The sequence below is a fragment of the Paenarthrobacter sp. MSM-2-10-13 genome, assembly GCF_011605365.1.
GTDB lineage: Bacteria > Actinomycetota > Actinomycetes > Actinomycetales > Micrococcaceae > Arthrobacter.
On the sequence record NZ_JAAOXO010000010.1, the window covers coordinates 112,952 to 162,877 of the forward strand.

General features: G+C 58.3%; 50 protein-coding genes and 1 pseudogene (1 of these 51 running past the window's edge). 26 read left to right on the forward strand and 25 right to left on the reverse strand.

Annotated elements, in window-relative coordinates; all coding sequences use genetic code 11:
* The 5 genes in view from HAV21_RS17500 to nboR are tightly spaced (at most 26 nt apart) and all read left to right on the forward strand, a layout consistent with a single transcriptional unit that may run on beyond the window.
* Positions 1–46, forward strand: partial view of a MoxR family ATPase gene (locus HAV21_RS17500; RefSeq protein ID WP_016359445.1) — the final stretch only. It extends 848 nt beyond the left edge of the window; 46 of the gene's 894 nt are visible here — the last part of the coding sequence; its start codon lies off the left edge, out of view; the stop codon is at positions 44–46.
* A gap of 17 nt (positions 47–63) precedes the next feature.
* Positions 64–1,155, forward strand: coding sequence for a VWA domain-containing protein (locus HAV21_RS17505; protein WP_031217298.1), 1,092 nt, complete (start codon positions 64–66; stop codon positions 1,153–1,155).
* Positions 1,148–2,281: an XdhC family protein gene (locus tag HAV21_RS17510; RefSeq protein WP_016359443.1), complete on the forward strand. Its 1,134-nt coding sequence runs from the start codon at positions 1,148–1,150 to the stop codon at positions 2,279–2,281. The genes HAV21_RS17505 and HAV21_RS17510 overlap by 8 nt, the downstream gene beginning before the upstream one ends.
* A gap of 26 nt (positions 2,282–2,307) precedes the next feature.
* A complete protein-coding gene (locus tag HAV21_RS17515; protein WP_017200525.1) occupies positions 2,308–2,661 on the forward strand; it encodes a hypothetical protein in 354 nt (117 codons plus the stop codon).
* Positions 2,654–3,268 carry a nicotine blue oxidoreductase gene (nboR, locus tag HAV21_RS17520; protein ID WP_017200526.1) on the forward strand — a complete coding sequence of 205 codons (615 nt, stop codon included), beginning with the start codon at positions 2,654–2,656 and terminating at the stop codon, positions 3,266–3,268. Before HAV21_RS17515 ends, nboR begins: the two co-directional genes overlap by 8 nt.
* Positions 3,269–4,075: 807 nt before the next feature.
* Here nboR and HAV21_RS17525 read toward each other — a convergent pair.
* The 3 genes and pseudogenes from HAV21_RS17525 to pmfR form a co-directional block, all read right to left on the reverse strand.
* A pseudogene (locus HAV21_RS17525) lies at positions 4,076–4,285 on the reverse strand (DUF4193 domain-containing protein); the annotation flags it as partial.
* A 161-nt stretch (positions 4,286–4,446) separates the two neighbouring features.
* Positions 4,447–5,133, reverse strand: coding sequence for a hypothetical protein (locus HAV21_RS17530; RefSeq protein WP_031217299.1), 687 nt, complete (start codon positions 5,131–5,133; stop codon positions 4,447–4,449).
* A gap of 1,243 nt (positions 5,134–6,376) precedes the next feature.
* Positions 6,377–7,789 carry a transcciptional activator PmfR gene (gene pmfR, locus HAV21_RS17535; RefSeq protein WP_016359436.1) on the reverse strand — a complete coding sequence of 471 codons (1,413 nt, stop codon included), beginning with the start codon at positions 7,787–7,789 and terminating at the stop codon, positions 6,377–6,379.
* 481 nt (positions 7,790–8,270) lie between these two features.
* Here pmfR and HAV21_RS17540 point away from each other — a divergent pair, with 481 nt between their 5' ends.
* From HAV21_RS17540 to HAV21_RS17560, 5 genes are all read left to right on the forward strand, one after another.
* Entirely contained in the window at positions 8,271–9,716 is a 1,446-nt protein-coding gene (locus HAV21_RS17540) for an APC family permease (RefSeq protein ID WP_225740119.1), read from the forward strand.
* Positions 9,717–10,537: 821 nt separating this feature from the next.
* Entirely contained in the window at positions 10,538–11,401 is an 864-nt protein-coding gene (purU, locus tag HAV21_RS17545; protein ID WP_016359433.1) for a formyltetrahydrofolate deformylase, read from the forward strand.
* Positions 11,402–11,456: 55 nt separating this feature from the next.
* Positions 11,457–13,931, forward strand: a complete 2,475-nt coding sequence (locus tag HAV21_RS17550; protein ID WP_016359432.1) for an FAD-dependent oxidoreductase — start codon at positions 11,457–11,459, stop codon at positions 13,929–13,931.
* 96 nt (positions 13,932–14,027) lie between these two features.
* The gene (locus HAV21_RS17555; protein ID WP_016359431.1) at positions 14,028–14,954 is read left to right on the forward strand and encodes a bifunctional methylenetetrahydrofolate dehydrogenase/methenyltetrahydrofolate cyclohydrolase; all 927 of its coding nucleotides are present in this window, start codon (positions 14,028–14,030) and stop codon (positions 14,952–14,954) included.
* Positions 14,955–14,981: 27 nt separating this feature from the next.
* Positions 14,982–15,332 (forward strand): multidrug efflux SMR transporter, encoded by a 351-nt coding sequence (locus tag HAV21_RS17560; protein ID WP_016359430.1) that lies wholly within the window; start codon positions 14,982–14,984, stop codon positions 15,330–15,332.
* 750 nt (positions 15,333–16,082) lie between these two features.
* Here HAV21_RS17560 and HAV21_RS22335 read toward each other — a convergent pair.
* From HAV21_RS22335 to HAV21_RS22515, 4 genes are all read right to left on the reverse strand, one after another.
* Positions 16,083–16,511: a fumarylacetoacetate hydrolase family protein gene (locus HAV21_RS22335; RefSeq protein WP_243753355.1), complete on the reverse strand. Its 429-nt coding sequence runs from the start codon at positions 16,509–16,511 to the stop codon at positions 16,083–16,085.
* A 41-nt stretch (positions 16,512–16,552) separates the two neighbouring features.
* Positions 16,553–16,819, reverse strand: coding sequence for a DUF2437 domain-containing protein (locus tag HAV21_RS22340; protein WP_235521471.1), 267 nt, complete (start codon positions 16,817–16,819; stop codon positions 16,553–16,555).
* A 41-nt stretch (positions 16,820–16,860) separates the two neighbouring features.
* Complete coding sequence (locus tag HAV21_RS17575) at positions 16,861–18,366, reverse strand: NAD-dependent succinate-semialdehyde dehydrogenase (protein ID WP_166842588.1); 1,506 nt, start codon at positions 18,364–18,366, stop codon at positions 16,861–16,863.
* A 584-nt stretch (positions 18,367–18,950) separates the two neighbouring features.
* Positions 18,951–19,076 carry a hypothetical protein gene (locus HAV21_RS22515; RefSeq protein WP_279539022.1) on the reverse strand — a complete coding sequence of 42 codons (126 nt, stop codon included), beginning with the start codon at positions 19,074–19,076 and terminating at the stop codon, positions 18,951–18,953.
* 216 nt (positions 19,077–19,292) lie between these two features.
* Here HAV21_RS22515 and HAV21_RS17580 point away from each other — a divergent pair, with 216 nt between their 5' ends.
* The 3 genes from HAV21_RS17580 (at position 19,293) to HAV21_RS17590 (ending at position 21,895) form a co-directional block, all read left to right on the forward strand.
* Positions 19,293–20,558 carry an NAD(P)/FAD-dependent oxidoreductase gene (locus HAV21_RS17580; RefSeq protein WP_166842589.1) on the forward strand — a complete coding sequence of 422 codons (1,266 nt, stop codon included), beginning with the start codon at positions 19,293–19,295 and terminating at the stop codon, positions 20,556–20,558.
* Positions 20,555–20,899: a cupin domain-containing protein gene (locus tag HAV21_RS17585; RefSeq protein WP_166842590.1), complete on the forward strand. Its 345-nt coding sequence runs from the start codon at positions 20,555–20,557 to the stop codon at positions 20,897–20,899. Before HAV21_RS17580 ends, HAV21_RS17585 begins: the two co-directional genes overlap by 4 nt.
* 381 nt (positions 20,900–21,280) lie before the next feature.
* Positions 21,281–21,895, forward strand: a complete 615-nt coding sequence (locus HAV21_RS17590) for an NADPH-dependent FMN reductase (RefSeq protein WP_016359423.1) — start codon at positions 21,281–21,283, stop codon at positions 21,893–21,895.
* A 514-nt stretch (positions 21,896–22,409) separates the two neighbouring features.
* On the opposite strand, the gene HAV21_RS17600 is transcribed toward HAV21_RS17590, so the two are convergent.
* Both HAV21_RS17600 and HAV21_RS22345 read right to left on the reverse strand, forming a co-directional pair.
* On the reverse strand, positions 22,410–22,715 hold the full coding sequence (locus HAV21_RS17600; protein WP_016359422.1) for a helix-turn-helix transcriptional regulator: 306 nt from the start codon (positions 22,713–22,715) through the stop codon (positions 22,410–22,412).
* A 41-nt stretch (positions 22,716–22,756) separates the two neighbouring features.
* Positions 22,757–23,026, reverse strand: a complete 270-nt coding sequence (locus HAV21_RS22345) for a tyrosine-type recombinase/integrase (RefSeq protein WP_235521470.1) — start codon at positions 23,024–23,026, stop codon at positions 22,757–22,759.
* On the opposite strand from HAV21_RS22345, the gene HAV21_RS22350 reads away from it, so the two are divergent.
* Both HAV21_RS22350 and HAV21_RS17610 read left to right on the forward strand, forming a co-directional pair.
* Positions 22,949–23,311, forward strand: a complete 363-nt coding sequence (locus HAV21_RS22350) for a hypothetical protein (protein WP_235521500.1) — start codon at positions 22,949–22,951, stop codon at positions 23,309–23,311. The two genes, HAV21_RS22345 and HAV21_RS22350, sit on opposite strands and share 78 nt — an antisense overlap.
* 646 nt (positions 23,312–23,957) lie before the next feature.
* On the forward strand, positions 23,958–24,452 hold the full coding sequence (locus tag HAV21_RS17610; protein ID WP_166842591.1) for a hypothetical protein: 495 nt from the start codon (positions 23,958–23,960) through the stop codon (positions 24,450–24,452).
* Between the two features lie 58 nt (positions 24,453–24,510).
* Here the strand turns inward: HAV21_RS17610 and HAV21_RS17615 are convergent, their stop codons facing one another.
* Together HAV21_RS17615 and HAV21_RS17620 are read right to left on the reverse strand one after the other, a co-directional pair.
* The gene (locus HAV21_RS17615) at positions 24,511–24,885 is read right to left on the reverse strand and encodes a hypothetical protein (protein WP_166842592.1); all 375 of its coding nucleotides are present in this window, start codon (positions 24,883–24,885) and stop codon (positions 24,511–24,513) included.
* A 193-nt stretch (positions 24,886–25,078) separates the two neighbouring features.
* The gene (locus tag HAV21_RS17620) at positions 25,079–25,435 is read right to left on the reverse strand and encodes a hypothetical protein (protein ID WP_166842593.1); all 357 of its coding nucleotides are present in this window, start codon (positions 25,433–25,435) and stop codon (positions 25,079–25,081) included.
* A 562-nt stretch (positions 25,436–25,997) separates the two neighbouring features.
* Here HAV21_RS17620 and HAV21_RS17625 point away from each other — a divergent pair.
* Both HAV21_RS17625 and HAV21_RS17630 read left to right on the forward strand, forming a co-directional pair.
* Positions 25,998–27,086, forward strand: coding sequence for a hypothetical protein (locus HAV21_RS17625; protein ID WP_166842594.1), 1,089 nt, complete (start codon positions 25,998–26,000; stop codon positions 27,084–27,086).
* A gap of 960 nt (positions 27,087–28,046) precedes the next feature.
* Positions 28,047–28,184 carry a hypothetical protein gene (locus tag HAV21_RS17630; protein ID WP_166842595.1) on the forward strand — a complete coding sequence of 46 codons (138 nt, stop codon included), beginning with the start codon at positions 28,047–28,049 and terminating at the stop codon, positions 28,182–28,184.
* A gap of 326 nt (positions 28,185–28,510) precedes the next feature.
* Here the strand turns inward: HAV21_RS17630 and HAV21_RS17635 are convergent, their stop codons facing one another.
* The gene (locus HAV21_RS17635) at positions 28,511–29,236 is read right to left on the reverse strand and encodes a DUF6338 family protein (protein WP_279539023.1); all 726 of its coding nucleotides are present in this window, start codon (positions 29,234–29,236) and stop codon (positions 28,511–28,513) included.
* Between the two features lie 63 nt (positions 29,237–29,299).
* On the opposite strand from HAV21_RS17635, the gene HAV21_RS17640 reads away from it, so the two are divergent.
* On the forward strand, positions 29,300–29,443 hold the full coding sequence (locus tag HAV21_RS17640) for a hypothetical protein (RefSeq protein ID WP_160147691.1): 144 nt from the start codon (positions 29,300–29,302) through the stop codon (positions 29,441–29,443).
* Between the two features lie 374 nt (positions 29,444–29,817).
* Here the strand turns inward: HAV21_RS17640 and HAV21_RS17645 are convergent, their stop codons facing one another.
* From HAV21_RS17645 to mobC, 3 genes are read right to left on the reverse strand one after another with little or no spacing between them, the layout of a single operon-like run.
* On the reverse strand, positions 29,818–31,416 hold the full coding sequence (locus tag HAV21_RS17645) for a hypothetical protein (RefSeq protein WP_166842597.1): 1,599 nt from the start codon (positions 31,414–31,416) through the stop codon (positions 29,818–29,820).
* Positions 31,417–31,446: 30 nt separating this feature from the next.
* Positions 31,447–33,075 (reverse strand): relaxase/mobilization nuclease domain-containing protein, encoded by a 1,629-nt coding sequence (locus HAV21_RS17650; RefSeq protein ID WP_166842598.1) that lies wholly within the window; start codon positions 33,073–33,075, stop codon positions 31,447–31,449.
* 3 nt (positions 33,076–33,078) lie between these two features.
* Positions 33,079–33,471 (reverse strand): plasmid mobilization relaxosome protein MobC, encoded by a 393-nt coding sequence (gene mobC, locus HAV21_RS17655; protein WP_208097045.1) that lies wholly within the window; start codon positions 33,469–33,471, stop codon positions 33,079–33,081.
* 222 nt (positions 33,472–33,693) lie between these two features.
* On the opposite strand from mobC, the gene HAV21_RS17660 reads away from it, so the two are divergent.
* Positions 33,694–33,996 (forward strand): hypothetical protein, encoded by a 303-nt coding sequence (locus HAV21_RS17660; RefSeq protein WP_011777147.1) that lies wholly within the window; start codon positions 33,694–33,696, stop codon positions 33,994–33,996.
* 823 nt (positions 33,997–34,819) lie between these two features.
* Here HAV21_RS17660 and HAV21_RS17665 read toward each other — a convergent pair.
* The 7 genes from HAV21_RS17665 to HAV21_RS22360 all read right to left on the reverse strand — a co-directional run bounded on the left by HAV21_RS17665 (position 34,820) and on the right by HAV21_RS22360 (position 39,292).
* Positions 34,820–35,077: a hypothetical protein gene (locus HAV21_RS17665; RefSeq protein WP_166842599.1), complete on the reverse strand. Its 258-nt coding sequence runs from the start codon at positions 35,075–35,077 to the stop codon at positions 34,820–34,822.
* An 11-nt stretch (positions 35,078–35,088) separates the two neighbouring features.
* Positions 35,089–35,532, reverse strand: coding sequence for a hypothetical protein (locus HAV21_RS17670; RefSeq protein ID WP_166842600.1), 444 nt, complete (start codon positions 35,530–35,532; stop codon positions 35,089–35,091).
* 50 nt (positions 35,533–35,582) lie between these two features.
* A complete protein-coding gene (locus tag HAV21_RS22355) occupies positions 35,583–36,449 on the reverse strand; it encodes a single-stranded DNA-binding protein (protein ID WP_243753356.1) in 867 nt (288 codons plus the stop codon).
* A gap of 5 nt (positions 36,450–36,454) precedes the next feature.
* Complete coding sequence (locus HAV21_RS17680) at positions 36,455–36,730, reverse strand: hypothetical protein (RefSeq protein ID WP_166842601.1); 276 nt, start codon at positions 36,728–36,730, stop codon at positions 36,455–36,457.
* Between the two features lie 8 nt (positions 36,731–36,738).
* A complete protein-coding gene (locus HAV21_RS17685) occupies positions 36,739–37,011 on the reverse strand; it encodes a glutaredoxin family protein (protein WP_166842602.1) in 273 nt (90 codons plus the stop codon).
* Positions 37,012–37,450: 439 nt separating this feature from the next.
* On the reverse strand, positions 37,451–37,816 hold the full coding sequence (locus HAV21_RS17690; protein ID WP_166842603.1) for a hypothetical protein: 366 nt from the start codon (positions 37,814–37,816) through the stop codon (positions 37,451–37,453).
* Between the two features lie 366 nt (positions 37,817–38,182).
* Positions 38,183–39,292, reverse strand: coding sequence for a site-specific integrase (locus HAV21_RS22360; RefSeq protein ID WP_166842617.1), 1,110 nt, complete (start codon positions 39,290–39,292; stop codon positions 38,183–38,185).
* 181 nt (positions 39,293–39,473) lie between these two features.
* Between HAV21_RS22360 and HAV21_RS17700 the strand changes: the two genes are divergently transcribed.
* The 7 genes from HAV21_RS17700 (at position 39,474) to HAV21_RS17730 (ending at position 45,199) form a co-directional block, all read left to right on the forward strand.
* Positions 39,474–39,782 (forward strand): hypothetical protein, encoded by a 309-nt coding sequence (locus HAV21_RS17700; protein WP_166842604.1) that lies wholly within the window; start codon positions 39,474–39,476, stop codon positions 39,780–39,782.
* A 167-nt stretch (positions 39,783–39,949) separates the two neighbouring features.
* Positions 39,950–41,632: an IS21 family transposase gene (gene istA / locus HAV21_RS17705; protein ID WP_069695247.1), complete on the forward strand. Its 1,683-nt coding sequence runs from the start codon at positions 39,950–39,952 to the stop codon at positions 41,630–41,632.
* Positions 41,629–42,453, forward strand: a complete 825-nt coding sequence (gene istB / locus HAV21_RS17710) for an IS21-like element helper ATPase IstB (protein ID WP_069695248.1) — start codon at positions 41,629–41,631, stop codon at positions 42,451–42,453. Before istA ends, istB begins: the two co-directional genes overlap by 4 nt.
* A gap of 97 nt (positions 42,454–42,550) precedes the next feature.
* The gene (locus tag HAV21_RS17715) at positions 42,551–43,258 is read left to right on the forward strand and encodes a hypothetical protein (protein WP_166842605.1); all 708 of its coding nucleotides are present in this window, start codon (positions 42,551–42,553) and stop codon (positions 43,256–43,258) included.
* Positions 43,259–43,335: 77 nt separating this feature from the next.
* Positions 43,336–43,707, forward strand: coding sequence for a hypothetical protein (locus HAV21_RS17720; RefSeq protein ID WP_139126781.1), 372 nt, complete (start codon positions 43,336–43,338; stop codon positions 43,705–43,707).
* A gap of 106 nt (positions 43,708–43,813) precedes the next feature.
* Entirely contained in the window at positions 43,814–44,269 is a 456-nt protein-coding gene (locus tag HAV21_RS17725; protein WP_139126782.1) for a hypothetical protein, read from the forward strand.
* Between the two features lie 423 nt (positions 44,270–44,692).
* Positions 44,693–45,199: a GNAT family N-acetyltransferase gene (locus HAV21_RS17730; protein WP_139126783.1), complete on the forward strand. Its 507-nt coding sequence runs from the start codon at positions 44,693–44,695 to the stop codon at positions 45,197–45,199.
* A 10-nt stretch (positions 45,200–45,209) separates the two neighbouring features.
* On the opposite strand, the gene HAV21_RS17735 is transcribed toward HAV21_RS17730, so the two are convergent.
* From HAV21_RS17735 to HAV21_RS17745, 3 genes are all read right to left on the reverse strand, one after another.
* Positions 45,210–47,537, reverse strand: a complete 2,328-nt coding sequence (locus HAV21_RS17735) for a site-specific integrase (protein WP_166842606.1) — start codon at positions 47,535–47,537, stop codon at positions 45,210–45,212.
* Positions 47,528–48,625 (reverse strand): site-specific integrase, encoded by a 1,098-nt coding sequence (locus HAV21_RS17740; RefSeq protein WP_166842607.1) that lies wholly within the window; start codon positions 48,623–48,625, stop codon positions 47,528–47,530. Before HAV21_RS17740 ends, HAV21_RS17735 begins: the two co-directional genes overlap by 10 nt.
* Before the next feature lie 153 nt (positions 48,626–48,778).
* Positions 48,779–49,926, reverse strand: a 1,148-nt coding sequence (locus tag HAV21_RS17745) for a chromosome partitioning protein ParB (RefSeq protein ID WP_166842608.1), incomplete at its 5' end; no start/stop codon positions are given.

Genomic DNA, 49,926 nt, shown 5'->3' on the forward strand with positions numbered 1-49,926 from the left:
CCAGGAGCTTATCTTGAACGCCCTAAGAACCGTCTTTCCTACCTAACGTGAACGGTACTGGCGATGTCTTCACAAGTAGGTCTGAAAATTTTTTATGGTTTCGTAGGTGCTCTCAGAGATGAGGGGATGACCATAGGGGCCGAACAGGCCCAGCTTTACCTCGAGGCTCTGAGCGTTTTGGATCTTCAGCGTCGCGACGAGGTCTTCTGGGCCGGACGCGCGACGTTATGTAGGAGCAGGTCTGACTTCGGGCCCTACGACCGGACGTTCCGCCTGTGGTTTTCATCGGAATCGCCGATTCCTGTGCCCCTTTCGGAGGGACAGGAAGCAAGCCTTCCCGACGCAGCAGACGGCGACAGCCCTCAGCCGGAATTGGAGCAGCAGATTGCACTGGCTAGCAAAGATGAATCCCTGCAACACCGAGATGTGGCACTCATGTCAGCGGAGGAAAAGAGTTATCTTGCGGAGGCCTTTGCTGCTCTACCTGTTAGAGAACCGCTGAGAAGGGCGCGTTACAAGCGGACCCATCGCCACAAGCGCATCGATCCGGCACACACTGTCCGAGACAATCTGAGGAGAGGCGGCGAACCAGGGCGCCTGCAATATCGCTTCCGAACGAAAAAGCCCCGACGAGTCGTCTTGATCGTAGATGTTTCAGGATCTATGGAAGCCTATGCTGACAGCTTTTTCCGCTTCGGTCACCGCCTTTTAGCTGGCGCGTCCGACACAACAGAAGTATTTTCTATCGGCACACGCCTAACCAGAGTGACCTCGGCATTGCAGCACCCGGATCCGGAGGTCGCACTGTTGGACGCTGGACTCGTCGTTCCCGATTGGTCCGGAGGCACGCGACTGGGCGAAGCCCTAGCGGCCTTCATTACCCTGTGGGGACAACACGCAATGCTCAGAGGTTCTGTGCTGGTGATCGCCAGTGACGGATGGGAACGTGGGGATCCCAGGGATCTTGCCCGTCAGGTTTCCCGCCTCCATGGTTTGGCTCATCGTGTTATCTGGGCCAACCCCCACCGCGGAAAGTCTGGATACGAACCTATACAGAGCGGCATTAAGGCCGTTCTCCCGCACGTTGATGCCCTGGTCGCCGGCCACACCATGGCAGCTTTTAGGGACCTAGCAGATCGGATAGCACATGCGTGACGTTATTGAAGCACTGGCAGAATGGACGACGCACGGAGAAACCTTCGCCCTCGCCACAGTCGTCAGCACGTCTAAATCGGCCCCCCGGCCAGCGGGCGCTGCGATGGCCGTAAGCACCCCGGGGGAGGCCGTCGGCTCAGTCTCCGGGGGTTGCGTCGAAGGAGCTGTTTACCAAATTGCGCAGGAGGTCATTGAAGACGGTACTCCTGTTCTGCAACGGTTTGGATATAGCGACGATGACGCTGTAGCCGTAGGACTGACCTGTGGCGGAACAATCGACGTCTTCGTTGAACGAGTCACCAAAGAAAGTTACCCAGAATTACGAACGATCATTCAGGACGTTCAGAAGGGCAACCCCGTTGCCACCGCTACCGTGGTCGAACATGACCAGCCAGAAATGCTGGGTAAGCGGCTAATAGTCTGGCCAGCCCATACTGGCGGGACCCTCGGCAATAACATGCTGGACCATGCGATTGCCGACGATGCGAGAGGCCTGCTGGCTTCGGGTGAATCCAAGGTGCTCACGTACGGTCCCAGCGGGGAACGGATGGAAACCGGAACAAAGGTCTTTGTTTCTTCCTATCAGCCCAAGCCCAGAATGATCATTTTTGGTGCCATCGATTTTGCAGCAGCAGTCGCGCGGGCTGGGTCAATGGTGGGCTTTCATGTGACCGTCTGCGATGCTCGCCCTGTATTTGCGACCACCGCGCGCTTTCCTGGTGCGGACGAGGTGATCGTATCTTGGCCTCACGTTTACCTTCAGCAGGAAGTGACACAGGGAAAGGTGGACAACCGCACGGTCATCTGCGTTCTTACCCATGATCCCAAGTTTGACGTCCCTGTCTTGGAAATCGCCCTGCGGCTGGAGGGGGCATGCAGGCCCTCCTACATAGGCGCTATGGGCTCACGAAAGACCCATGAAGATCGGCTAAACCGCCTTCTGGAGGCTGGAGTGATAGAGCGGCAAATTGCCGAGCTTCATAGTCCCATCGGACTTGATCTCGGCGGCCGGACACCGGAGGAAACAGCAGTGTCAGTTGTGGCCGAAATAATAGCCAAGCGTTGGCAGGGGAGTGGCCGCCCTCTGCGCGACTCCACTGGCGCTGTGCACTCGGACCCGGCCTAGCAATGTCCAACCTTAAAGAGCTAGCAATGCAACCTTCTGAAGACAGCCGAAGTTGGCAAAACCCGGTGGACAACAAGACCATGGCAGTTTCAAAGTCAGTAGAAAATCCCGCACCCGGCAACTTCGACGAAAGCCAGCTATTTGATCTGCAAATGTTGGCGCAGGGTGACCAGATCCAGGTGTGTGAAGATGGCACGTTACCCTACTCCGGCGTCGTGGACACGAGCGCTCCTTCCCTTGGCATCATCTGGATTCGCCTAGAAGGGCTTGGGGAGAGAAGGCTAATCTTTTGTACTGACTATCGACTGCGTCGGGATCGCACCAAGCAATGGGATCTGACAGTCCTTCCATCTTGCGAACAGGAACCTCACGGTGGGTGACACGGATTTGCCGTGTGTGACGGGAGTGTTGCTGGCCGCCGGCGCCGGAAAACGTCTTGGGCGTGGTCCGAAGGCGCTCCTGCCATACCGCGGACGAAACCTCGTTGAGGACGCCGCCGAGACAATGCTTGTCGGCGGCTGTCATGAGGTAGTAATTGTTCTTGGAGCGAATGCACAAGCGGTGTGCGCCCGTGCAAACCTTGAGCCCTATCGGATAGTGGTGAACCATGACTGGTCCTCAGGTATGGGAAGTTCCTACCTTGCCGGTGATGCTGCTGCACATACAAAGAACCACATCCTCGTGGCTCTGGTAGATCAACCAGGGCTCAGCGTCACCACTGTTGGCCGGCTACTCGTCTCCCACCGGCCGGGGCGCATCAGTTCGGCTGCGTACTCATCGTTAGACAGCCCTCGGGTGCTCCGAAGAGGTCATCCAATGGTCATCGATGCAGGACTTCGGCCAGCAGTGGCCAGTACCGTTTCCGGTGATGCCGGAGCCAGGGTTTTCTTACGCCAGAAACCGTGGCTCGTAGATCTTATCGATTGCAGTGATGAATCTACCGGTGAGGACGTAGACACCGTGGAGCAGATGTATCGCCTCCTGTAGGACGATGCCCCGCAGCCTGCACCCCACCTATTTCTCGTGGGTCTCAAAAGCACGTTTAGGTTGATTCTCTGAACAGAAGGACGTTCCACTATGGCTTTCCTATTCCGGATGGATCGACTACGTACGGCACTATTTGGCAGCGGACAGACAGAATGTGCCGAATGCAAGCACCCCTCTCGCGACGACCAATGGACTTGGCTGGGAAGAATGACCGACCTGCCGCCTTCCGGTCTTGGTCTCTGCCAGGCAGCGGACACAAAGGGCGGAAGGTGTCTTTGCGTGAATAAAAGCCATTGTCGGTGACGGGCCAAAATTGAACCTTTCCTACGGCTTGGAGTTAACCTCAGCGACTTAGGAGTTTCATCGGTAGACCTAATATGTGTCTAGGAAGTCCAGTGCCTCCGATGCTCGATATGAGCAGTTGGTGAAACTGTGCATGGCAATCGCGCAGCGTGCCGGTTGTGGACATCAGCCATATATCGGGCAATGTGTGGCGCTACGGGACACGGTGGACGTTCCGGAAGTGGCGGCGGATGATCCAGGAGGGTGACCTCGACCGAATCTGATTCCACGAGAGCATGGGAACATGGCCCGCACGAATGGCGAGTGGTCCGCGTTAGAAAGGGCTGACTGTGACAGGTTTGGAAGCTGCGGAATGCGTTGTTTCCCATCCAGGTGGTGAAGCTTAGTCCGGGGCCGGCGCGTCGGGTTCGTGAGGTCGAGGAGACGCTGGGACTGCTGTTGCGCTGCAGCCCTGTCCACATATTTCCCAGGGTCAGCCGTCGCCCTTCGAGCAGGTGAAATGGTTCAGCCTTCGCATTCGGTGCAATACTTGTTTCCGTCCCTTTCCTTGGCGAGCTGGCTGCGGTGGTGGACAAGGAAACAGGACATAAACGTGAATTCGTCAGACTGGATCGGAATGACCTGGACCAGCAGTTCTTCGTTGGAAAGGTCAGCGCCGGGCAGTTAGAAAGCCTCGGCGAGATCGGTCTCATCGATGTCGATGACGGCCCCTTTCGGGGCGACACTGGCCACCCGTTACCGCCAACGACCATGCATCCTTCGTCCCGGCCCCGCCAATGGACTGGATCGCTGACCCGGTTGGGGATCGGCTTACGGACGAGGTTCCCCTAGGGGGCGACGTCAAGCTTGGTGTTGCTGTGTTTGGAATGGAACCGTTAGGTCCGGGGCATGAATTGGACTTGGATGTGCTTGAGCTCAGTGCGGGGAAGCACAGCGGTCACCACGCCGCCGCCTGCCAGTTGGGCTCCGATACCGTAGACGAACGGGTCCGTATCGACCTCTGCACCGGGCATATCGACTCCGTTGATGACGGTCCTGGCCTGGCTGTTGACCATCCGGCCGGTAACTGTGGGGGCGTGCTGGTCCCACGGGTTGCTGCCCGGCCAGAGCTCTTGCCGATATTGGTTCATGAGGATGTGGTTGACATGGTCAACCAACAGGCTTCGAACCGAAGAACGCTCGGATGGATCACGGTGCCAGGTGGTTCGCACGGCCTCCTCAAGTTGCGGGTAACGCAGGCGCTCCACGTACTCGATCAGCCAAGGGGGCCGCGGCCATGGCGGAACTTCCTCGATCGATCTGCGTGTCTTCTCGTTGAGGTCCGCGAGGTTTACCGGGTCTGAGTGGTCATCCGGGTTTCGCCAGAGCGTATAGGTGATGCTCGCCGTCATCTCGTTGTACCCACGATCATCTTGGCCATAGGTCACACCAACGCTGTCGGTGTCCTCCAACGATGGTTGAGGCGCGAGCCCCATCACCGGAATGGGCATCAGCTTCAGGCGCTCGGCCCATCCGGCCCGCGGGTCAGGAGCGTCTGAGGGGAGAATTCCGGCCACTCGCATACCTCGACGATGAACCACACGAGGGCGCCTGTAAATGGGAATTGGGTTTGGTACAACACCAAGCACGAACACTCCGGCATCGCCCTGTTCTCCTCAGCGCAAGTCCACGACGGCACATGGAAAAGCATTCGGAAGGAACGCGACCAAACCCTGCAACGCTACTACGACCAGTACCCGCACAGATTCCGAGACCGACCCACCACACCAGCACCGCAAACCTACGTAGGAATCAACCTTCCCGAACCAAACAAACAACCAGCCCACTGACTCCACACAGCTTGAAGGCCTGCGATATGCCCCCATCTCGCATCAGAGGCCGATGGTGCTTTCGCCAGCTTTCTCTCCACGTCCCAACGGCCCAAGATCGTACACCTGTTGCTGTGGGCCGGAGCAGCGGGCTGCCGTCACTGGTGGTAAGGCGAAGAAGGGAACATCTGAGCGGTAAAACTGTGGGAAGGGCGTCACCTCCGACGCCAAGAACGTCCGCAGCGTCCGCGACATCCACCGCGGTCAAAACCGATTCTTGTGCGGCGGCGCCGACACGTTTGACACATCGACGACCAGCGAAAAACAAGACCGCCTAATTGCACACCCTCACTTCTCGATTTCGCTTGCACAAGTAGTCCTAAGAACACCGACGGGATGAGGCGGGTTCTGGGGAAGCCATTGTCCGTGACAGCAGCACCGCTAACTTGCTTTCGTTGGCTGCTCAATCCGTTTCCGGCAAGTTGCAGAATCTGCAGGGGTGCTCTTCGCAACCAGAACCGGCAGGTTCAAGGGCAAGACGCGGGTGCTGTCCTGGGGTGAGGGTGCGTAAGCGGGGATCTAAAGTGTGCCCGTCCGGAACGGCGGCTGTCATCATGGGGTAACCTTTCTGTTCCTCGAGGCCACGCGTTGGTGGACGAGGGTGTTGAGGGACAAAGGGAGCTCGACTGCTGATACGGAAGGCTCCTATGTAAGAGCAGGGATAACCGGAGCAGGAACCGGGGCGAGTCGCGTCAGCCGATTTTGCTGCTCACAGGTGCACTCAACAACAAGCCCTGTTCTTCGACATTAGACGTTCGGGAAGCGGCAGTCATGATAGGGAAAGCCAAAAACAAGAAACCCTTTTGTCTGATTCCTTGGATCGCAAGTAGAACCTGCTCTTTGGAAGACGCCCTTCGCAGGGTGTATGAGCGGTGCCCTTGACAATGTCCGTCACTACGACAGCCTGGAACGAGGAACTCGTGAATGACGGAAGTCTTCAGTCGGATCTGTCCGAGAAGGAGGGCCAGGCTTGAAACGCAAGCCAGAAGGCAGACAGATCCGCTGACGACGCGATATCCCGCCCGGTGATCTCTTTGATCCGGGTGAGTCTATAGGACAAGGTCTGCCGGTGGATGCCAAGAGCGGCTGCCGTTTCATTCCAGCGACGGTCATTGGCAAGGAAAGCAAACAGCGTTTCACGCAGAACAGTTATTTTAGGATCCGTACCCGCGAGTCTACCTAATACCTGTTGGACTATGGCCGAGGCTTCCTTTCTAGAGCGGGTTAGTAGCGATACCGGGACCCCGGTGAAGTCCGTCCATAGACCGTTCGTCCCACCAGATGAAAAGATCTTTGCGGCTTCATCCGCAGCAGCTTTAGCATCCCGCAAGTCGAGGTAGGTTGACGATACCCCGGCCCGGACGTCGAGGCCGTGGAGCAAGTTCCGGACGTCATTTCGACTCTGCTCAGGCATCAGGATAAAAAACGAGCTGCTTCCGGGCCCGGCCAGAACTGGCAGTGACTTGATGGACGCGGCCCGGGCTACCTTTTCGCTATCTTCCAATGCCACTGCAACGAATTGATAGCCTGACGAAGTACCGCTCGGACCCAGAATGCTCCCCAACCCATCAGGGCTACGCCCTTCAAAAATGGACGCAAGCATTTGAGTCGACCGTTCGGAACGGCGGCGAAGTGACCGTAGAAGTTGGCTCAACGCGACATCTATCACCTGCAGGACATGGATTAGCAGGAAGCTGCTCACCTCTTCGCCGGGATATTCGGAAATCATGAGCCTGGAGTCGCTGTCCCCCGGGAGCGCATAGGTACGTTCCCGGACGGACGTGGGCATAAATTCTAGCGGTGCCCCTTCTACAATCGTTAGGCCGGTTTGCACATCGAAGACGCTGAGACCCGCCCTTAGAAGAGCCTGTAAGTCGTTCATCATCCGTAACGGGTCAGTACGGGCGTACGTGGACAACTGATAGAGCTTGCTCAGCTTGAGTACTTGCATGGTTTGGGTGGTTGCGGTAGCAGCGGCAACTGTTCTCCCAATTGCTGCGAAGGGAGTGGCCTGGTTCGTGAGAAGTACAGGAAAAGAACGTCTGTCTGCTTCTTCGTATAGTTCCCGAGTGAGTGGGGGGAGGCTGTTGTGATCCCCCAAGGCAACACCGGAAAGGCCGGCCTCGTCGAGTTTGACAATGAAGTTCCGTTGTTCCACGGCACTATGCGGAACACACAGGCCCACTGTCATGAGTAACTCGTGCGGACCAAGCCAGCGGTCGGGATCACTCAACTCGCAGCTGTGCGCCCATAGAACCTGCCGGTCAAGGCCGCCGGCGCCAGAAAGTACCTTCATACCCAGGCTTTGAGCGGTAACGAGGTCCCTGACCGTCAGCACTTGCTGTTCCATACGGGCATCTTAGTACTCGTGTATGAGGTAACTCTCTAGTACGCCAACACGAATATTTCGCAAACTTTGGTCTTTTGTCGAGTTTTGGCTCACGGAACGGATGCGTAAGGTGTGTCACACGCAGGCAGCCATGACCCTTAGGGAGCTTTGTAGGCACCGTGCACTGACCTGACACCGGCCACACAAGTATTCCCACAGCATCGGAGCGTGGCCGTCATTTGTGAGACCAGCTCGACACAACCCCTCCCGCTGGTATCGAACGCTGTTAGAAGGCTAAACAGCTTGAACAGCCGAAAACATTGCTGGCGAACTGGCTCGGCGAGCATACAAGACTGAATTGGTCGCAACCACAATCCGAACCCAAGTCGCCATCTGGTAGGTGCAAGGGCGCATCTTCCCAACCGACTTCTTCGACAGGTTCGAAGAAGCCGCTTAAGCGTCGTGGTCGTGTGACCGCGACTCACCTGAAAGGCGTACACCTTTGCAATCTTCTTCTTCTGATATCACAGGAACATCGGCGGACGGTGGCCAAGCACCACCTCCTCAAGATATAGCCCATGCAGATCTACAGTTGGGACACCTCACCGGCCCGCAGGTGATGGGGCTTTCAATATCTTCTTTTATTCCCGCCGTCGGTCTTTCAGCAGTCCCCGCTTTCCTCGCCGCCTACACAGGGCGTTCGTCGTGGCTGGCTATGGCTGCCTCCGTTGTGGCATTCACCATCATTGGGTTATTCGTTACTGCGTTCGCCCGACGGTTTATAGGAACTGGGTCGCTCTACTCCTATATTCGGCACGTGTTTGGCTCGTGGAGCCCGCTCGTCATCGCGGCGGCGATGGTCCCAGGTTACATCGTTGTAGTCATGGTCCTAGTCGTCTCACTGGGTCTCTATGTCGGAAGTTTCCTCATGTCCGTGGGCGTTTCTAGCGCAGCAGGACCAGAGATACAACTGGTAATTTACGTCTTAGCGGCGCTGGTAGCTATGGGGATCGCCTATCGAGGATTGGACGTATCAGTCCGTTCCAGCGTCATCCTCACGGTCGTTTCTGTGCCCGTTATGTTGGTCATTACCGTGGCAACGGCATTCGGCGGAAATGTTGACCTGGCGAGCCAGCTTAGTCTCAGCGACTTCACCTTCAACAGTTTCCTGCAAGGTCTAGCAATAGGCTCGACGTTCTTCATCGGTTTCGAAAGCAGCGCGGCCCTTGGCGCAGAAACCAGAAACCCTACCCGCGCGATTCCTCGGGCAATCATGGTGATCCCCGTCGTCCTCGGTATGGCCTTCCTTGCTGCCACAGTTATCCAGGTGCCGACTCTTGTCGATTCTGCTGACCAGCTTGCCCTTGGTGTCTCACCGAATGCGGTGCTTGCTGAAGCAGCAGGGGTAGGTTTTCTATCGAACATCAGCGACCTGGTTCTGGCTGCTGCAGTCTTTGCCAGCCTGATTGGATTCTTCAACTACGGGTCGCGAGTCGTTGTCAGCGCGGCTTCTGACGGCCTCCTGCCTTCTGCCTTAACCAAAGTCAGCAAGCGTTACAAGAGTCCGCTGGCAGCCATTGCCTTCCTTGGAGTTCCCTCGCTCGTTGGCCCCCCTGTAATGCTCTGGCTGACATCATCCACCCCCCTGGAAATTTACGGATACATTGCCACCCTGTTGGTCTACTTCTGGGTAATTCCATACTTCCTCATCTGCATCGGCGGTGCGGTGTTGCTAAATCGCCTCAGTCCGCGGAAATCGGTTCTGGTAAACATAGGCGCTGCTCTGGCGTCGGCAACTGTTCTGTGGCTCTATGTAAACGGAATCTTGTACCCAGCGCCGGGGCCCCTGAGCGCATTACCCTATGTAATGATCGGAACAGTCGCGGTGTTCCTCGTCGGCTTTGTGGCATCTGTCCGCAGCAAAAGGAGGACCTCGATTTCCGCCTAGGGCGCATTGCATGATCTCCCTAGGAGTCAAGGCGCAGGTTGCATAAACTGCACCGGCGAGTAGCGCCCGCTCCCAAATAGCGCGCAATTAGGAGGCTCCCGTCCAACCCCGGCCGGGAGCCTCCTGCTACCACAATGAACCTTCTAAAAGAGACCCACGAGGACAGTGAGCTGAAGGGAGCCATGCTTCGTTCCCCGCATCTGTCCGAACAGATGCGGGGAACATCCAACAAGGACCCATTGTGAAATTGGGAACTTCACCGGGGCTGAATCCAACGGGCCGTTGAAGGTGGGTGGTACCCGCTGAGTTTGGGCCCGGGAAGCAGCAGCACGTCGACAGGTACTGATTGAGCAAGCCATGTGACAGCGGTTGAGGGTCTAAGACCAGCACGATGTAGGCGGTCCATGAGCTTGAGGCCAGGCCTCCTTTTTGCCGAGCTGATCACCTGGGTATAGCTGCCAGCGATGCCACCTCCGGTCGCTGGCTTCATGCATTTCTTCCGGCGCTGGCGCGAAGGTGAGGGGCAGTGGCAAAACGACTCGCTCGAAGGTTTTGCGTCCCCAGCCCAGGCCACGCTCCGCTCGGCAGGCTGCAACGCAAGCCGCCCCACCACTGTGACGTATCAAAGTCGCAGTTTAGACCTTAGTACCAAAACCATGGTCTTTTCAGACAAACACCGCATGGAAGGGGCCCGTTCTGGCGCGTATGGTCAACACACGATGCAGGTGCAGCTGGCAGGCGTAGGCCTATCTATAGGCACTGCCCGAACCGTCCCTCCTCGCAAGGGCACCCCACGTACGAACCTCCCCCCTAGGAGCCCCATGGAAAACGCCCAATTCCGCCAAGTAATTCTTTCACTCAGCTGCAGAGACAGGATTGGAATCGTTCACGCTGTCTCAGGCTTCTTGGTATCCCATGGCTGCAATATTCTTGCCAGTCAGCAGTTCGACGATGCCGCGGAACGCAGATTCTTCATGCGCGTGCACATCTCCTGCCCAGCAACTGTATCCATTGGCGATCTGAAAAGCGCGTTTCTAGCGGTGGCCTCCACATACGAGATGGAGTGGACCTTGGTCGACGCCTCTGATCGACCCAAGGTTGCACTGCTGGTTTCCAAAGCCGAGCATTGCCTCAACGACCTGCTCTTCCGTTGGCGCTCAGGACAACTCAAAGTGGATTTTCCATTCATCGCCTCGAACCATGCGACTCTTCAGCCAGTTGCAGATGCCCATGGAATCCCCTTCTTTCACATTCCGGTAACGCCGGAAACCAAGCAGGAAGCAGAGGAACATCTGCTGGCTCTCCTTGCAGAACATGAAGTGGAACTGACCGTTCTAGCCCGGTATATGCAGGTCCTTAGCGACAATCTTTGCCGCGAACTTGCTGGCAAGGCCATCAATATCCACCACTCATTCCTTCCAGGGTTTAAGGGCGCCAAACCCTACCACCAAGCATTTGACCGCGGGGTGAAACTCGTTGGGGCGACAGCACACTACGTCACCGCCGAACTGGACGAAGGACCAATCATCGAACAGGAAGTTCTTCGAGTTGGACATGACTACAGTCCAGCTCAACTCGCAGTGGCAGGGCAGGATGCTGAGCGACTTGCACTGTCCCGTGCCGTTCAATGGCACGCGGAACAGCGGATCCTGCTGAACGGCCACCGCACCGTCGTCTTCAACTAAGCACAACTACCCTTGCCCAGAGTCGTACATCGACCTGAGTAGAAATGAGACCCTGATGGACAGGCTTGTCGACCGCGACATAAGCGCCAGCATGTTTACAGCTACTTCCCATGACCCGTTGCCGACCCACGTCCGTACAGTCGTGGTCGGTGGCGGCATTATCGGTGCCAGCATTGCCTACCACCTTTCAGCTGCGGGTGAGAACGACACCCTACTTTTGGAGAGCAACGTCCTGGGCAGCGGCACCTCTTGGCACGCCGCAGGCTTGGTCACTGGAGCGCGCGGGACCACGACTATGACAAAGCTGGCCAAGTACGGCTTGGACTTTTATAGCCGGCTCGAGCAGATGTCCGGGCTGGACGTCTCATTTCAGCGTTGCGGGTCCCTCAGTGTTGCGCGAACCGCCGGTCGCGTTGACGAGCTTCTTTATGCAAAGGACGTGGCCGACCAGCAGGGCGTAAGAACTGAATGGCTAACTGAGGACCGATACAAGGAATTGTGGCCTCTCGCAACCTACTCAGGGGTTGCCGGAGCGCTCCTGCTGCCTGACGATGGTCACATCAACCCGGGTCACGCAACAGTGGCTCTCGCTAAACTCGCCCATAGCCTTGGGACCCAAATACGCGAAAACGTTGCCGTACACAAGGTACTTCGTCAGGGCGATCTCGTCGTCGGCGTACTCACGGATCAAGGAATCGTGCACTGCGATCGGGTGATTTTGGCGTGCGGTTTGTGGACTCGTGATCTCGCGGCCACCGCCGGGGTGAAGGTCCCCTTGTACGCCGCCGAACACATCCACGTCCGATCTGCAGAAATTGACGGGGCTGTCCCTGAGCTGCCCGTATATAGGGATCTAGACAACAGCTACTACATCCGTCACGAGGCCGGGAGGCTCTTGGTTGGCGCATTCGAGCCTGACGGGCTTCCACGCCCCGTTGAGGAGATTCCCTCCAACGGCTTCGCCGAGTTCGGACCGGAGTGGGAACACTTCGCTCCGATCAGAGCGAAGGCCGAAGGGGTAGTGCCGGCACTTGCTTCGGCGGGATTCGACCGATTCCTGAACGCTCCCGAAAGCTTCACCCCAGACGCCAACTTTGCCGTGGGTGAAACCTCCGAACTTTCCAATCTCTTCGTGGCAGCAGGCTTCAATTCTCAGGGGATTATCTTTGCTCCCGGCATAGGTAAGGAGCTGGCGGAGTGGGTCATTTCAGGTACGCCCGGTTTTGACTCATCCGCGGTGGACGTGCAGCGCTTTTCGGGACACCAAAACAACCGAAACTATCTCAAGGCCCGAACTAAGGAGGGCCTTGGTCGACTTTATGCAATGCACTGGCCGAACTTGCAGATGGAAACTGGCCGCAACGTCCGTCGAACGCCCCTTCACGCGCGCCTCGCTGAGCTCGGGGCCTGCTTTGGTGAAGTTAACGGTGGGGAGCGGGCAAACTGGTACGGGGCCCCGGGAACCTCTCCCACCTACGACTACAGCTATGGACGCCCGAACTGGTTCGACCGTGTCGCCGAAGAACATAAAGCGGCGCGTGAGGGCGTGGTCCTTTTCGATCTGAGTCCTTTTGCAAAATTCGAAGTTGCTGGTCCTGATGCTCTTGAGGTGTGTCAGATGGCCGCAACAGCAGACATCGACGTCGAGACCGATAAAGCGGTCTATACCCTCTTCTTAAATGACCGAGCGGGGATCGAACTAGACGGAACCATCACTCGTCTTGGCCTTGACCGGTTCTTGGTCGTTACCCCGTCATTTACCCAGCAAAAGACGGCAGCATACCTCAAACGAATCGCTCGGGGTAAAGCGGCCGCGGTATTTGACTGCACGGCGGCTCTGGCCACAATCGGAGTCATGGGACCGAAAAGCCGAGAACTTCTTAGCAGGATTTCGCCGGAAGACTGGTCCGACGAAGCACAGAGATACACCCACGGACGCATGGTAGAAATTGCAGACGGCTATGCGTACAGTTTGCGCGTGAGCTTCGTAGGCGAATTGGGCTACGAGTTGTACCCAAGTGCCGACATGGCAGTCAACGTCCTGGACGCGCTGTGGGAAGCAGGGCAGGATCTTGGACTCAAATTGGCCGGATACCACGCCTTGGATTCACTGCGCAGCGAGAAGGGATTCAGGCACCTGGGTCACGACATCGGGCCCATTGACGATCCCTATTCGGCAGGCCTTCGTTTCACTATCTCGATGGACAAACCGGGAGGCTTCCTAGGCAAAGACGCCCTCCTCAAGCTCGACCCCACAGCGCCCGATCATCGAACGGTGTATGTAGCACTGGAAGACCCCGATCCGGTGTTCGTACATGACGAGACCGTATACTGTAACGGCCTTCCAGTCGGACGCATGACGAGCGGCAGCTATGGCCACACGCTGGGACGCGCAGTCGGAATTGCCGCTCTTGAACCTGATGCAGATCTCTCCGGTGACTTCGAGGTCCAGTGCAAGGGACGGCTTTACCCCGCGAAGGTCTCCCGGCGGCCGTTCTACGATCCAAAGGGCGAACGGCTCCGCGGTTAGGAGCGACATCCCCCTCGACCCCCCTTGGCCCAGATATCGCATGGTTCGGCCTCTGGACAGATGAAAGCCTCACGGGACCACTACAAAGGAAGGCCTATGGCCAAGAACGTCATGCACGAACCGAACCCGTTGGAGAACGTCGGCAACATCCTGGACGGCAGGGCAACCGCTCGTGCCGTGAAAACCGAACTCGCGGGTCGAATTGCAGCATTGAAGGACCATGGCAAGACGGTTGGCTTGGGAACGATCCTCGTTGGTGATGATCCTGCAAGCCATTCCTATGTAGCGGGGAAGCATAGAGACTGTGCGGAAGTGGGGATTGAATCCATTCGTCGGGACTTACCGTCGACAATCTCTCAGAGGGAATTAGAGAGCGTTCTTGATGAGCTGAATAAAGATGCCAGAACCACAGGCTACATAGTCCAGCTACCACTGCCCCCACATATCGACCAAAATGCTGTCTTGGAAAAAATTTCCCCTCAAAAGGATGCAGACGGACTACATCCGATCAACCTTGGAAAGCTTGCACTCAACGTTAGCGGCGACCTCACCTCTCCTCTACCCTGCACTCCAAACGCCATCGTGGAGCTCTTATCCCGACACGGGATCGCTCTCAACGGTTTGGAAGTGCTTGTCATCGGTCGAGGAGTGACAGTGGGCCGGCCCCTGGGGCTACTGCTTACACGGCGCGCTATCAACGCAACCGTCACTTCAGCGCATACCGGTTCGGCTGATCTCCCCAAGCTGCTAAAGCGCGCAGATGTTGTCGTGGCCGCTGCCGGTGTACCGGGGATCGTGCAAGGTAAACACCTGAAGCCGGGGTCAATAGTCTTAGACGTAGGAGTGTCACGGATCCTTGACGCCAGCACCGGCAAAGCCGCCCTCCAAGGAGACGTCGATGCCGACACTATGCAGGTCGCCGCCTGGATCTCACCCAACCCCGGCGGTGTTGGTCCTATGACCCGGGCGATGCTTCTTGTAAACGTCGTTGAGGCGGCCGAACGGGATCTTTCGTATGCGTAGAAACGCCCCGCCAGGACCACCCTTCGTTTGCAGACCAGGTATGGAAGGAGGGCATTAACCATCTGGCCCCTTCTTTTACTGGCGATCGCTGCGGAAGTAGCAGCTACCAGTCTGCTCCCTCAAACAAACGGATTCAGGAAACTCAAGCCGACTGTGGCAGTCGCCTGCCTATACACGGTTGCCTTCGCCCTCTTGGCTCAGATCCTCAAGTTCACCGACATCGGAATTGCTTACGCACTTTGGGCCGGCCTGGGAACTGCGTCTGTAGCAGTTATTGGCGTCCTGTTCAGAAATGAACGCTTCAGCTGGAAACATGCCATCGGACTGGCTCTTGTGGTCACGGGCGTGGTCACCCTCAACCTCCAAGCCGGTCAATGACTCAAACTCTGCCTCCCGAGTTCAGACCATGAAGGCTGATAATCGGGGGCATGAGTAGCTATGCACGACGAACTCCAGTCAGGACGGTCTTGAACTTTTGCACAGCGATTCGGCAGATCATCACAGGAGAGGCAGGAAGCGTGGCGGCTGACAAAGGTAACAGGGGGCAGAAACGTGCGCCGTTACTTCATAGACATCGCCTTCATGCTTGGTTGTATCTTGGAAGTGCCATAACCACCGAGGTGACTGGCACAGTAATTCTCGACTTTTCCGAAGGCTTTCAACTCCCGGCACAGACAACCGCGGCCATGGCACTATACGCCTTTTCCTTCTTTCTGCTAACCCGCGCGCTTAGGGCAGTACCACTAAGCGTCGCTTATGCTACGTGGTCTGGTCTAGGCACAGTAGCCGTTGCCTTTGCTGGCGCGATTATCCACGGAGAGGCAGTCACTTTGGGAAGGATAACAGCCATTACTGCAGTGATCGGGGGCATCGTTATATTGAACCTTGCCACCACGCGCCAACACTCGGCACGACGCAAAGACGTCTAAGAGGTTGGGTACAGCCGATGTTCCGCGTCTTCTCATAGCTCGGGAGAGCCGGCGCTCGGCGAACTCAAGGAAGTCGGGCTAGGTGACGAAGCACATCGGACTATCCGGGCCGCTTGAAGAACGGCGCCAAGGGTCAGATCATGGACTTGCGAAGGATTGTGCCTGACCCCTCTCGGAAGGGGTCCTTTATTTGCAGTATTTAGACGACTGTGCTGGTCAACGTACCAATTCCCTCGAGACTGATTTGTACGCAGTCTCCGGGGTTAACAGCTGCGAAGGTACCCGGCGCCCCCGTCATCACGATGTCACCAGGCTTCAGAGTCGTCCAGCGAGTGACATACACCAGGCAGTCCACGACGCTCGTGGGTAGATTGAATGTCCCGGAATTGGCCCTAACCTCGCCGTTCACTCGCACGGTGATGTTGACCTTTTCAGGATCCCTAATGTCGGTCTCAATCCAAGGTCCAAGAGGTGTGTAATTGATACCGGCTTTGGCTTGGAAGAGTTTTTCGTCGATAAGTCCTTGGTCGGCGTTCGTGACATCATTCGCGATCGTGTACCCCAGCGCATGGTCCATCGCCTCTTCCGTGGTGAGACCGGCAGCGCGTTTACGAATAACAACTGCCAACTCGCCCTCCACGTGGACTGCCCCAGCGTCCCGAGCCGTCTTTATCTGATCACCCGGTTGGCCAGGGTATGTACGGATTTGTGCCATGCCTGTACGGGAAGCGGATGCTTATTGGTAGGGCGGTTATGGCTCATTCCTATGAGGACGGACGGACGTACCGGGGCGAGTAGCTTCGCACCATCCGCCGGTGTGACTTGCCCAGTGAAGGATATGACTTCGGCAAAGGGGTCTTCCAGATGGTGCCACTCACCGTTCCGAAATACTGCATGCCGTGGGCCTGCGCTCGTTTGTATCCTAGCAAGTCGCATTATTCACTGGTTCAGACGGCATGTAAGCCCCTACCAGTCGTTCAGTTCTCGTAGGGATCGGCGATGCCGATGTATTGGGTGGTGGTGTATTCGGCGATACCTTCGGACCCGCCTTCGCGGCCTAGCCCTGATTGTTTAACGCCACCAAAGGGGGCGGCGGCGTTGGAGATGATGCCCGCGTTGAAGCCAACCATGCCAAACTCGATCTGCTCCGCCACCCGCAGGAGCCGGTTAAAGTCGCGGCTGTAAAGGTAGGCCGCGAGCCCGTATTCCGAGGCGTTAGCCAGTTTGATTGCGTCCTGTTCAGTAGTGAAGGTGGTGACAGGAGCGACGGGTCCGAAGATTTCCTGGCCGAGGATCGCCGCATTGTTGGGAACGTCGGCGAGGACGGTGGGCTGATAGAAGTAGCCTGGCCCGTCCACGGGGGCCCCGCCGGTGACAGCGACAGCGCCGGCGTCCACCGCAGCAGTGACTAGGGCATGGATGTCGTCGCGAGCACCGTTATTGATCAGCGGGCCGACCTGACTGGCAGGGTCCGTACCTCGGCCGGTGGAGAGGGCACCCATCGCGGCTGCGAACTTCCGGGTGAATTCCTGCGCCACGGATTCTTGAACGAGGAACCGGTTGGCTGCTGTGCAGGCCTCGCCCATGTTCCGCATCTTGGCCGCCATTGCCCCTTCTACAGCTTTGTCCAGGTCTGCATCTTCGAACACGACGAACGGAGCATTTCCACCCAATTCCATGGAAGTCCGCAGGACATGTCGGGAAGCGTCTGACATCAGGCGCTTGCCGACCGGAGTGGACCCTGTGAAGGAAACCTTACGCAGCCGGGAATCTTTCAGGAGTGGCCCGGATATCCCCGACGCCGAGGAGGAAGAAACGACATTGAGAACTCCTGCAGGAAGGCCGGCCTCCATCATCGTTTGGGCAAATAGCTGCGAAGTTAGCGGCGTCAGCTTTGCTGGTTTAAGAACCATCGTGCAACCAGCGGCGACCGCGGGAGCAACCTTGCGAGTAGCCATGGCCAACGGGAAATTCCACGGCGTTATCAGCAGGCAGGGACCTACGGGTTTGTGCTGGACCAGGATCTTGTTCTTACCTTCGGGGGTGGTGAGGTATCGGCCGTAGTCCCGAACAGTTTCTTCCGAGAACCAACGCAGAAACTCGGCGCCGTAGGCAACCTCGCCCCGGGCTTCAGCCAATGGCTTGCCCATCTCCAACGTCATCAAAAGCGCGAAGTCCTCCGATCGCGCTGTTACCAGGTCGAAGGCACGGCGCAAAATCTCGGCTCGCACCCGCGGAGCGGTCCGCGCCCACGAGGTCTGCGCCGCGCAAGCAGCCTCCAGAGCGGCGACGGCATCTTCGCTAGTGGCCGAAGCTAGAGTAGCGAGCACCTCCCCCGTAGCAGGATCACGCACATCAAACGTTCCGCCGTCTGATGCATCCCGCCACTGGCCGCCAACAAGCAAGCCGGTGGGCACAGACGCGAGCAGAGGGGCCTCGCGCTCTAGGGGAGCGGCGGGGAACACAGCCGATTCAACTGTCATTTGTAGTCCTCAGAAGATTGTTTTGTAAGCGACTGATTGTGGTGGGTGGGCACATTGGGGGTGAGTAAGTTTCCGCTAAGGAAAGCGCAAGACGCGGACCATGGTGAGACAAAGTTGTGACGGTAGGCGTCGCATGAGTGCCGGCGAAATTGACTCTTATGTTAGGAGCACGGAGTCCAACATTAGATATTCGGTCGACATCCAACATTGCTTCTCCAGAGATCGCGCTCCACTGTCGTCCCTGGGGATATGTCCGGCGAAAGGCGGACACTGAACGTTCTTTGGTCGTGACGCGTGACAACAATTCCATGGGTTGACGTCCGTAACGCATGCGCCATTGCCTCGGTGACCACGGCGGTGAGTCGTTCATCCACCTCGCAGCGGTGATCAACTGTGATGACCTTGCTAAATATGCCCGTGTGCTGTGGCATGCCGGTGGCTCCTTCCGAGGCGGTGCGCGAGTCTCTACCGCGCTATGTTTCAGACATAAAAGTGCTCTGTTGCTTCGAAGCGAACGCAAAGGCGGTTACGGTCTCACGTCTAAGCAGTCAGTATGAAGCGCCCCGCGGTGGTCCCAAACAGTTCTAGAGGATGATTTCTGTACTAATTCCGTACTTGAGTCCGAAAATGAACCCGGCTATGAAACCGGGAAAATCCTCCACGAGGTCAGGCTGGACGTCTCCAGCGGCCTGTCGCTTGGGGGTAAGCACATCCGGAACTTTCCCTCGCCGAGGCTTTTAGGGCAACAATCCACTCGGCCACGCGCCACCCGGCAGACACCGCAACGACTATTCAGAAGTACAAAAACGAGGACAGATTTATCATACTCGTATGATTTTGTTAGCACTCCTAGCGACCTAATCTGGGGTGGGAACAGCGTCTTCTACTGTCTTCGCCCCTGAACAAAACGAAACGGAGGTGGCTGTGTGGGCCGCATAGGAATTCTTGGTGCCGGCTTGGCTGGCCTTGCAGCTGCTACAAAACTCGCCGAAGCCGGTGAAAACGTCACGGTATTCGAAGCCCGCAACCGCCCCGGTGGTCGTGTGTGGTCCGAAACGCTTGACACACCAAAAGGCAGCTATGTGATAGAACGAGGTGCAGAATTCGTTCTAGATGGCTACACCTCCATGCGGCGGCTGCTTTCCCAGTTTGGGCTTAGCTTGGTTGACACTGGCATGAGCTATTACGTTCGGGAACCCGGCGACACGACTGGAATCACTTGTGATGACATTATCCGTACCGGACGGGAAGCACTGGAATTAGCCAGTGGCAGTGGCCTTCAGGGGACCGCCGAAGAGTTGCTTGCCAAGTTGCCCGACGAACCGGAACTGGTCGACGCCCTTCGTGCCCGAATCGAAATCTCTACGGCTGTGAGCGCATCAGAGGTCACGGCGAGATCCTTACAACATATCGCCTCGTTCGAACCCAAACCCAGCTGGCGGGTGGCTGGCGGCAATCAGCGGCTGCCCGACGCGATGGCAGCTGCACTTGGTTCTGCTGTTCGTTACGGCGAAACCGTGAGGGCGGTTGAAAACATTCGTGACGGCGGTGTTCTTGTTACCACCGACACCGACACGTCCGTTTTCGACACCGTCGTTGTTGCTCTTCCGTTGGCTGTAATCCGTGACTCGCAACTGAACCTTCCGACAACCGAGGCACGTGACGCAGCCCTAAAGCACGTTCTTCAAGGACATGCGGCAAAACTACACCTCCCATTGGAAACCCAGCCCGCCACAAGTGCTGTCATGTCCGTCGAAGGCCGCTACTGGACCTGGACAGCCACGGACGAATCCGGGGCCGTGGCCCCGGTGCTGAACGCCTTCATGGGCTCACCATCAGCCATTACCCGTGCCAGCCTTAAACAGCGCCCAGCGGAATGGGTTGCCAAAGCACGAGCACTTCGCACGGATCTCGCCATCCCACAGGACGCTGCCGCGCTGACCACTGTATGGTCCGAGGACCAACTGGCAGGTGGCGCTTACGCCGCCCATGCCCCAGGCGTAACGGCAGCGGGGACAGCTCTTTTGGAAAAGCCGGTAGGAGATGTTTTCTGGGCCGGCGAATACAGCGAACCCGAATTTGTAGGCCTAATGGAAGGAGCTATACGCAGCGGCGAGCGAGCCGCCGGACGTGTAATGCAGCGCCTTGAAACTAAGTCTGGTAACTCTGACTCTGAAAGAAGCAAAGCATGAGCACCGTACTTCACGCATCTTCCATACACTGGCCAAAACCGGTTTCGATTACTTCCGAACGAGTCATTCAGGGCACACCCGCCGCGAGTACCCACGTGCTTTTTACGGACGGCAAAACGGAGCTTGGTCTGTGGCGGGTGAGTCCTGGTGAATTTAGTACAGTCCATCAGGGATACGAGGAATTTATTAGCGTGTTAGAAGGAGAAGGTGAACTGATTCATGATGACGGCTCACGCATCACCCTCAAGCCCGGAACAGTCCTAATCCTTGAGAACGGCTGGAGCGGTCGGTGGAGTATCAAAAGCACCCTCATTAAGTCCTACGCAATAGTTCGCCTTTGAACTGAAACGGGACAAGCACCTGTGCCGTAAAAGTTTTCTACCCTTCATCGTAGCGAAAGTCGCTGTATCCATAGCTCTACAAAAGGTCTAGACGTGAACAAGCACTCGTTCCACCTGTTCCGCCCCGGGTTTTGCCATGTGCGGTCAACTAACCATGGTGCGCGCCACCTCCAAGATCGGACACCACTCGGTAACTGCACGTTCGTCGAAAAATTTAGCAAGGCTGCCCTTCCTTCTCAGGCATTGAGGACTCCCGTTGAAAATCGCAATCCCGAAGTACAGGATCTTCTTCCCTGGCTCGGCTGGCTGACCACATAAACCGGCAGCAACGCACAAGTTAGCCTGCGGCCGCCGTAAATCGGAAAAGAAAGGATTGAAACTTTGGCAGCAAAATACAGGATCGGATATTTCGTGGGGAGCTTGGCAACCGGCTCTATCAACCGGGTTCTCTCGCAAGCTTTGATAAATCTTGCACCAGAGGACCTCGAGTTCAGCGAAATTCCGATTAGGGATCTCCCGCTTTATAGCTATGACTACGACGCGGATTTCCCGCCGGAAGGCCGGGCGCTCAAGCGTGCCATTGAAGCGTCGGACGGTATTCTCTTCGTGTCTCCCGAGTACAACCGTTCCATTCCGGGTGCCCTTAAAAACGCTATCGACTGGGGCTCTCGTCCTTGGGGATCGAATTCGTTCGCCCGTAAACCCACCGGCATCATCGGGACCTCCCCGGGTAGTATCGGCACCGCCGTGATGCAGTCATCCTTCCGCAGCATCCTTAGCTTCCTAGACGCACCCCAGCTGAATTCGCCTGAAGCATACGTTCACTACGACGCGGACGTGTTTGGGGAAGGGGGCGAAGTCAAGGATGAACGCACCGCGAAATTCCTGCGCCACTACATGGACGAGTACAGCGCCTTCGTTGCCCGAGTCCTAGCAGCCAACACCGCCGGACACATCGGTGATATGGAGCCGGACAGGGAGAAGCTATCCCGCTAAAAAGGACAACGCGCCACGACAGCAAACTGTCCCTGTCGAGGACACCACACTGACGTAACTGTGATGTTGCGGTTGTAGATGGGTCTGTCTGGTCCGCGGCTGCAGAATTTGCGAAAAGTCATAGCTAGGATTGCCACCGAGCGATGGCCCTAACCTTCACGGCTGCAGATGTCGGCAAGGCTAGCAACTCAGCGAAACACCGTGGCAAGGGCAAAAAGCTGCGGAGCAAGGAAACTGCTCACGACCGTTAGTCGGCCGTTGGTCCACGCCGCCGGTGACGCTGATGTCGTCCCAGGTTAGACGTGCGATGTTTTCAGCTTGTTGTCCGAAGACGAGGATGAGGATGGCGGCGGCCCGGTCATGGCCGCAGGCGCAGACCCCGCAGGTGCGTTTTGCCTGCTGATAGCAGTAGCCGCAGACTCCGCCGTCGGGCCAACGCGCAACCGTTTGGTGGTGCTGGCCGCAGCGAACGCAGGGGACCGGCCAGCGAACGGGGTCCTCTTCTTTGCGTGGCCTACTCACCGTCTTCGGGAGCGACGAGTCGGACACGTCGTGCGATCGGGTTTCCTGGTTGGATGCCGAGGTCTTCGCTGCGTTTCGGGGCGTTCGCTGTCGCCGCGGCGCGCATCTCCACGAAAGGTTCGAAAAGGTCGTTCGGGGTGCAGCCCAGGACGTCGCAGAGCACCGCGAATGTCTTTGCCGGAATGCGCTCCGGCGTCGAGGTGACCAGCCTGTAGACCTGGCTTTCGGAGAGGTTGATGCCACGGGATTTCAGGAGCGGCATCAGTTCGGTGGTCTTCCAGAGGTTCTGCTTTGTCATCAGGGCTCGCAGGTTTCCAGCGGTAGCCAATCCGGCGCTGTTCAGGCACCTGGGTCCTCCAAGTTCGCGATGCGGCGTGCAATCATCTGCTGCACGGTTTTCTGCTTGAAGTCCGACGATACCGAGGTATAGAGGCCGGTAGTCGACGCATAGGAGTGGCCAACCTGCGTCTGCACGAAGGCCGCGTCATAACCAGCTTCGACCAGGTGCGTCACGTAGAAATGCCTCGGGCAATGCAGACCCAACTCGTGCGGCAGACCGACGGCATCCCGCGCGGCAGCGAACGCATCACCGAACGAGCCCAGGGACATCCGGGCGCCACGCTCACTGGGCCAAAGCGCCGAGGCCAGGAAATCATCGATGTCCGCGGGGCGCTATTGCCACGGAAATTCACCCGTGAACCGCTGAAAACGCTCCAGCAGCTGGCAACGCTGCTTGATGGTGTCCGTCGTGAGGCCACGGGCAAGCATCTGCGCCCGCCAGCCATCCAGCATGGCCGTAAAAACCCGTTCATCAGCACGGAACAGCCCAATGTCCGGATCCACCAGCCTCCGCGGGACAAAACCCGGAACGACACCACTCACAACGACCCTTAAACCATGGAAACATGCATTAGATGCATGAAACCGACAGTCGCAAGGACCCAAGCGCGAGTTCACGCCAGGACGCCAGCACGTCCGCATTCGACAAAAGCCTGCTTGTCCGGCGGAAACGCCAGATTCGTTGATGGACGGGAGTTCCCGCAGCTACTTCTACTCCCGTACTTTGGATGCCGATAATGGATATTATGTCGCGTTGTAGTCTGCGTATCTCATCAGATGAATCAATTCGCCGGCCCCTCATCCTGCCGGATCTACACCCCGATCGCCGGGTAGTTCCGCGGAATTTGGCCGGTCGGTTGGCCTTGAACGGAGATTCTTCTGGTGGCGTGGCGTGATGCTCTGTGCGTGGATGACGGTGTAAGAAGCACCCCTGACCTGCGGTTTTGCCTTGATGATGCATCTGATGAATCATTGATTCAAGTTTCTGGCATGTTTCTGGGGCGATTTTTGGGGCGGATGATGGCGGTCGATGCGTTCGGAACCAGTTCCGGCCCCGTTTCCGGAACCCACGCAACTTGAAAGCGCCAGCGAAGGCCGACTCGACCAATTTCGTTCTATCCACACGGGATATTCTCCAGCATGGAGACGTCCGCATTGACGAATGTATCGACGCAGTCGTGCCCTCTGCGAAACTCGTCCTATGACGCATAGAAACGATCTCCGCGTGCTTGCCATCCGGGAAGCCCTCTACGAGGAAATTGTGGGCGCCGACCTGTTGATTGCAACAGGTCTCAACGCTCTGTTGGATGGCGTAGATTCGCCATCGCTGCCGCTCCTAGCCGGTCTTACGCGACGGGAAGAAGGCGACGCGCATGATCTATTCAACGCAGTCGTAAACGAGTTGAACATTGCGCCGCCGACGCCCGCGAAGACGACGCCCGAACGCTGGAACTTGGTCAGATGGCTCTGCCAGGCGCTGGTAGACGGGGAACTAAAGCCCGACTATGCGGGTCGCCTCATCTGGTGGGAGGGGTGGGACGAACTCGGATATCCCGAATCACTCAGACCACTCGTCGGCCAAGTGAGCGAGTGGGACGATTGGACACCATCTTGGACCATTGACCGACACCAAATCGGTCAACTGATTGTCGAAGAAGCAAAGAAGCTCCTCAACGGGCCCTGGCCGCCGAAGTAGCCGAACGGTTCACCACATCCAATCCGCAGGGACGCCACTAAGAGCTAAGAGGGCGGCTCTATTCTCCCGCTTTTGTCAGGAACTCGTAGACATCACTGACTTCTCCCGCGCCGACCATGATCGGCGCTCCCCTGACCACGCCACGATTGTAGGTCGTCACATAGTAGAGATTGCGGAGCGATGAAGGGCCGAAGATCGCGAGAACCATACCTTCTCCACGCTGATCCTGCTGGCCGACCTCGGCGCGGTACATGATCCCGTTATGAACGTAGTCAAGGCGCTGGATGCGCCGCGCAGGAACAGTCTCCCCATGGAGGTTTTTCGAGGTTCCGATATAGATAGCCTCGGCCGCCTCAGGGGCCTCGGTCCCCGGAATGAAGAAAGTCCGAGGTATGAAGGGGCTGTTCAGGAAAGCTTCATCTTGGCGCGTCATAAGGAAACTGTAGGCTGTCACCGGCTTTGCTGCCCTCCGGCAAAAGCATCCGGGCTTCCGCAATACCAGATAGATGCCCACATCGATGATCTCTGTTGCGGACCTGCGGCAAGGGCCGGGTCCGAGCTTCGGCACTCCCCTGTACTGGGAGGTTTCTGGCTAGACGCAAAGGCGTGAAGATTCAAGCGGTCCTTTAGTAGTAAAGAAGATGGTTCCACTTGATGTTCTGAAACACGCAGTCACTAGGCGCAGCTATGGGAACCGGACCGTAGGGTGGTCCCGTCAACGTGTCTACTGCTGCGGCCATCGTTTCCGGTGCCCATGCCCCATCCTTCCAAAGGAAATGGTCATAGTGCCAGAACCCGTTGAGATCGTATAGGCCCACGAATGAATGCTGGCCGTGGTTGTGGTTCATCTGCGTCACGTGAATGCGCAGCCCCTGCGTGCCTGATCCTGGTTGTTCTTCTAGCTGCACTGTCGCGTTCGGAAGCGTTTCAAGGTCAGCGCAAAGGTTTTTGAATACCTTGCGCCATACCAATCTAGGAGTCATTCTTGCTCCTCTCATCTTTGGTTGGCGGGCGCGGTACTTTAAACAACTGGTCCGATCCTATGTCTCCCCTGGGCTTTGAAACGTACACTTCTGCGGCCTCGTCCTTCTCTGCACTATGCCCCTGTGTGGCAGTTGATGTTCCGCGTACGAGTATCAGCGTTGAAGGAAAAGACCATAGCCGCCATGAGCGACGCCTGGAGGTCATGTTGGATAGCCTGTGACCTAACGCATGGAGGCAAGGTGGGATCGGATGTTTGAGTTTGCTGGGCTCAGAGGAACCGACGTGGCTTCATTGGGATTGGGCTTCTCCTTTCTTTGTTGCTGCATACTTTTACGGCTTCAGTTCAGACGAAGAATGCCAGATATTAGTCTTCTGCATCACCTCCTGCTGACCCTCTTGGTGGCCATCGTGTCTCTGGCCTCACTGGCGGCAACGTGGTTGGTGGTCTATAGGACACCCCCCTTTGAAGCGGGCATTCGGTCTGGGCTATGGATGTCAGGATTAATTTGTCTGGTTTCCCTTGTGGCTTGGCTATTTTTTGGATTCGTCATCCGACGCAACATGGACAACAAGGCAGACCCGAGGTCGTTCTTCAAAGTCACGTCCTCTGTCGTCTTCCTAGTGACATGCATTGGATTAGCCGCTGTTCTTATCCAAGATGGAACCCGACATCCCAACCCAAACAGAAGCGGTCCTGTAGTCAGCATCTTCACCGATGGCGCCACTTCAGTGGAAGCGGAGGCAAACATCTCCGATTTCACTGATGAGGACCGATTTTCACCCACGAATTTCATCGCAAACTTAAAGAACACAAAACCTACACCTGCAGACAACCCCTATGCTCGTGTCCAGTGGGGTCTCCGCCTGACAGGTACACCAAATGCAACAGCACGTTTCGCTTTCATGGCCACACCAGGGGCCATAGACGACGACCCTGCCATCGTCGGCGCGTCCCAGTCAGTTACGAAGCTACTCACTGAGAACGATGTCATAAGGGGTGGAACCCGGGGGACGACCACATCTACCCAGTGCAAATTCGAAGAAGCATTGCCCGGCCGTTACCCGAAAGGTTCGGTGCTAGTTACTGGTTATGTTCAGTTGGACGCAGAAGGCAAGGGCACAGTCGGAGTTACCAAGCGGGAACACCGTTCATGGGCCGAGGCTGGCGGGAGCATCAATACTATCCGTCTTCCAAAGGTGTATATCTCAGGTTCGGGCGCCTGTCTGAGCGGAACGGGTGATCTAGAGGGCACTTGGCAAGGCGCGACGGAACGAAGTGTAGGCATGAGCTTGAGCGTGAGCGAACTTGAGTTCGCCAAGGTAGAAGTCTTTCCGACTCCAACGCTGAAGAATCAAACAGAGGCTTGGAACAAGGGCCTCACTTGGAGAGTGTCCGAGAAATCAGCCTGGAACACTCTTACGTTCACGCCCTACTACACGATTGAAAGCCCCGGCACTAAGGATCGAGCCACCTTCACCCTCTTTGTGGCGGCCGTCCTTCTGGGTGCAGCGATTACCGTTCTCTTCGAGATGATCCGCGACATCCCAGCCCGCAGGAGGCCCAGCAGCGGCAATGAAGGGGTAAGGCCGCCGAAAAGTAATAGGTTCAGTAGCCGTCCTCCACTCAGACATTCGTATCGACGGAGGTAAGGCGTCCAAACATATTCAGGCAGACTTACTTCCTCGATGGGTCTAGACGGACGCCATCGGAACGAGCTTCGCATGTATGTGAACGTACTTTTCCGCAGACAGTATGTTCGCGCAGGAAGCGCCTCGACGGGCCGTAGCCACCCAAGTAGCTGAACGGCCCTCTTCAAAACGAGGAATACGCCCATCTTCAATCCGCAGGGACGCCACTAGTGGAGACGCACGGCAGCGTCTCGACAGCTACCTTGGCCCGCTCCATCCTGCGGAACATTCGACGGGCCGACGAAGCCGCCCTGAGCGAACGCGGGCCGATCATTCCATACCAGAGCCACGTTCCGCCTCTGCGACACGCCGGGATCTCGGCCGACACGCTGGAGATTAAATGTGGCTAAGTAGTCCACAGGGTGTGGATTTCATCCCTCACTCTGGCGGAATCACGGACATTTTGAGAACGCTCGCCTGTGGACGAGCGGTGGATTGAATGACATGCTTGTAATACATCATCTAGGGGTCCGGTCGAGGGCCTTGCACTACATGTAGTATCGATGATTGAAGACCAACCATCCGGTGGTCTAACGACGAAGCGCACGTTCGACTGAACCTCGAACATGCGCTTCAAAATAAAATAGGGATCGACGCCTCGCAATCAAATTGGTTGCGTCAAAGGCCCAAGATAATGTGTTTTGTCGTTTCGTTCTTCCAAGGGGGAACGTCAGAACAGACTACGAGCGGTTAGAACAAACGTCAACATTGACAACGTTCCGTGTCTTGTGCCCCGGTGGTCCCGGAAAGGAGTAGCCGCAATGGCTACACGCGTAGTACGAATCCGCATCAAGCGGACGATCCGTATCCGCCCGACGCAGCGCTAGAACGCTGGGTCGAACATGAGGCCGGCGCTGCGATAGCTCGCATCGAAGCGCCGGACCCTCACCTTTTCATTCAAACCACGTAAGGACGACAACAATGGCTAAAAACAGCCGTCAGACCAGCAGCAAAGCTGCCTCCGCCGCAAGCCAGGTATTGCGGAATCCCCGTTCCGCCGCAGCTGCTAAAACAGCAGCGGCAAGCGCGCTCTCCCAAAAGGGCAAGGGCAAGAAGTGAGCGCTCAGGAAGGTCTTCACGAGGACGATGACCAGATCTTTTCCTGGGGTTCGCCCGGCTTCCCAAGGCCTTTCGTGAAGCGCTATAGAGCATCCACAAACACATGGGACGCAGAAGGTTAGGTTCTTGGCCTAACAGACAGCACCCCCGGTTTCAACTGATGGAAGGACCGACCAACCGCATCGGTCCTTCCATCAGCCTTTACGCGCTTCTGCAAAGGACATCAGATTTCTCGAGCAGAACATTCGCGACGGGTCACCTTTCGGCCGTAGGGTTCTGCGGGCCGGTGAGGGTTCAAGCGGCCCTCCTACCGCTGACAGTTCAGCCTAGCGGGGCAAGGTGTCCGTCAGGTCTTTGGTCGTAGGTGCGGGCTCTTCGTAACCCACGGTGAGGTAATCCACCTCTGGCGCCTGGATAACGACAGTTCCATGCGGTTCAAGGCGATGCACATTCTCACTGTCAGCCATCCGGTACCAGATCTCGCCGGTAAGCGTGAAGGCTCTGTCAGGTGTTTCGTCGCCGTTTCTGCTGAACGATTTCAAAGCACCTTGAACCCAAGCGCCGCTCTTCAGCTGCACTCCCACGATCACTCTGTGGCCAGGCATCATCTCAAACGCCGTGTTCCAGGCCGATTGACCGCGCTCTATGGTGTCCGGCTCTTTCTTCCTCATCTTCAACCATTTAGCCCGGCATCCCTTCAGAAGACGCGAGGCGGTTTTGCTTCCGAAGAAGGCACCAAACGATACCGCCAGTGCAAGATCCAGGAGGGTGACGCCAAAAAACAGCTGGGCGTCCTGCCGAAAGAGCACTCCCGGGTCAATGAAGAATTGACGTAGCGTGCTTCGGGCTGGCTCGAAAAAGAAGGCCGCTACGTAGTGAAGGATGAAAACCGCCACGAGTGACGCCGCGCTGGCTATGACCACCGCCGCCGTCTCACGAAAGGCGGAACGCTTGACGACCGAGCCGTGGCCCTCATACCGCCAGATAAACGCGATTCCGGGCAGCAAAAGGCATACGTAGAGCAACGCAGCTATGGGCTCCGTGGGCACCATGACTCCTTAACGAGTGTCCCGGCCGCGATAATGGGGGTAATACACAACGACAAGGAGAATGAAATGGCTGACAACAAATCTAACAACCCTGACTCCAGCGGCCGTAGCCGGACCACAAAGTTCGCGGAAGGACAAAAGCCGGCCAGCTACTCGGTTCCGCCGGCAACGATGAAGCCGGGGTCACCGCCGGCGGCGCCGAAGAAGTAGAGGCATAGTCCTGTAGCAGGAACTCCGCCGGGGCCTCAATCCCGCCATAGTACCGGAGGTCCCAGAGGCCCTCCTTCGCAGAGGCGGCCAAGATGGCCGGCCGTGGCAAGCCCGGAAAGCTAACCCGAGCCGGGTGGTCCTTCAAGTCATGCAAGAGGCCGGGGTGAATGCGGCGTAGACCTTGGTCTCGCTGCCCTTCGAAGCATCGCTTGAAGATAACGCGCCCCGAAGGCTCCGAAAGCCCAGGCGTGAGGCCTTAATTGGCGAAGCCTCGATCAAATAGCGGTTGATCGAAGCTTCGCTCGCATTATGCCCACCCGAAGCTTGACGTTGGCTGTGAAGACTCAGCCTCTGGGACTCCGGGGTTCTGTCGGCTATCGGGATAACCCGCCTTTGCTTCTCTCGGCGCCTACAGCCGCACCTGTGCGGGACTTCTTGGCCTTGGTTGCTTTCCCGGTTGTAACGGCTGCGCTGGGGTGCGTGCCCTCGCCGCGCGCGGCTGCGAGGCGGCCACGGATCTGCGTTTCGCTGGCCCCGGAATCGGTAAGTGACTCCGCGAACTTCTTGTGATGTTCGGCGGACCCGTAGCCGGCCTGCGAAGCGGTTTCGGTCTTCAAGCCCTGGTCTTTCAGCATTCTGCTGTCATTACCGGTGACGCGGTTCTCAATCTCTCGGCCGACGCCCTCCATGCGTGCGAAGAGTTCCTTCTCGGCGCGCTCGTACCTCTGCTCCTGCGTTGACCATTTGTCGCCTTTGAATCCGCCCTCTGCCAACAGTTTGGCTTCGTGCAGGTTCTTGGCGGCGTCGACGAACGCTGGGTCTTTGAAGTGTTCCTCGGCGGCACCGTTGATGTTCGCGGTTGTTTCTTTCCGTAGCTGGTCGATGTCTGGTCCGTTGATGCCGTCCTTGCCGATAAGGTACATGCGCTCCTTCACGGTCGCGTCGGCTACCTCCAATGCTTTGGGTGTCTTGGCGTTGTGTGCCAGCTGGAGTGCTTTGGTCAGTTCGGGGTTGGCCAGGTACTCCACGGGCACCTGGTGGCGTTCCATCTGGGGTGCGAGCTTCGCCGCTTGGGCGCGGAGTTCTTCGACCCGGGCAGCGGCCAGGAGCTGCATTGCCTTTTCGTGTTCCACTGCGGCTGACTGTGATGCCAGCTGGGCGCCTGTAGCTGCCTGCCAATGTCGGATGAGCCTGTTCTCGTCGCTGCGCTCATCGGCTACCGTGTCGGCAAAGTCGTGGCGAAGTTTCCAGTCGTCGTAAAACTTCGGGTCGTGTTCTTTTGCCCATTCCGTAGCCCGGCCCAGATCAGTCTGGTCAACGCCCTCGGGGCTTTGCCCAACGGCCGGTGCTGTGGCGGTTTGCCAGTAGTGAATGAGCTCCCTTTCGACGGAGCGTTGGTCCTCTACGGTGTCCGTGAATCCCTGGCGGTTTCTCCACTCGGCGTAGAACCTTGGGTCTTCTTCTGCGGCCCATTCAATGGCACTTTGGAGTTGGCTCTTGTGCTCGTCCTGTCCCTGCACTCCCGCGGCGGTTCCAGGTGCTGCCAAGCGTGCCCTTTCGGTGGCGATGGTGTGAATGCCCAACTCAAGATACGCGGTGTCCGTGCCGACGTCTCTGGTGTCGATGCCGTACCGCGCAAAGACTTCCTGGCGGATCCTTTCGGACGCTGCCAGAGCGGTGGGGTCGTGGTCCTTCCACGCTTCAGCGACGGTGTGGGCGGTAGCGATGTCGGACGGTTGGGCTTTGTCCCACCACTGCTCCTTTTCAACCGGTGCGAGTGCTGCGTGCGCTGCACTGCGTTCGGTGGCAAAGCGTGCTTGGGCTTCATGAGCAGCCGTCGATTCAAGGTGTTCCTGCTGCCGCTGAGCTTCCTGTCGTTTGCGAGCCAGAGTCTCTGCAATACGGGAGGCGATCATCAGTGATTGCCGCAGTCCGCCGTCTACTACATCGTCCATTCCGTCTGATTCACTCATGGTGTTCCCCTTGCACTAGTGGTGTGATTCTTATCGGTCGAGTACAGGCCCGGATTCGCGTCCAGTTCGCGTGGGTGTCTTGGCTGGTGTTGCTGTTCCTGGAACAACCGAGCCGGGACGGATTGGTGCCATACCGCGTAGGCCGAGCTCCACAGGGTTCCGAGCCTGTTCGCGCTCTACTGATTGCTCGGTCGCACCTACGTTGACGGGCCGGGGCATGGTCGCTGCAAAGGGCTTGAGTTGGGTTGCAACGACGGCCCGGATCCTCTCAGCTTCCCGTGTCCGACCGGATTGCAGATGCATGTCGTAGATCGCCGCAGCCATGTTCGCCAGTTGCACCATCAGCGCAGCCTGCGCCGCTGTCTTGTTCTTGCTCGATGCTGCCAGGAACAACATGGCGGTGCCGGCGATGGACGGCAGCGCGACAGGTTTGCCGTGCTGGCGAGGTGCACGCAGTTGCGCGGTGCGGGACAATTCAGCGGCGGTTTCGGCCAGCGGTCCGGGTGTGGTTTCGAGACGGTGTGACCAAGCCGCGAAGGCGCCGGAAACGTCGCGTGCTGCTTTCGCCCAGGTGGCGTGATCGTCCAACGGAATGGCACGCAGCTGTTCTGCAAGGGCTGTGGCGTTGCGGGTGTACTCCACCCATACCTGCGGAGACGGTGTAGCTTTCTCAGGACCGGTCTTGGAGACGGTGCGCTTGTTGCGAGCTGCCGCGTTCCATTCCGCCGCAGCTTCCGTGGCAAGCTGCGGGGAATCCATCCATGCCTCACGCAGAGCACCAAGCTTCAAGTCCGAGGCAAGGGTTCCACCGCCGAACCAAATGGGACGCTCTCCGGCCTTAGGTCGCTCGGCCACGGAGTACCCGACAATGACGTCGGTGGTGTTCTTCGCGTAGCGGGGTCGGAGCAGCATTCCCGTGCCACGGGCGCGGCGAACGAACTCTCCCTCCGTTGCTGATGCACTGGCACTGGCCCGCACCTTACGCGCCAGTGCCGAGCGGTGCATTTCCCGTTCGTCCCGTGCAGCGGTGGCCTTCTCAGCGCGGTCGTAACCACGAGTGGCGTGCACGGTGGAAAGTTGTTCTAGCCCGTACTTAACTTCCAGTTCCCGGCACGTCTTTTGTGCCCTTTTGTAGTCCCCGTGAGTAGAGGCCTTGGTGCCGTCCTCGCGGACCAGGGACACTGCCAAGTGGATGTGGTGGTTGCCGTTCTCGCTCGTGCCGTGGTTGATCGCTGCCCAGCGGCACTGTGCCTTGCCACTAGCTGCAGTGAAGCCCATGGCATCCATGAAATCGTTCGCGATGTCGCCCCATTGCTGGTCCGTCAGTGCGCCCTCTTCAGCGCGAAGACTCAGCGAACAGTGCCACACGCTGGCGTCCTTGTAGCCAACGTGCACGCGTTCCTTCTTGGCCGCATCCCACTGCATGTCCTTGATCTGAACGGAAACACCGAACAGCTTGCGTGGTTGGTCGAGGTGCTTGGCAATGGCCAGAGCGTCATCCCTGTCCAGCATGCCGTCGTCGTACCAACTCATGATGGCCGCATCACCAGCCACCAAGTGCGGCTCAGTGTGTGCGTTCTTGATCTTGTCAGAGTCGGTCGATGCCAGGTAAACCATCAGGCCACCCATTCGCGAACCGCGGGTGATGTTCGGAATCATTCCTTACATCAACCCCTCGATGGCCTGGTCGATTCGCATAGCCACGGTCCGGAGATGCTTCAGAGCCTCACGGGCCTCTACGGGGAACTCACCCGTGGCATTGGCTTGCCGCGCGAGTTGGTTGATGTTGTTCGAGGAACGGGCAAGAAGGTTGTGCAATTGCATGAGTTCAGCGCCGATTGCGCGGCGCTCCGTGGGTGAGTCGGTGCGCTCTGCCAGGGCCGATGAAACCAGCAGGTTCGGGACGGTCACTTTCTCCCGTTCGGCCCTCGCCACGAGAGCCGCTTCCTCTTCCAACGTGACCCATACGTCACGGCGCTTCTTCGTTCCTGCCGGAGTGTTCGCACGACGACGGCGGGACAGATTGGGACGGTGAGCACTCCCCTCGTCCGACATCCCAATCCCCCTTCAAAGGCCCAGCGCAGCGACCCCTAATCGGGGACCACACTGACCAGTGTGCCGTACTCGACCGCCAGTGTCGAGGACGACAAGCCACTTACACCCGTGTAAGTGTATAGCTTGCTCCGCAAGATTGGGTTTTCGCGTTTTTCGCACCCTTTGTGCGAACCGGCAGAAACAGTTCCCGTCGGTGTCAGTCAGGGCCGCTAGACTGGCCACATGGACATCAACGACATTGCCGCTAAAGCGGCCGCGAAGATTGACGCTGCCAGGGACGCCAAGGTCAATGCTGTGAAGAACGCAGCAGCCAGCAGCGTCGAACTTCAGGAAGCCGCGCAGCTGCTCGCGGCAGCCGAGCAGAAGTACGCCAAGGACTACCAAGCTGCGCTGCGTGCCGACTGGACCGAATCGGACTTGCGCGGCTTCGGCCTGGACACGCCAGGTAGGAAGGCCGGCGGACGACCGCGCGGCAAGAAGACCGCCCGGGAAACAGCGCCTGCCTCGGTGGCATCGGAACAGTAACCCCTCGTCCACATGGGCACGGCAAAAGCTAAAACCTTCGGGCTTTTCCCGCACACATGTGGACGACCGGACCCACCCGACCGGCTGCACACAACCACCACGTCACCAAAGCGAGGACACTCACCAGGACGAGCGGTGGCCGTGCACAGCCTGGATATGCAGTCGGTCAACAACGGGAACGTTTCCCATGGTCCAAGACTGAACGCTGGCCGACACACCACACGTGCAGGGCCGGCTTCTTTTCAGCCGGGACGACACACGCAGTTCACGCGATGCGGAGACAGGCGGGCACAGGAACCGATAGTGCCGGGAGACGTATCAAGCGGCAGGGGGATTCACGCTGAGGTACTGGACGCTTTCACCCAAGACCTACCTCCCAGCCCACACAAGAAACGACGTGCACGCAGCTGGGGCCCGTACCGAATGGTACGGGCCCTAGCTGTGTGCAAAACAATTCGTATCGCGTTCCTCAACGTCCTGGGTTAGCTGAGGGAACCTGTCCTCCCATAGTTTCCTGCATCTCACAGGGAGCATCAGCTGAGGCCAGATATCGCGCAAAAGACCGGCGTTGAGAAATTCCCTCTTCCGCTGCTGTCCCTACGCGCAGCACCGCCTGGTACGCCTTGATGACTCCTTCGGACTGGCCCAGATCACACTCGGCTCGTGGCCCCCAGTACACGTGGTGAGGCAGTGTGATCTGCCCTTCCGCCGGCCCCTGAAGGTCACCGAGTCTGTCCGGTGTTTCGTAGGGCATCACGTCCTGAATGAGCACTCGTTCCACCGGTTCGGAAGGTGCAGGCTTTCCTGGCTTGGGCCGGTTCATTTACCGGTCCTCTCTGGCTGCCGATTCGGCCCGGGTCCGTCGCCCTGGACGGAGTTCGCCTGCTTCGATCCCCGGCCATTTCCGGCCGTCGTTGTACTTGCGCTGCAGACGTCGCAGCTCCCGGCGTGCGGCTGCCTCAACGAAGTCCGTGATCGAGGCGTAGCCCTCCGACGGTCCAGCGGCCTGGACGGCTGCACGGATCTGCTTCAGGTCATCATCCGTGAAATACGGATTCTTCTTTTCGCTCTGCTTCGTCATCGCGAAACTCTCTAGGTGATGTTGGCCGGGAAGATGCTGGAAGCCAGCCAAGGTGCACCAGCTTCTGTGTTGGTCATGACAATGATCCATTCCCCGGCATCGGTCCCGATCCTGACCCTCACTTGGTTCCCTGTCCCTGATTGGGGATGCTCCAAATCCGCTGCGCGCACCGTCGCCGGTTTGAGGTCGGGAGGATCAATGTTCCGGGCTTCGCGAGCAAAGGTAGTGGTTACCAGTGGCGTGAGATCCTGAAGCCAAGACTCCTTCGACAAGGATTCGCCGGAGAACTTGCGCAGGGCGTCAACTGCACTGGTCGCCGCGACATCCTCGCGCTGCACATTGGCCGGCCCGTCCATGTACACTGGCGCGGAAGACTCCCGAAGCACGGGTGCTGCGCTGCAGCCAGCGGCGGTAATTACAAGCACTGCGGCCATGGTTGTTCTGGTTGTCATCATGCGTGCCATCGTCCCCACGTCTTTCTGGTTCATTAGGCTGTTCGGGCGGTCTAGAACGGGGGTTCAGCGTCGGGGCCGTTGCCCCAGGAACCGGCATTGGTCTGCGGGGTTGCGGCCCATGGGTCGTCCTGCTGGTTGGTCTGTCCGCCAGCGCCCTGGTTACCGAATCCGCCGCCGTTTCCTGCGCCCTGGTTGGTGCGCTGGGTGCGGTTTACTTTCGCATTTGCGTAACGCAGGCTCGGACCGATCTCCTCTACCTCAAGCTCTATGACGGTGCGCTTTTCGCCCTCTTTGGTCTCGTAGGACCGGGACTTCAACCTGCCGGAAACGATGACGCGCGTGCCCTTGGTCAGGGACTCGGCGACGTTCTCAGCTGCTTCCCGCCACACACTGGCACGGAGGAAAAGCGTCTCCCCGTCCTTCCACTCGTTGGACTGACGATCGAAGGTTCTGGGCGTTGAAGCGATCGTGAAATTCGCTACCGCCGAACCTGATGGGGTGAACCTCAACTCGGGGTCCGATGTCAGGTTTCCAATGACAGTAATGGTGGTTTCGCCGGCCATGATGATTCCTTTTCCTCGTGTGCTGTTGGTGTTCTCGGTGTGTGTGCTGGTTTCGTTCTGAGGTTCGGTCCCACCGGGTTGGTCGTGGGTGAGGTCGTTGGGCTGGTGCTGGTCTGCGGTGTGTTCATCCCACAGTCCGCCGGCCCCGAGCGGGGCGCGGTTGATCGCCTCAAGGTACCGGTCGTCGCCTCCCTTGTAGGGGGCGGCGTAGAAGCCGTCGTACAGATCCACAACTTCGGGCTCTACAGGGTCGGGGTGGATCGTGCCGCTGGGGTTGGTCTGCCGGAACAGGTCCACCTCCAACGGGATCCGCGGGCTGATCTTGAACCCGTCCACAGGGTGCGGGGTGGTCATAGTCCTCACCCGAGTTCGGTGATGCGGAGGCTTGCCCGGTAGGCGAGCTGTTCGGCCATCAGGTCGCGGGTGTTGAGCTCGTACCGTGATTCGGCCTCCTCGTCGTAGAAGACGGTGGAGGCGTCGTAGAAGCGTGCCTCGGGCAGTGTCGCCGGGGAGTTCAGGAACGCGAACCCGTACGCCACGGCCTGCAGTTCCGGGTCGGTACGCAGCTCCGTAGGGACAGCAAGCTGGTCCAGGATCGTAGTGATGGTCTCGGCGGTGATGGGCGTGGCAGTCATGATGCCTCCTAGCGGTTCGCGGGTGTGTGGGTCATGGCGGCGTGGACGAGCTTGTCGCGGCGCAGCCCGGACCAGTGGTCCTGGTCATCGGAGTTGTTCACGATGACGGGTGCCTGGGAGTACCCGAGCTCCTGGGTGATGTATTCCAGTGCTGCCGGCACTTCGGTGATATCCACCGGGGTGTAGGTGATGCCTTTGGAGTCGAAGTACTCCATGGTGCGGTCGCAGTTCGGGCAACCGGGTTTCGTGTAGACCGTGTAATCGGTGATTGAGGAAGTCATTTTCAGTCCTGCGTTTCGTATCAGTTTTGGTTAGGTTCGTCTGGCTGACTTGCTACTACTATTCTAGCTTTTATCCAATCGGATTTAAAGGCTTTTCCCCTTATTTCTAGGGGTTTTTGACGTGTTTTTGGTAGTGATTTTCTGGTGATTTGGGCGTCTGGTGAGTTTGGGAAGATCGCGGGTAGTAGCCCGTCGGTACTCCCCCGGCTTCATTAGGAGCTGCCCAGGGGCGTGAGGTTCTTGTGCCCGTGTCAGGTGATTCCGAATTTCCCAGTGGGTGGTCCCGGCTGAGAGCAACTGTTCCGCTGCGGGTGGGGGCCGGCGGCGGATTGTCTTGTCCCATGGGGAAGCTTCCCGGTTTTGCTGTTTAAACAAAACAGGACCGGCGCGGGCCGGTCCTGTTTCGCTCTCCTCGGACAAAGGAAATCTGTGGTTCAGTTTAGCGGACTCTTCCGGTGTTCCACGGCTGGTTTTCGCTTGGAGTGCGGTGCGCAGTGCCCCAGAGGGTTAGTCCGATGACCAGCGCGAAACCTCCAATGATGAGTCCCCAGCCGAGTCCGCTGCGGCCTAAGACAAGGAGGCCGCTAAGGGGCGTCGCGATGGCCAGGCCGAAAGCGAGGTCCGTGGCCTTGGGGGCCCTTAGTGATGCTTGGTTTCTTCCTCGGATGATCACGGCCGCACAAACGTAAACCGCGACTAGTGCGGTGCTGATCAGCATCATTGCCGGCTGTGACCAGTCGAAGCCGCTGAAGTCGCTGTTCATGAAGTCGGTGATGGGGTTGTCGGGGATTGGTGGCTTGGTCAAGGTGACTCCTGTCGTGGTGCCATGAGATGAGCCTATCGGTGGCCTCTGACAAAACTTCTCGGTGGTGAGTCGATGGAGTAGCCAGGTAGCCGGGTGCTGCGCGGCTTTTGGTGGGTGTGTGCCTGGTGGCGCTCAATGGCGGTCCGTCGCTGGTGAGTGGCTGCTGTGGTTCGCCCTGGGCGGCGGACCGCCCGACATTTGGGAGGTTCCCGGCCCTGCTCGTGGTGAGTGGCCGGGGGCCTTGCCGGGCGGTGGGGGTTCCGCCCGGCAAGGGGTTCTTATGCCGCTTTTTCTTCGGCGGGTTTGCCGCTGTCGATGATGATCTGCTCAACCTCGCTCGGGGTGTAACTTCTCCGGACTAACGGGTCAAGAGGCGTGAAGTTGCCTGATGGAGCGTTCCGTCGCTTCCGCTGCGTCGAGGAGAGCCTGAGGCATGAGGTGGCCATAGATCTCTTCAGTTGTTCTCGTTGAGGAGTGACCAAGCCGTCGGGAGAGCGTGAAAATGGGGATGCTTCCTTCCTGGAGAAGCCATGAGGCATGCGTGTGCCTAAGGTCGTGGATACGGGGCGTCTGCGTTAGTCCGTCCGCCTGTGCGGAACGGACCGCGGGGCGCCAATGATGATCCCAGAAGGGTTTGTGCGCTATTCGGTCACCGGTACGTGTAGTGAATAACAGGTCGCTGCCGGGACGGTTGGCAACGAGTGGGGTGAGCAGGTCCGTGAGGGCCCGATTCAACGCAATTGTCCGCTTCCCTGCGCCCGTCTTTGTTGGTCCCAAGTAGTACCGGGATTGATCATCCCGCTTCCAGGCTTTGTTGACTCGTGCTGTTGGGGGTCGGGCAATTAGGTCTATGTCGCCAACGGTGAGAGCGGTAGCCTCCCCGAACCTGGTTCCCGTCATCACCAAGAAGCTAATGAATGGCTTATAGTCTTCGTCCATGGAGCTCAAAACCAGCTGATATTCGGCATGGGTAAGGAATTTCTTGGTGTCATCAGAGCGCTCAAGCGGAGGTAGTCGGACCCCCCGACAAGGGTTGCGGGGTATGTATTGGAGCTTCTCCGCCGTCTGAAGTGCAGCAGACAACAATCCGTGGATGTTGTGGATGGTTTTCGGGGCCATTCCTTTGTTGCTTAGGGTGCGTAGCCAAAGCATGACATCCCTATAGCCGAGTTCCTTCACGGGTATCCGGCCGATCGTTCCCTGGATATGTAGATCCAGCATCCGTTGATACGTTCGTATGGTTCCGCTGGAAGGACGAACCAGCAGATCGATGTGCTCTTGAACGACTTCGCTGACCCAGGGTCCAGTTATTGTCCTGCGTTGTTTAGCTCGCAGAGCCCTGATCAGTGACTGTCCATGATCATTGAGGCTCCGCATCAGAGCGAGGGCCTCCTCCTCAGACCGGAACGTCAGACCCTGCTGACGCCTGGTTTCGGGGTCCCGCCACCGAACCATAAATGACGGCTGACTACCCATGCGGGGCCGTCGGAGAATACTGGCCACGAGATCAGGCTACGCCTATGTTTCGCAGCGGCCCACCTTGGCTTGTATGCCGTACGAGTCGTCGTCCTGAGCCCGTCAGGGCGCATGGCTTTGAGTCCTAAATTGTCGGTGCCATGAAGTAGGTTGAGCGCAAAGGACTACTTCAGGAGACCAAATGACAATTCACTACTTCGATTCGCTTGGACACTGGGTTGCCTTCCGCACCAGCGAAATCAACAAGAACCTGTTCAGCCCGACGGCGAAGTGGATCGGCTGGCTTGCGTGGAATGACAACGACGTGTGCGGCGTCGCAACAAAGATGTACCTTGGCACGCTCGTCGGCGATCGCCTCCTAAAGAAGGTGCATCCGCCCTCCCATTTCACGCCTTTCACTCCGTTTACGCCCTTCACTCCGTTTACCCCGTTCACGCCCTTCTCCAAACACTCGATCGGGCTGCCGGCGGGCTACGTGGACGTGCACTGACCCGGCTCGTCATCTTCACGGTGGTTGTGACAGGTTTAGATGGCCCCGGTAGGACGGTTATTTCTGGCCCCAATTCTAGACTCGCCGGGCGTTTGTGACGGTTATATGTGGCCCCACCTTCAACGTTGGTTCCATCAGTGGATGGATGCGACGGAGGGTTGGTCCGGATGGAGTCGAGGGTGGAGTTGTTTGCGCGGATCCGACGGGATGCCCGGGTTGAGGGTTTGTCGGTGCGCGCATTGGCGGCAAGGCATAAGGTCCATCGCAGAACCGTGCGGCAGGCGTTAGAGGCTGCGATTCCTCCGGATCGGAAACCGCGGCGCGGTGTTGCTTGGCGGCTGGAACCGTTCAAGACCGCCATTGACCAGATGCTTGTCGATGACACGGCTGCTCCACGGAAACAGCGGCATACAGCCCGAAGGATACTGGCGCGGCTGATTGAGGAGCGCGGAGCGACAGAGCTGTCGTATTCGACGGTGAGGGATTACGTGAGGGTGCGCCGGGCCCAGATCGATCTGGAAGCCGGCCGCAGGGTCGAAGTCTTTGTCCCTCAGGAACACGCACCGGGCGCCGAAGCGGAGGTCGATTTCGGTGAGGTCTTTGTCGTGCTCAATGGTGTGAAGACCAAGTGCCACATGTTTGTGTTCCGGCTCTCCCATTCCGGCAAAGCCATCCACCGGGTCTACCCTACCCAAGCCCAAGAAGCTTTCTTGGAAGGCCATATCGAGGCGTTCAAGGAGATCGGCGGTATTCCGGTCAAACACATCCGCTACGACAACCTCACCAGCGCCGTAACCTCGGTGTTGTTCGGGCAGGGCAGGAACCGGCATGAAAACGACCGCTGGGTGCTATTCCGCTCCCACTACGGGTTTGACGCTTTTTACTGCCAACCAGGGATCGCCGGCGCTCATGAGAAGGGCGGGGTCGAGGGCGAGGTGGGATGGTTCCGTCGGAACCGGCTCACGCCGATGCCTGTGGCTGCGTCCCTGGAGGAGCTAAACGACCGGATCAGAGGTTGGGAGTCCAAAGATGAGGACCGGAGGATCAACGACAGGATCCGTACCATCGGCCAAGACTATGCGGCAGAACGGCCCTGCTTGGGGCCGTTGCCCGTGGAAGAGTTTGATCCCGGGCTGGCATTGAACCCACGCGTTGATCGTTCATCAATGGTCACCGTTCGTATGGTGAAGTACTCCGTTCCGGCGCGGTTCATCGGACGGCAGGTCCGGGTCTCGTTGCGGGCATCCGACGTCGTGGTTTTTGACGGACGCGTGGTGGTGGCCAGGCACCAACGGCTCGCGGCCCGGACGGGGTGCTCGGTCCAGCTGGACCACTATCTGGAGGTCTTGAAGACCAAGCCCGGCGCGCTTCCCGGGTCTACCGCCCTGGCCAAAGCGAGGGAATCAGGTGCGTTCACTAGCGCCCATGAAGCGTTCTGGGCTGCCTCGCGCAAGGTCAACGGCGATGCCGACGGGACCAGGGAACTGATCGATGTCCTGTTGCTGCACCGCTGCATGGATCCCAATGATGTTAAAGCTGGGATCGTCGCCGCCCTTGGCGTTGGGGCCGTCAGCGCCGACGTCGTCGCGGTAGAGGCCCGGCGCCACGCCGCCGCAGCCCCATCGGGTGGGGCCAGCTCGGATCGCCATCCCGGTGAACACGCTGACGTGAAAATGCAACGAGTTGTCAGCCTGACTCAGCGCCGGCTGACCGATCCGGCAGCCGTTATCGCAGGATTGCCACGGGATACCCGGCCTTTGCCCTCGGTCAATGCCTATGACGAGTTGCTGGCCAAGCGCAGTCAACACACCACCGATAAGGAAACGGCATCGAAGGAGAACATCTCATGAGCCCAACAGCCCCGGCGGCCACGATCACACCAACGCTGCGCCGACGGCGTGGCCTGACCGAACAAGCCGCCATCGCCGCCGTGGATCAGGCTTGCCGCAGGCTCCGGCTACCCACCGTCCGCGCGGTCCTGAACGAGGCTCTTGCCGTGGCCGGGAAAGAACAACTCACCTATCAGGGCTTCCTGGCCGAGCTGCTACTGGCAGAATGCGATGACCGTGACCGGCGCTCGTCCATCCGAAGGGTGAAGGCCGCGAACTTCCCGCGGAACAAGTGGCTCGGTGACTTCGATTTCGATGCCAACTCGAACATCAACCCCGCGACAATTCACACGCTCGCAACCGGGGACTGGATCCGCAAAGGCGCACCCCTATGTCTGATCGGGGATTCGGGAACCGGAAAATCTCACCTGCTGATCGGGCTCGGCACGGCGGCCGCTGAACAGGGCTACCGCGTCCGATACACCCTTGCAACAAGGCTCGTAAATGAACTCGTCGAAGCTGCGGACGAGAAGATGCTTGCCAAGACCATCGCCCGTTACGGCAGGGTCGATCTGCTCTGCATCGACGAGCTGGGATACATGGAACTGGACCGCCGGGGCGCCGAACTACTCTTCCAGGTCCTGACCGAACGCGAAGAGAAAAACTCAATCGCCATTGCCTCCAACGAGTCGTTCTCGGGTTGGACGAAGACCTTTACGGACCCTCGGCTCTGCGCCGCAATCGTGGACCGGCTGACCTTCAACGGAACCATCATCGAAACTGGCACCGACTCTTATCGGCTAGCCCATACCATCGCCCAACAAGTGCCTTCGTCAGTCTGATTGGAGCCAACCTGGACGGTTAGGGACAGCTGCCGCAAAGGAGCGCCGCCTCGGCCCAGATGTAGAGGAAACGGGGTAGCCGGCCCGGTGTCCAGGGGTGGATACTCACGTCAAGAGCTTCGTTCTTTTTGGGTGCGTCGTTCGGGGCGGCTTTGCCGACAGTGCGTTGACCGATGACAGTTGTGCCGTCTTCCGCCTTCATAAGACTGTTTCATTTCCGCCTCATTGCCCCTGTCAGGGGCCATTGCCCAAAGGCCATCAAGGCATTAGCCTTGCTCCATCCAATGGATTTACTCTCTCTGGGGGGGCAGAAGTAATGCATGGCAAATGGAAAATTGCGCTAACAGCCGTAGCCGTTGCTGGCGTCGGTGTAGCCGCTGTTGCTGCGTCATCACCGTCTGAACACGCTGTCGGAAAAGCAGCGGACATCGTTCCCGCGATGGCATCCCAACAGCAATTGTCAGACCGTTTACCCGAGTCCGCTGCCAAGACGTTTTCGTCAACCGGCATCGATCCGGCATCCGTACGGTTGGTGGGCAAAACCACCAATCTTCAATACTTTGCGGCCGCCATGGGAAGCGATCAGATCTGCATCGTCACGGTCGGACAGGACGGCTCCGGTCAAATGATGGGCTGCACCTTCGTCAAGGGATTCGAAGGATATGGCCTCCGCGTGGCCAACCCCGACAAAAGCGAAGAAGCGTGGCTTGTAGTCCCGGGCAGCACTCAAGCTGCTGCAGCCAGCGACCCCGAAAAATGGGACGCTACCGCTCCGAATTTTCTCGTGAAGGGAAGCACCCGCTAACCCGAGGGCGTGCCTGAACACAGGCCGGCCGAATTCGACCCTTCGAACACTCACGTCAGAATTGGATGGGACCCGACATGCACGTCGTAAAACGCGCCTCACTAACCCTTCTCGCCGTAACAGCACTGGTGCTTGGCTCCAGCCAGGCCGCGAATGCCTGGGGCAGCAACAGCTGGTACGTTCAACCAACAAACTGCAACCCAGGAACGTTCTACGGAACCAGCTGGTACGACTTCCCGAATGGCTTAGCTAAAGCTCAAACTTCCGAAAGCGGTAATTACTGCTGGTTTGGAAACGTCAAAGTCACCAGTGCAGTCCGTGACAATTGGGGCAACGGCTACGGGTGGAGCTCGGCAGCGAACTTCACCCAGACCTACTTTCCCACATCTTATGGAGGGTCATGGGGTGGCATCCACGCCTGGGGAGACTCCGGCGGTCGCCTGACCTAAGTCCTGGATTAGGGCCGGGCGACCGATTCGGAAACCCGGCCCTCGCCAAGGAATCCTCGCCGTGCTCTGATGAGTAGTGATGACGGGTTCGCACAAGGGAGCAGACATGAACGGGAATCTTGAACCGTTGTTTCGGGCGGATCCCGCGCCGAGACCGGTGAAGGGCATTCTCCTGGGCTTCACGGCCGCCCTATGCTGGTGGATTGGTATCGCCGGGACGGCGAACAACTCCGGCGGCACCCCATACCTCGTAGTCCCTGCCCTGGTCACTGCATTAGCGTTTGTAGTTGTGCGCCGAGAACGGAACGCTCGGGGCAGATACTTCAAGACCCCGCCAATCCGCAGGCATCGCTTCGCTTTGCCCCGCGCCCGGGCCATGATCGCAATCCTTTGCGGGTTTACGGCCCTGCTATCTTGGTGGATCGCCATAGTTGCGTTCGTTGTCAGCGGTGGCGACATCCAGGCCATCATGGTCTTTCTCTTCGTCCCCGTCGCAAGCACTATAGGGACGTTCTTTGCTGCCCGTAGCGCTGGGTGGATGGGTAAAGGCAACCACTGCTAGTCCGCGCCCCGTCCCCACAAGCTGGGCCTTCTCATACACGGCCGCCCTCGATGCCACGCCCAAACCATCAGACCGATCGCTTCCCCCAACCGGTTCTACACTCGTGGGGTCGGCAGGGGCCGACAAAGGATGCCGGATCAATCCACGGCCGTTACACGGCCGGGCAATGGCCGGTCTCCGTTTCCGTCAATCAGCCATCCTTCCGTCTCCGACCCGCATGCAGCCAAAGAAACCCAGGACACTGGGGCGGCACTTCGAATCTAAGATTGCCCAATCCTCAAGCTGGGGCCAGAAATAGCCGTCCTACCGGGGCCATTTTTAGTTGACATATTCATCACGGCCCGTTTCGCATCACACCAGCAGTATCCCTTCACTCGAAACAACTGAAAGGATCCCTCAGTGCTCCATGTTCAAATTGACCGCGTGAACTCAGATGCCGAGCGATCGGAAATCGAGGCGTTCTTCACCTCTCACATCCACGATGTCAACCGGTTCCCCTTGATGGCCCGGGCGATTGATCCCCTTAAGGGGTTTCCGTCATACATCCTCACCGTTCGGGACGCTGTCGGCTTAATCGGGGCCCTTCATGCGGGCGCGGCAGCGGAGCAAATATGGGCCTATGTCAGTCATGGACTTCCAGCTTCGGAAGTCAGCCAAGGCATCAGGGATCACGCCATGATCTATAGCCTGGCGGTCCGCGAAGACTGTCGACGGAAGGGGGTCGCCCGTACTCTGGTCAAGGAGCTGCTCACCCAACTTCAGGGATTCAAGCGTCTCTATGGCGTGACCGAGCCGGAGTCGGCCTCGTTTTACCGGGCGTGCGGCTTCAGCGTGCTTCCGCCTGGCGCAGAGATTCAGCTGATGATTGGCCGGGCGCAGGTGAATATTCCGCTGGCGGGCAAAGGGTCCTGGTTCAGCATGGTGTTCTGAGCAGGCCGTTCTAGTCCTTGGGGCCCGATGGAAATGACGGAACACCCAGGGAGACCTGCCTGGCCATGCGGGCCAGCTTCTCCCGTGCAGCGTTTAGGCTGATGTCGATACCTTCGAGTTCGCCTAGCCACCCTCGTTGTTCGGCTTCCATCTTCCGGTCTTCTAGGGCTTCGATGAGTTCCTTGAGTCGTGGGCGTTGTGCGGGGTCGGGTCGGAGTACCGGGCATCGGATGCAGGCGTGTTCGTGGATGCAGGGTGTTTTGTAGGCACGTCCGCAGCTACCGAGCTCGACCTTTCGCTTCTTGAAATGCTCGTGGAATTCGTTGATTTCGGCCTCGGTGGGTTCGAGGTAATCCTCGGCAGGACGGAGGGCGCGCCGCCTATCGAGGAAGCCTCTGAAATGCCGGTGGGTGTCCTCGTCGTGAACGGCGGCATAACCCTGCGTTGTGGAGATGTTTTGATGCCCCATGAGCTTGGCCAGGATATGGATCGGAAGGCCGGCGGCGAGGGCTGATGTGGCGAAAAGTCTGCGGAAATCGTGGGGTGTGAACTTGTACTCATCACCGTTCTCGTCCCTGAGACCGGATCTGTTGATTGCGTCCTTGATGGCGATTCTGGCCCACTCCGGTGACATGGTTCGGCGTTCACTGCCGCACCTGAGCTGAAACAGGTGTGGGAGAGGCTGGCTGTACGTGCGCTCGGCTGAGTCGTAGCGCACCGCAAGAGGGACGCGTCCGTCAGGTGTCGAGACGCGCCTCTTAACCTGGGCAAAGACGTGAGCGAGTTCCGGAGAGATCAGCAGTATTCGTTCCCTGTCCGTCTTCGAGGGAACGATCTGCAGCAGAGGCAGTGCCTCGCCGGTGTCCGGGAGCCTATAAATGGAAAAAGCATGCGTAGTGATCTCCACGAGCTCTTCGATTCGCACGCCGGTCTCATTGAGCGTGTTGGTCAGGGCCCAACTCCAGAAACAGCTCTCTTCCCGCTGGGTGAGGTCGACCCGACGTTCGAACTCTCCACCTGTTACCCATACCCGCCCGGAGCCGCGAGGCCAGCTTTTTCTGCTTCGACTCATCTCCCGGCGGCGATAGGTCACCCCTTGGTGCTCGAACTCCTGCCCTTGCTCCACCGCCATGGCGGCGGCCAGGATTGCCTGAGCATCTTTGAGCTCCTTGTCAGTGCTCTCGAGGAGTCTTGGCAGTATCGGGCTCAGATCGCGGATCCGTTGGTGGATACGGGCCTGGGTTCGTCGCTTGTTCTTGTTGGCACCGGCCGTATCCTCCCGGGTCAGGAAAGGAGGCGCCGCCCATTCAGCCCAGTAGGCATCGTCCGTGGCCCAGGCCGCAATATCCAGGTAAAGACCCCTGACCATGAAAAGGGTGCGGTGTTTGGTCGTGATCGAGCCCTGCATAAAGCGGCTAAGCCAGGCGCGTCCCTCTTCGAAACTCAACCGGAGGCTGTTCGCTCCCGGGTTGTGGGCTTCGACATCGAGCCAGAAATTCTTCACCAGCTCGTAGACCATCCAGCGAAGGGTGGAGTAGTCCACCGAAATCTCTCTGGTCTTGAGGTATCGCACCAGCATGTCTCGAACCGGCTGGCTTTGGATCCCGTAGGAGTCAACCATCTCCTCAACACCTGGACGCTTCACTGCGACCAGTTGCAACAGTCCAGGGATCGAGGAATCAAAGACTCCAAGGTCCTTGAGCATCGACCAGACATACGTCAGACCATCGGGCTTTTGCTTACGTTCGAGCTGGTATTCCCTGTAGTCAAGCAAGTGTTCGGGCCGGAGATCATTCACAGAGAGCCCGGTGTGCGCCAAGACCTTTGTCATAACGGTGAGGCCGTTACCGACGTTGGACTGTCGGACATCCAATCCGGACCCGTGCTCTTTCATTCGAGCGAAGAATTCCGGGTTCCTGTTTTCTCGGATGCGGTGGAACCTGGGTCTGGCGTTCCGAAGCCATGTGTAGCTCGGCCGGATCACGTCCAACGCGATGAGATCCGCGATTCCGTTGGCCGATTCAAACCTGGCCCTGTTCAGACGGATGCCCTTCCAAGGGCTCCCAAGCTGGTCCTTCCAGTCATTTCCTGGGTCCTGGCAGTCAGCGTTTTCCCACCGTTGCTGCCACGTCTGTCCTTCGAATTCGGTCAAGGCGGTCAAGATAGTGCGGACTCCGCGGAGCGATACTTCGTCGGCGCCAGCCAGCCTCTCAGCCTGTTGCAGCAGCTCTGCCTGCGAGAGTAGCGACCGGCGCGGAACAGGGTCGTGTGGTTCGTGGGCTGGTTCCGTTGTCGGCGGTGCAGGCAGCGGGCGGACGTAGTCTCGGACTATTGCCATGTGGTTCCTCCGAAGAGTTCAGTCATGTCCTCTGCTGAATACGAGGAGTGCTGTTCCACCCCGACGTCAGGGCTATCGTCTGCTGTGGTTCTTGCGACTAAGTGCTTGTTGACTCGTTCGATCACTTCATCGTCCCGGAGCCGCAGATACGTTTCGGTGGAAGTGATGTGGACGTGCCCCAAGACGGACTGGACGTCCGTGAGTGAAAGATTGGGATCGCGTGCCATGCGGATGGCAGCGGTATGTCGAAAGTCGTGGAGAGTCCAGTTGGCGCCCAGCATCGTATTTATTCTGCGAATGATGCCCCGCGCTGCTTCATAGTTCAGTGGCCGGAAGGGCTTTCGAAGGGTCCACCACGCAGAAGCTGCAGATTTGGTGAGATCGGGGGGCAGGGACTCTTGGTATAGCCGGAACCATGTGAAAGCTTCCTGCGAAGCGGGGATGCGTTGGATTGCTCCGCTTCCTTTACGTACTACCGAAATGCATTGTTGTCCAACATCGACCATTCCGTTCGTTAGACCGACCAGTTCGGATGGCCGGGCGGCACTGGAGACATAGAAAGCAACCAAGGCCCTGTCTCTGTCGGATCCCAACGCGTGAAAAAGGTTTTCAAAAGCTTCATCGGGAATAGACCGAGGTGCCTGCACGGGGACCTTTTGCCGGTAATGAGCCCGCGGCCCTTGTTGGAAGGCATTTTCAGGATTGTGGTGAGCTCCGAAACGCCCATGCGGTCCCATTCGTTCTGGCACCGGATTCACCAGAGGGCCCGTTAGGGCTCGCAAGTGGAAGTCATAGAACGCGCTGAGCACGGACAGATTGTGATTGATAGTCCGCGGCGAATACCGGTCTGTTAAATACGGCTTGCCGGAGACTTCGTTGAAGGCCGGCACTGGCCGCCGCCTGCCCACGTCCTTCGATGCTTCACGTAAGGAAGCCACGAAATCACGGACATCATCACGGCTAACAGGATTCCAGACCTTGCCCGTAGCCCAAAGAAAACGGAACCACCGCAGAAGATCCCGCGCATAGGACTCAACACTGGCAGAACTCATTCCCCTGGCCCAGAAGTCCTTCAGGTAATGTTCCACGCTCCGTATTGGGGCACCGTCGGGCCCCACGACTTGCCAGTACGGCGCGGCAGGGATCGCTTTTACAGCCCCTTTAGGACGTGCCTCGTCGGATCCGTCTTGCGTCTTAGTGGCCATACCGGGCGACTCCAAGTGTCCGTTGGTGGTCCGAGATTAACCAACCCGCTTAGTCCGGTCAACATACCCCCACAGGACCAACTGGTTCAGGTAGTCCCGGTGGGTTTGGGAGGGGGACCGCCATGAATCCTTGGCGATAGTCTTCTCATACCCGGCGCAAACAAGTGCGATGAGTGAGAACTCGGGCCGGGCCGTGGACTTGGCCACGTGATCCCGGAGTGGGTTCCATCCCCACCGGTCTGACTCTTCGGACTTTGCTCCAACCATTTCGGCAGCCACTTTGCCGTCATAGCCGCTGGCCGTTTCGGGGTGGTGGGTGAGCGCGTGTGCGGTGAAGTGCTGCCAGCCCTTCGGTGCTTGCTTCTTCGCCAACAGGTTCTTGACGAATTCCCGGCGTACGGTGGTTGCCGATTCGGCGGCTTTGTTATTGGCGATCAGGGCTTTCCGCTCGGCCTTCTGCTCGTCGGTCATCGGGCCTTTCTGGACGTTGCTGCCACCGTCATAGCGCTCATACTTCGCTGTGAATCCCAGTTCCTTCCATCCAGCGATGACAGGCTTTGCGGCGTGCTCGCCCCGGTAGTTGGTTGAAACATAGGCCGCGTTGGCGTCCTCGTCGGTCGCCGGTTCTCCGTCTGCACGGTTGGCTGCTGAGACAAACAGGTTCTCTTCGTCGCCGTAGTTTCCTGCGTCCTCAACAATGGCTTTGCCTTCGGCTTTCAGCCCCTCGATCAGGGCATCCAACGCGGCTGCTCGTTCGCGCTCGTCCCGCAGCTGCTGGGCCACGTGGAACAGTTGGTCGGGTTCATCCATGATGACCGATTCCAACTCAGCTGTTGCTTCCTCGTCACCTTCGAACTCGGCCATGATGAGAGCTTCTTCGATGCTCCATCCTCGGCCCAGGGCGGCGGACCCAGCCTCGGATGCCTTGGCCTTCAAAGCTCCTTCGACGGTGGTCTTTTTCCGTCCGGTCTTCTTGGCGATCGCTGCCGCCGAAACGCCGATCAGGGACAGTTGGTGGTAGGCGTCCGCTTCGTCCGCCTCGGTCAGTTCCGCGCGTTGGATGTTCTCCACCACCTGTGTCACGATGCGTTCGGCTTCCTCGGGGCTGTCGATGATCATCACCGGGATTTCCGTGCGCTGGGCTTCGACGGCGGCGCGGGTGCGGCGCTGCCCCATCAGGACAT

Bases quoted from the DNA above. Each gene is read 5' to 3' on its own strand.
- HAV21_RS22350 (WP_235521500.1), top strand. From the start codon at position 22,949: ATGCAGACCCAACTCGTGCGGCAGACCGACGGCATCCCGCGCGGCAGC.
- HAV21_RS17610 (WP_166842591.1), top strand. From the start codon at position 23,958: ATGACGCATAGAAACGATCTCCGCGTGCTTGCCATCCGGGAAGCCCTC.
- istA (WP_069695247.1), top strand. From the start codon at position 39,950: ATGGAGTCGAGGGTGGAGTTGTTTGCGCGGATCCGACGGGATGCCCGG.
- HAV21_RS17665 (WP_166842599.1), bottom strand. From the start codon at position 35,077: ATGACGAAGCAGAGCGAAAAGAAGAATCCGTATTTCACGGATGATGAC.
- HAV21_RS17700 (WP_166842604.1), top strand. From the start codon at position 39,474: ATGACAATTCACTACTTCGATTCGCTTGGACACTGGGTTGCCTTCCGC.
- HAV21_RS17685 (WP_166842602.1), bottom strand. From the start codon at position 37,011: ATGACTTCCTCAATCACCGATTACACGGTCTACACGAAACCCGGTTGC.
- pmfR (WP_016359436.1), bottom strand. From the start codon at position 7,789: ATGGAACAGCAAGTGCTGACGGTCAGGGACCTCGTTACCGCTCAAAGC.
- HAV21_RS17585 (WP_166842590.1), top strand. From the start codon at position 20,555: ATGAGCACCGTACTTCACGCATCTTCCATACACTGGCCAAAACCGGTT.
- HAV21_RS17645 (WP_166842597.1), bottom strand. From the start codon at position 31,416: ATGAGTGAATCAGACGGAATGGACGATGTAGTAGACGGCGGACTGCGG.
- HAV21_RS22355 (WP_243753356.1), bottom strand. From the start codon at position 36,449: ATGACCACCCCGCACCCTGTGGACGGGTTCAAGATCAGCCCGCGGATC.
- HAV21_RS17635 (WP_279539023.1), bottom strand. From the start codon at position 29,236: ATGGTGCCCACGGAGCCCATAGCTGCGTTGCTCTACGTATGCCTTTTG.
- HAV21_RS17680 (WP_166842601.1), bottom strand. From the start codon at position 36,730: ATGACTGCCACGCCCATCACCGCCGAGACCATCACTACGATCCTGGAC.
- HAV21_RS22340 (WP_235521471.1), bottom strand. From the start codon at position 16,819: ATGCGACTTGCTAGGATACAAACGAGCGCAGGCCCACGGCATGCAGTA.
- HAV21_RS17640 (WP_160147691.1), top strand. From the start codon at position 29,300: ATGGCTGACAACAAATCTAACAACCCTGACTCCAGCGGCCGTAGCCGG.
- HAV21_RS17575 (WP_166842588.1), bottom strand. From the start codon at position 18,366: ATGACAGTTGAATCGGCTGTGTTCCCCGCCGCTCCCCTAGAGCGCGAG.
- HAV21_RS22360 (WP_166842617.1), bottom strand. From the start codon at position 39,292: ATGGGTAGTCAGCCGTCATTTATGGTTCGGTGGCGGGACCCCGAAACC.
- HAV21_RS17530 (WP_031217299.1), bottom strand. From the start codon at position 5,133: ATGCGAGTGGCCGGAATTCTCCCCTCAGACGCTCCTGACCCGCGGGCC.
- HAV21_RS17630 (WP_166842595.1), top strand. From the start codon at position 28,047: ATGGCTAAAAACAGCCGTCAGACCAGCAGCAAAGCTGCCTCCGCCGCA.
- HAV21_RS17515 (WP_017200525.1), top strand. From the start codon at position 2,308: ATGCAACCTTCTGAAGACAGCCGAAGTTGGCAAAACCCGGTGGACAAC.
- istB (WP_069695248.1), top strand. From the start codon at position 41,629: ATGAGCCCAACAGCCCCGGCGGCCACGATCACACCAACGCTGCGCCGA.
- mobC (WP_208097045.1), bottom strand. From the start codon at position 33,471: ATGTCGGACGAGGGGAGTGCTCACCGTCCCAATCTGTCCCGCCGTCGT.
- HAV21_RS17550 (WP_016359432.1), top strand. From the start codon at position 11,457: ATGGACAGGCTTGTCGACCGCGACATAAGCGCCAGCATGTTTACAGCT.
- purU (WP_016359433.1), top strand. From the start codon at position 10,538: ATGGAAAACGCCCAATTCCGCCAAGTAATTCTTTCACTCAGCTGCAGA.
- HAV21_RS17650 (WP_166842598.1), bottom strand. From the start codon at position 33,075: ATGATTCCGAACATCACCCGCGGTTCGCGAATGGGTGGCCTGATGGTT.
- HAV21_RS17555 (WP_016359431.1), top strand. From the start codon at position 14,028: ATGGCCAAGAACGTCATGCACGAACCGAACCCGTTGGAGAACGTCGGC.
- HAV21_RS17510 (WP_016359443.1), top strand. From the start codon at position 1,148: ATGCGTGACGTTATTGAAGCACTGGCAGAATGGACGACGCACGGAGAA.
- HAV21_RS17505 (WP_031217298.1), top strand. From the start codon at position 64: ATGTCTTCACAAGTAGGTCTGAAAATTTTTTATGGTTTCGTAGGTGCT.
- HAV21_RS17620 (WP_166842593.1), bottom strand. From the start codon at position 25,435: ATGACTCCTAGATTGGTATGGCGCAAGGTATTCAAAAACCTTTGCGCT.
- HAV21_RS17735 (WP_166842606.1), bottom strand. From the start codon at position 47,537: ATGGCAATAGTCCGAGACTACGTCCGCCCGCTGCCTGCACCGCCGACA.
- HAV21_RS17625 (WP_166842594.1), top strand. From the start codon at position 25,998: ATGGACAACAAGGCAGACCCGAGGTCGTTCTTCAAAGTCACGTCCTCT.
- HAV21_RS17660 (WP_011777147.1), top strand. From the start codon at position 33,694: ATGGACATCAACGACATTGCCGCTAAAGCGGCCGCGAAGATTGACGCT.
- HAV21_RS17615 (WP_166842592.1), bottom strand. From the start codon at position 24,885: ATGACGCGCCAAGATGAAGCTTTCCTGAACAGCCCCTTCATACCTCGG.
- HAV21_RS22345 (WP_235521470.1), bottom strand. From the start codon at position 23,026: ATGTCCCTGGGCTCGTTCGGTGATGCGTTCGCTGCCGCGCGGGATGCC.
- HAV21_RS17600 (WP_016359422.1), bottom strand. From the start codon at position 22,715: ATGACAAAGCAGAACCTCTGGAAGACCACCGAACTGATGCCGCTCCTG.
- HAV21_RS17725 (WP_139126782.1), top strand. From the start codon at position 43,814: ATGAACGGGAATCTTGAACCGTTGTTTCGGGCGGATCCCGCGCCGAGA.
- HAV21_RS17720 (WP_139126781.1), top strand. From the start codon at position 43,336: ATGCACGTCGTAAAACGCGCCTCACTAACCCTTCTCGCCGTAACAGCA.
- HAV21_RS17670 (WP_166842600.1), bottom strand. From the start codon at position 35,532: ATGATGACAACCAGAACAACCATGGCCGCAGTGCTTGTAATTACCGCC.